The 55,355-nt window shown below is 71.7% G+C and carries 60 protein-coding genes, 1 tRNA gene and 1 pseudogene (1 of these 62 running past the window's edge); 34 read left to right on the top strand and 28 right to left on the bottom strand.

The genetic code is table 11. The features are described 5' to 3' along the window. Positions 1-208, bottom strand: partial view of a hypothetical protein gene (locus AB0F52_RS45105; RefSeq protein ID WP_360184626.1) — the 5' end (the start) only. The gene continues 749 nt to the left of window position 1, outside the view; 208 of the gene's 957 nt are visible here — the first part of the coding sequence; the start codon lies at positions 206-208; its stop codon lies beyond the left edge, outside the window. 185 nt (positions 209-393) lie between these two features. Between AB0F52_RS45105 and AB0F52_RS45100 the strand changes: the two genes are divergently transcribed. From AB0F52_RS45100 to AB0F52_RS45090, 3 genes are read left to right on the top strand one after another with little or no spacing between them, the layout of a single operon-like run. Beyond that, positions 394-1,353 carry a hypothetical protein gene (locus AB0F52_RS45100; protein ID WP_360184623.1) on the top strand — a complete coding sequence of 320 codons (960 nt, stop codon included), beginning with the start codon at positions 394-396 and terminating at the stop codon, positions 1,351-1,353. 44 nt (positions 1,354-1,397) lie between these two features. Continuing rightward, complete coding sequence (locus AB0F52_RS45095) at positions 1,398-2,189, top strand: metalloregulator ArsR/SmtB family transcription factor (protein ID WP_360184620.1); 792 nt, start codon at positions 1,398-1,400, stop codon at positions 2,187-2,189. Between the two features lie 5 nt (positions 2,190-2,194). Next, a complete protein-coding gene (locus AB0F52_RS45090; protein ID WP_360184618.1) occupies positions 2,195-2,794 on the top strand; it encodes a dihydrofolate reductase family protein in 600 nt (199 codons plus the stop codon). Between the two features lie 140 nt (positions 2,795-2,934). Here the strand turns inward: AB0F52_RS45090 and AB0F52_RS45085 are convergent, their stop codons facing one another. Both AB0F52_RS45085 and AB0F52_RS45080 read right to left on the bottom strand, forming a co-directional pair. Beyond that, a complete protein-coding gene (locus AB0F52_RS45085; RefSeq protein ID WP_360184615.1) occupies positions 2,935-3,333 on the bottom strand; it encodes a VOC family protein in 399 nt (132 codons plus the stop codon). A 327-nt stretch (positions 3,334-3,660) separates the two neighbouring features. Then, positions 3,661-3,734, bottom strand: a tRNA-Ile gene (locus tag AB0F52_RS45080). A 186-nt stretch (positions 3,735-3,920) separates the two neighbouring features. On the opposite strand from AB0F52_RS45080, the gene AB0F52_RS45075 reads away from it, so the two are divergent. Then, entirely contained in the window at positions 3,921-4,190 is a 270-nt protein-coding gene (locus AB0F52_RS45075) for a hypothetical protein (RefSeq protein ID WP_360184613.1), read from the top strand. Positions 4,191-4,231: 41 nt separating this feature from the next. On the opposite strand, the gene AB0F52_RS45070 is transcribed toward AB0F52_RS45075, so the two are convergent. Together AB0F52_RS45070 and AB0F52_RS45065 are read right to left on the bottom strand one after the other, a co-directional pair. Continuing rightward, positions 4,232-4,789, bottom strand: coding sequence for a hypothetical protein (locus AB0F52_RS45070; RefSeq protein WP_360184610.1), 558 nt, complete (start codon positions 4,787-4,789; stop codon positions 4,232-4,234). 124 nt (positions 4,790-4,913) lie between these two features. Next, complete coding sequence (locus AB0F52_RS45065; RefSeq protein WP_360184607.1) at positions 4,914-5,888, bottom strand: bile acid:sodium symporter family protein; 975 nt, start codon at positions 5,886-5,888, stop codon at positions 4,914-4,916. A gap of 96 nt (positions 5,889-5,984) precedes the next feature. On the opposite strand from AB0F52_RS45065, the gene AB0F52_RS45060 reads away from it, so the two are divergent. Then, entirely contained in the window at positions 5,985-6,818 is an 834-nt protein-coding gene (locus AB0F52_RS45060; RefSeq protein ID WP_360184605.1) for a LysR substrate-binding domain-containing protein, read from the top strand. Positions 6,819-6,867: 49 nt separating this feature from the next. Here AB0F52_RS45060 and AB0F52_RS45055 read toward each other — a convergent pair whose 3' ends face one another. After that, positions 6,868-7,440, bottom strand: a complete 573-nt coding sequence (locus AB0F52_RS45055) for a sigma-70 family RNA polymerase sigma factor (RefSeq protein ID WP_360184763.1) — start codon at positions 7,438-7,440, stop codon at positions 6,868-6,870. 170 nt (positions 7,441-7,610) lie between these two features. After that, positions 7,611-8,099, bottom strand: a complete 489-nt coding sequence (locus tag AB0F52_RS45050) for a sigma-70 family RNA polymerase sigma factor (protein WP_360184603.1) — start codon at positions 8,097-8,099, stop codon at positions 7,611-7,613. 535 nt (positions 8,100-8,634) lie between these two features. Here AB0F52_RS45050 and AB0F52_RS45045 point away from each other — a divergent pair. Next, entirely contained in the window at positions 8,635-8,898 is a 264-nt protein-coding gene (locus AB0F52_RS45045) for a WhiB family transcriptional regulator (protein WP_360184600.1), read from the top strand. Between the two features lie 136 nt (positions 8,899-9,034). Here AB0F52_RS45045 and AB0F52_RS45040 read toward each other — a convergent pair whose 3' ends face one another. Further along, the gene (locus AB0F52_RS45040) at positions 9,035-10,081 is read right to left on the bottom strand and encodes a sigma-70 family RNA polymerase sigma factor (RefSeq protein WP_360184597.1); all 1,047 of its coding nucleotides are present in this window, start codon (positions 10,079-10,081) and stop codon (positions 9,035-9,037) included. Between the two features lie 39 nt (positions 10,082-10,120). Between AB0F52_RS45040 and AB0F52_RS45035 the strand changes: the two genes are divergently transcribed. Beyond that, positions 10,121-10,864, top strand: a complete 744-nt coding sequence (locus AB0F52_RS45035; protein ID WP_360184594.1) for an SDR family NAD(P)-dependent oxidoreductase — start codon at positions 10,121-10,123, stop codon at positions 10,862-10,864. Positions 10,865-11,059: 195 nt separating this feature from the next. Further along, on the top strand, positions 11,060-12,271 hold the full coding sequence (locus AB0F52_RS45030; protein ID WP_360184591.1) for an LCP family protein: 1,212 nt from the start codon (positions 11,060-11,062) through the stop codon (positions 12,269-12,271). A 9-nt stretch (positions 12,272-12,280) separates the two neighbouring features. Here the strand turns inward: AB0F52_RS45030 and AB0F52_RS45025 are convergent, their stop codons facing one another. From AB0F52_RS45025 to AB0F52_RS44970, 12 genes are all read right to left on the bottom strand, one after another. Beyond that, positions 12,281-13,471, bottom strand: coding sequence for an acyl-CoA dehydrogenase family protein (locus AB0F52_RS45025; RefSeq protein ID WP_360184588.1), 1,191 nt, complete (start codon positions 13,469-13,471; stop codon positions 12,281-12,283). Between the two features lies 1 nt (position 13,472). Beyond that, the gene (locus AB0F52_RS45020) at positions 13,473-14,390 is read right to left on the bottom strand and encodes a 3-hydroxyacyl-CoA dehydrogenase NAD-binding domain-containing protein (protein WP_360184585.1); all 918 of its coding nucleotides are present in this window, start codon (positions 14,388-14,390) and stop codon (positions 13,473-13,475) included. Further along, complete coding sequence (locus AB0F52_RS45015; protein ID WP_360184582.1) at positions 14,387-15,133, bottom strand: acetoacetate decarboxylase; 747 nt, start codon at positions 15,131-15,133, stop codon at positions 14,387-14,389. Before AB0F52_RS45015 ends, AB0F52_RS45020 begins: the two co-directional genes overlap by 4 nt. A gap of 2 nt (positions 15,134-15,135) precedes the next feature. Continuing rightward, positions 15,136-15,885 (bottom strand): crotonase/enoyl-CoA hydratase family protein, encoded by a 750-nt coding sequence (locus AB0F52_RS45010; protein ID WP_360184579.1) that lies wholly within the window; start codon positions 15,883-15,885, stop codon positions 15,136-15,138. 12 nt (positions 15,886-15,897) lie between these two features. Next, entirely contained in the window at positions 15,898-17,043 is a 1,146-nt protein-coding gene (locus tag AB0F52_RS45005) for a CoA transferase (RefSeq protein ID WP_360184577.1), read from the bottom strand. A 118-nt stretch (positions 17,044-17,161) separates the two neighbouring features. After that, entirely contained in the window at positions 17,162-18,067 is a 906-nt protein-coding gene (locus AB0F52_RS45000) for a LysR family transcriptional regulator (RefSeq protein WP_360184574.1), read from the bottom strand. A gap of 260 nt (positions 18,068-18,327) precedes the next feature. Then, on the bottom strand, positions 18,328-19,692 hold the full coding sequence (locus AB0F52_RS44995) for a HAMP domain-containing sensor histidine kinase (protein WP_360184571.1): 1,365 nt from the start codon (positions 19,690-19,692) through the stop codon (positions 18,328-18,330). Further along, the gene (locus tag AB0F52_RS44990; RefSeq protein WP_360184568.1) at positions 19,689-20,375 is read right to left on the bottom strand and encodes a response regulator transcription factor; all 687 of its coding nucleotides are present in this window, start codon (positions 20,373-20,375) and stop codon (positions 19,689-19,691) included. Before AB0F52_RS44990 ends, AB0F52_RS44995 begins: the two co-directional genes overlap by 4 nt. 45 nt (positions 20,376-20,420) lie before the next feature. After that, positions 20,421-20,633 (bottom strand): hypothetical protein, encoded by a 213-nt coding sequence (locus AB0F52_RS44985; RefSeq protein WP_360184565.1) that lies wholly within the window; start codon positions 20,631-20,633, stop codon positions 20,421-20,423. Further along, positions 20,630-21,034, bottom strand: coding sequence for a hypothetical protein (locus AB0F52_RS44980; protein ID WP_103335042.1), 405 nt, complete (start codon positions 21,032-21,034; stop codon positions 20,630-20,632). Before AB0F52_RS44980 ends, AB0F52_RS44985 begins: the two co-directional genes overlap by 4 nt. Before the next feature lie 80 nt (positions 21,035-21,114). Further along, entirely contained in the window at positions 21,115-22,851 is a 1,737-nt protein-coding gene (locus AB0F52_RS44975) for a CocE/NonD family hydrolase (protein ID WP_360184562.1), read from the bottom strand. Positions 22,852-22,863: 12 nt separating this feature from the next. Next, entirely contained in the window at positions 22,864-23,394 is a 531-nt protein-coding gene (locus AB0F52_RS44970) for a TetR/AcrR family transcriptional regulator (protein ID WP_360184559.1), read from the bottom strand. A 23-nt stretch (positions 23,395-23,417) separates the two neighbouring features. Here AB0F52_RS44970 and AB0F52_RS44965 point away from each other — a divergent pair, with 23 nt between their 5' ends. From AB0F52_RS44965 to AB0F52_RS44955, 3 genes are all read left to right on the top strand, one after another. After that, positions 23,418-23,840: an SRPBCC family protein gene (locus AB0F52_RS44965; protein WP_360184556.1), complete on the top strand. Its 423-nt coding sequence runs from the start codon at positions 23,418-23,420 to the stop codon at positions 23,838-23,840. Positions 23,841-23,880: 40 nt separating this feature from the next. Beyond that, entirely contained in the window at positions 23,881-24,252 is a 372-nt protein-coding gene (locus AB0F52_RS44960) for a helix-turn-helix domain-containing protein (protein WP_360184553.1), read from the top strand. A 77-nt stretch (positions 24,253-24,329) separates the two neighbouring features. Next, positions 24,330-25,037 (top strand): M50 family metallopeptidase, encoded by a 708-nt coding sequence (locus AB0F52_RS44955; protein WP_360184550.1) that lies wholly within the window; start codon positions 24,330-24,332, stop codon positions 25,035-25,037. Here the strand turns inward: AB0F52_RS44955 and AB0F52_RS44950 are convergent. Next, positions 25,034-25,684, bottom strand: a complete 651-nt coding sequence (locus tag AB0F52_RS44950; RefSeq protein WP_360184548.1) for a response regulator transcription factor — start codon at positions 25,682-25,684, stop codon at positions 25,034-25,036. The genes AB0F52_RS44955 and AB0F52_RS44950 overlap by 4 nt on opposite strands. Continuing rightward, positions 25,659-26,894 carry a histidine kinase gene (locus AB0F52_RS44945; RefSeq protein ID WP_360184545.1) on the bottom strand — a complete coding sequence of 412 codons (1,236 nt, stop codon included), beginning with the start codon at positions 26,892-26,894 and terminating at the stop codon, positions 25,659-25,661. Before AB0F52_RS44945 ends, AB0F52_RS44950 begins: the two co-directional genes overlap by 26 nt. A 171-nt stretch (positions 26,895-27,065) precedes the next feature. Here AB0F52_RS44945 and AB0F52_RS44940 point away from each other — a divergent pair, with 171 nt between their 5' ends. Further along, entirely contained in the window at positions 27,066-27,719 is a 654-nt protein-coding gene (locus AB0F52_RS44940) for a GPP34 family phosphoprotein (protein WP_360184542.1), read from the top strand. A 137-nt stretch (positions 27,720-27,856) separates the two neighbouring features. Here AB0F52_RS44940 and AB0F52_RS44935 read toward each other — a convergent pair whose 3' ends face one another. Further along, positions 27,857-28,453, bottom strand: a complete 597-nt coding sequence (locus AB0F52_RS44935; RefSeq protein WP_360184539.1) for a TetR/AcrR family transcriptional regulator — start codon at positions 28,451-28,453, stop codon at positions 27,857-27,859. Between the two features lie 92 nt (positions 28,454-28,545). On the opposite strand from AB0F52_RS44935, the gene AB0F52_RS44930 reads away from it, so the two are divergent. The 5 genes from AB0F52_RS44930 to AB0F52_RS44910 all read left to right on the top strand — a co-directional run bounded on the left by AB0F52_RS44930 (position 28,546) and on the right by AB0F52_RS44910 (position 33,204). Next, a complete protein-coding gene (locus AB0F52_RS44930) occupies positions 28,546-29,043 on the top strand; it encodes a PH domain-containing protein (protein ID WP_360184536.1) in 498 nt (165 codons plus the stop codon). After that, positions 29,040-30,665 (top strand): PH domain-containing protein, encoded by a 1,626-nt coding sequence (locus AB0F52_RS44925; protein WP_360184533.1) that lies wholly within the window; start codon positions 29,040-29,042, stop codon positions 30,663-30,665. Before AB0F52_RS44930 ends, AB0F52_RS44925 begins: the two co-directional genes overlap by 4 nt. A 9-nt stretch (positions 30,666-30,674) precedes the next feature. Then, positions 30,675-31,439 carry an isocitrate lyase/phosphoenolpyruvate mutase family protein gene (locus AB0F52_RS44920; protein WP_360184531.1) on the top strand — a complete coding sequence of 255 codons (765 nt, stop codon included), beginning with the start codon at positions 30,675-30,677 and terminating at the stop codon, positions 31,437-31,439. Positions 31,440-31,481: 42 nt separating this feature from the next. Beyond that, positions 31,482-32,495 carry an aminotransferase class V-fold PLP-dependent enzyme gene (locus tag AB0F52_RS44915; RefSeq protein WP_360184529.1) on the top strand — a complete coding sequence of 338 codons (1,014 nt, stop codon included), beginning with the start codon at positions 31,482-31,484 and terminating at the stop codon, positions 32,493-32,495. A gap of 112 nt (positions 32,496-32,607) precedes the next feature. Next, positions 32,608-33,204, top strand: coding sequence for a hypothetical protein (locus AB0F52_RS44910; RefSeq protein WP_360184761.1), 597 nt, complete (start codon positions 32,608-32,610; stop codon positions 33,202-33,204). Positions 33,205-33,271: 67 nt separating this feature from the next. Here the strand turns inward: AB0F52_RS44910 and AB0F52_RS44905 are convergent, their stop codons facing one another. Then, positions 33,272-34,207 (bottom strand): ferritin-like domain-containing protein, encoded by a 936-nt coding sequence (locus AB0F52_RS44905; RefSeq protein WP_360184527.1) that lies wholly within the window; start codon positions 34,205-34,207, stop codon positions 33,272-33,274. Between the two features lie 121 nt (positions 34,208-34,328). On the opposite strand from AB0F52_RS44905, the gene rimP reads away from it, so the two are divergent. From rimP to AB0F52_RS44840, 13 genes and pseudogenes are all read left to right on the top strand, one after another. Then, the gene (gene rimP, locus AB0F52_RS44900; protein WP_360184524.1) at positions 34,329-34,871 is read left to right on the top strand and encodes a ribosome maturation factor RimP; all 543 of its coding nucleotides are present in this window, start codon (positions 34,329-34,331) and stop codon (positions 34,869-34,871) included. Next, positions 34,868-35,914: a transcription termination factor NusA gene (gene nusA / locus AB0F52_RS44895; protein WP_360184522.1), complete on the top strand. Its 1,047-nt coding sequence runs from the start codon at positions 34,868-34,870 to the stop codon at positions 35,912-35,914. The genes rimP and nusA overlap by 4 nt, the downstream gene beginning before the upstream one ends. Positions 35,915-35,991: 77 nt before the next feature. Next, positions 35,992-36,309: a YlxR family protein gene (locus AB0F52_RS44890; RefSeq protein WP_103335065.1), complete on the top strand. Its 318-nt coding sequence runs from the start codon at positions 35,992-35,994 to the stop codon at positions 36,307-36,309. 78 nt (positions 36,310-36,387) lie between these two features. Next, on the top strand, positions 36,388-39,396 hold the full coding sequence (gene infB / locus AB0F52_RS44885; RefSeq protein ID WP_360184520.1) for a translation initiation factor IF-2: 3,009 nt from the start codon (positions 36,388-36,390) through the stop codon (positions 39,394-39,396). A gap of 70 nt (positions 39,397-39,466) precedes the next feature. Beyond that, on the top strand, positions 39,467-39,760 hold the full coding sequence (locus AB0F52_RS44880; RefSeq protein WP_013228120.1) for a DUF503 domain-containing protein: 294 nt from the start codon (positions 39,467-39,469) through the stop codon (positions 39,758-39,760). Positions 39,761-39,779: 19 nt separating this feature from the next. Next, positions 39,780-40,262: a 30S ribosome-binding factor RbfA gene (gene rbfA, locus AB0F52_RS44875; protein WP_360184516.1), complete on the top strand. Its 483-nt coding sequence runs from the start codon at positions 39,780-39,782 to the stop codon at positions 40,260-40,262. Between the two features lie 4 nt (positions 40,263-40,266). Beyond that, positions 40,267-41,091, top strand: a complete 825-nt coding sequence (locus AB0F52_RS44870) for an alpha/beta hydrolase-fold protein (RefSeq protein WP_360184513.1) — start codon at positions 40,267-40,269, stop codon at positions 41,089-41,091. Next, positions 41,088-41,564, top strand: a complete 477-nt coding sequence (locus tag AB0F52_RS44865) for a hypothetical protein (RefSeq protein ID WP_360184511.1) — start codon at positions 41,088-41,090, stop codon at positions 41,562-41,564. The genes AB0F52_RS44870 and AB0F52_RS44865 overlap by 4 nt, the downstream gene beginning before the upstream one ends. A gap of 124 nt (positions 41,565-41,688) precedes the next feature. Beyond that, positions 41,689-42,210, top strand: a complete 522-nt coding sequence (locus AB0F52_RS44860; RefSeq protein WP_360184509.1) for a YbaB/EbfC family nucleoid-associated protein — start codon at positions 41,689-41,691, stop codon at positions 42,208-42,210. A 17-nt stretch (positions 42,211-42,227) separates the two neighbouring features. Next, entirely contained in the window at positions 42,228-42,551 is a 324-nt protein-coding gene (locus tag AB0F52_RS44855) for a type VII secretion target (protein ID WP_360184506.1), read from the top strand. Next, positions 42,548-47,050, top strand: coding sequence for an RHS repeat-associated core domain-containing protein (locus AB0F52_RS44850; RefSeq protein WP_360184503.1), 4,503 nt, complete (start codon positions 42,548-42,550; stop codon positions 47,048-47,050). The genes AB0F52_RS44855 and AB0F52_RS44850 overlap by 4 nt, the downstream gene beginning before the upstream one ends. Beyond that, positions 47,047-47,508 (top strand): SUKH-3 domain-containing protein, encoded by a 462-nt coding sequence (locus tag AB0F52_RS44845; protein ID WP_360184500.1) that lies wholly within the window; start codon positions 47,047-47,049, stop codon positions 47,506-47,508. Before AB0F52_RS44850 ends, AB0F52_RS44845 begins: the two co-directional genes overlap by 4 nt. Positions 47,509-47,570: 62 nt before the next feature. Beyond that, a pseudogene (locus AB0F52_RS44840) lies at positions 47,571-48,134 on the top strand (transposase); the annotation flags it as partial. On the opposite strand, the gene AB0F52_RS44835 reads toward AB0F52_RS44840, so the two are convergent. The 3 genes from AB0F52_RS44835 to AB0F52_RS44825 form a co-directional block, all read right to left on the bottom strand. After that, positions 48,059-48,607 carry a hypothetical protein gene (locus AB0F52_RS44835; RefSeq protein WP_360184497.1) on the bottom strand — a complete coding sequence of 183 codons (549 nt, stop codon included), beginning with the start codon at positions 48,605-48,607 and terminating at the stop codon, positions 48,059-48,061. The pseudogene AB0F52_RS44840 and the gene AB0F52_RS44835 sit on opposite strands and share 76 nt — an antisense overlap. A 383-nt stretch (positions 48,608-48,990) precedes the next feature. Then, positions 48,991-49,608 (bottom strand): class I SAM-dependent methyltransferase, encoded by a 618-nt coding sequence (locus tag AB0F52_RS44830; RefSeq protein WP_360184494.1) that lies wholly within the window; start codon positions 49,606-49,608, stop codon positions 48,991-48,993. Continuing rightward, entirely contained in the window at positions 49,605-50,147 is a 543-nt protein-coding gene (locus tag AB0F52_RS44825) for a helix-turn-helix domain-containing protein (RefSeq protein ID WP_360184491.1), read from the bottom strand. The genes AB0F52_RS44830 and AB0F52_RS44825 overlap by 4 nt, the downstream gene beginning before the upstream one ends. Positions 50,148-50,301: 154 nt before the next feature. Between AB0F52_RS44825 and AB0F52_RS44820 the strand changes: the two genes are divergently transcribed. Both AB0F52_RS44820 and AB0F52_RS44815 read left to right on the top strand, forming a co-directional pair. Then, complete coding sequence (locus AB0F52_RS44820; protein ID WP_003084005.1) at positions 50,302-50,529, top strand: hypothetical protein; 228 nt, start codon at positions 50,302-50,304, stop codon at positions 50,527-50,529. 20 nt (positions 50,530-50,549) lie between these two features. Further along, complete coding sequence (locus tag AB0F52_RS44815) at positions 50,550-51,695, top strand: SPFH domain-containing protein (protein ID WP_360184488.1); 1,146 nt, start codon at positions 50,550-50,552, stop codon at positions 51,693-51,695. Positions 51,696-51,710: 15 nt separating this feature from the next. Here AB0F52_RS44815 and AB0F52_RS44810 read toward each other — a convergent pair whose 3' ends face one another. Beyond that, on the bottom strand, positions 51,711-52,742 hold the full coding sequence (locus tag AB0F52_RS44810) for an SAM-dependent methyltransferase (RefSeq protein ID WP_360184485.1): 1,032 nt from the start codon (positions 52,740-52,742) through the stop codon (positions 51,711-51,713). Between the two features lie 25 nt (positions 52,743-52,767). Between AB0F52_RS44810 and AB0F52_RS44805 the strand changes: the two genes are divergently transcribed. After that, entirely contained in the window at positions 52,768-53,757 is a 990-nt protein-coding gene (locus tag AB0F52_RS44805) for a bifunctional oligoribonuclease/PAP phosphatase NrnA (protein WP_360184483.1), read from the top strand. Between the two features lie 129 nt (positions 53,758-53,886). Next, positions 53,887-55,206 carry an MATE family efflux transporter gene (locus AB0F52_RS44800; protein WP_360184760.1) on the top strand — a complete coding sequence of 440 codons (1,320 nt, stop codon included), beginning with the start codon at positions 53,887-53,889 and terminating at the stop codon, positions 55,204-55,206. The last annotated feature ends 149 nt before the right edge of the window (positions 55,207-55,355 follow it).

Raw genomic sequence — 55,355 nt, 5'->3', positions numbered from 1 at the left:
GCCCGCGGGCGCAGTCCGCGTGCCGGCGCCGGTGTTCCATCGGCTTGGTGATCCGCGTGAAGACGAGCGGCCACGCCACCGTGTAGACCCCGCCGCGCAAGCGGGCGAGGGCGCGGGGCCGGGCGGCCGCCGCCGAGCCGGCGAGCAGGCCGTCGCGGGCCAGCTGCCGGACGCCGGCGACGTCGGCCGGGCCGGTGGTGTCGAGCACCCTTCCTCCCCGATGCCGAACGGAAACCCGACGGGAAAATGGTCGGGCAGCCGCGGATGCGGAAAAGGCCGCGGGCGGGCCGAAATGGCGGGGAACTGGCCAATACGTGGCCACCCCGGAATCACCTGATCGGCGCAGCCGGTGCCGCCGATCGCCACGAAGTGCCCGTGTCACAATACAAATCCATGGCACACGAGGACGGGCTGCTCCGGGAACTCACCACGTTGCGGCGTGGCTGGGGATTGGAGGCCGACCGGCTGCGCAGCCGGCTCGGGCCGCTCGTTTCCGGCTGGTGTGAAATCCACCGGACGACGAGCGATCGCGACGCGCGCCGCGTTCTGCGCGAAGCGATTTCTTCCGCGATCGCGGAATTCCCGGCCGACGACAGGCTGGCGGTGAACGTCGCCTTGGGCATCGCGCCCGGCGCCCAGCACGCCCTGCTGAGCGACCGGATCGGGGTGCTCGCGGATCAGCTGCGCGTCTCGGAGCGCACGGCCCGGCGCCGCGTCGACCGGTCGTTCGCCCGGCTCGCCGCGGAGATCGAGGCCGGCACACGGCCGGGTGCCGGCGTGCCCGACCCGGAGGAGGGCTGGTTCGTCAAGCGGCTCAACGTGCTCGTCCGGCTCGACACGGCCGAGCCGGAGGTGACCGAGGAACGGCTGATCGTGGCCACCCGCGACGCCCTCGGCCGGATCGCCGCGCAGTTCACGGTGCCCCGCACCGAGGACGGCCGGGACGGCGAGCGCGACGTCGCCGCGGACGCCCGGCACGGCGTCCGGATCAGCGCCGGCGTCCGGGAGGGCCAGCGGCACTTCCGCTGGCTGCTCGACCTGCCGCGGCCGCTGTCCCGCGGCGACAGCCACACGTACTCGCTGGTGTACCGCATCCGGGACGGCCTTCCGATCCGGCCGTCGTACGTGTTCGTGCCGCTGGTGACGTGCGAGTCGTTCGAGGTGCGCGTCCGCTTCGACCCGCGGCGGCCGCCGCGGGTGGTCTGGCGCCTGGACCGCGTCCCGCCCTCGGTGCTCGCCGATCCGCCCCAGCCGGGCGAGCCGCTGCCGCTGGACGGCGCGGGCGAGGTGGCGCAGGCATTCACCGCGCCACAGCTGGGGTACGCCCACGGGCTGCGCTGGCTACCCGGCTGAAATATTCCTTGACGTGAATATTCTGCCGTGTGAATACTTGGCCCGTGGACGAGATCGCCGCGGCGCTGGGGGACGCCGCGCGGTGGCGCATCGTCGAACTTCTCGCCGAGCGCCCGCGCTCGGTCGGGGAGCTGGCCGAACTGACCGGGCTCCGGCAGCCGCAGACCACCAAGCACCTGCAGACCCTCGCCCGTGCCGGCCTGGTCACCGTCTTCCCGCTCGGCCGGCGGCGTGTGCACGCTCTCGAAGCGGATCCCCTGAAAGCGCTCGCCGCGCGGTTGGGGGAGCTGGCTGACGCCACCGAGGCGCACGCCGGTGAGCGGGCCGCCGTGGCGCGGTACCGCGCGACGATCGAGGTGGATGCGGCGGCCGCGGACCGGGATCGGTGGGCGGACGGGCGCACGTTCACGTTCGACCGCCTGCTGCCCGTGCCGGTGGGTGCCGTCTGGCGGCACTGGACGGACCCGGACCTGCTCGCGTCCTGGTGGGTGCCGTCGTCGATGACGGTCACCGCGTGCACCCTCGAGCCGCGGCCGGGTGGCCGGGTCGTGCTCGGCTACCGGGACGCCGACGGCGGGTACCACGCCGAAGGCCGGGTGCGGGTCGCCGACGAGCCCGGCCGCCTCGGGTTCGACCTCGCGGTGACCGGCCCGGCGTCCTTCACCGGCCACTACGACCTCGAGCTCCTCCCGGACGCGGCCGGTACCCGGCTGCGGCTGGGCCTGCGCATCACCGCGACGACCGTCGGCGCCGTCCCGTTCATCGCCGGGATCGAAACCGGCTGGAGCCAAGTGCTCGACCACCTCACCGCCGTGCTTTCCGAGCGAAAGGCCTGAATTCCATGACCGAGCCGACCGGCCGCCGGGTGACGGCGAACCTGAGTCTCACCCTCGACGGGCGTTACCACGGCCCCGCCGGCCCCGCGGACATGGGCGCGATCCTCCCGTACGCCACGACGGAAACCGCGCGCCGCCACTTGGGCCGGATCTGGGAGGGGGCGACGACGGCGGTCCTCGGGCGCCGCAACGCGGAGGGTTTCCTGGGGTTCTGGCCGACGGTGGCGGCGGACGAGAAGGCGGATCCGCGCGACCGCGCCTACGCGCGATGGCTGGTGGACGCGGAAAAGGTGGTCTTCTCGGCAACGTTGCCCAGCGCCCCGTGGGACCGCACCCGCCTGGTGAACGCACCGGCCCCGAAAATCATCGCGGAGCTGAAGACCGAACAGGGCGGCGACATCCTCGTCAACAGCAGCGCAAGCGTGATAAAGCCACTTCTGGCGGCCGACTTGCTGGACCGCCTCTACTTGATGATCTGCCCCGAAATAGCGGGAGCAGGGCCCCACTTGTTCGAAGACGGCCTACCGCCCTCGAAGTGGCACCTGACCCACCACGAAGCGGGCACCAAGGGCGAGACGGCAATGGTCTACGACCGAGCACGCTGACGACGAAAGAATGCACAAAGGACACACAAGCCAAGGCCGGCACCTCAGCCGACCACGCCGGGATCACCCACCGAGGTGAACAGCCCAAGGTGACCCAGACGGGGGTTCGGCCGAGGCGCAGGGCCAGAGGTCATGCCCGCTCAGACGTCGGCTTCGATGGCGAAGGTGTTGCCATCCGGGTCCTGGAACCAGGCAACCCGCCCACCACCGGCCCGGGCGGTGATCCCCTGCGCATCGTGTTCGAGCTGCTCATACCGGGCGAACTCGACGCCGGCGGAAGTGAGTTCGCCGACAACCTTGTCGATATCATCGACATACCAGGTCGCCAGCGTGGCGGGGCTCTTCCCGGCGGTATCGGACTGGTACACGTTCAGCGCCGGTCCGCCACCAGCTCCGTAGGTCCGACTGCCTTCGGCAATGTGGGCACTAGGGCCGGACTGCAGAGCCTGCAGGCCAAGCTTCCCTTCGTAGAAGGCAACCGCCCGCCCAATATCGGACACCGCAATAGAAGCTCTGAGGTGGTAAGTGCTCAGGGTCATAAACCACCCTAGCCACCCAATCGAGCCCGCGCGCAACTCCGCACGTGCCCTCTCACGAACGCAACGGTCCGACGCACAACCAAGGTGAGCGAGCAGCCCAAGGCAACCCAGACGGGGGATGAGCCAGCGGCCGAAGGTGACCCAGACGGGGAAGCCAGCGGCCAAAGGGCCCCAGCGACACGGTCAGCCAGCGGCCAAAGGCGACCCAGACGGGGGTCCGGGGGCAGAGCCCGCCGGGCGGGGTCTGGGGGTTGCACCCCCAGAAGAAAACAACGAAACGAGAGAGCCCGGACGAGGAAGCGAAGCGCCGAGCCGGGCTCACGAGTGTAGGGCGGGCGGGGCTCGAACCCGCGGCCAAGGGATTATGAGTCCCCTGCTCTAACCAACTGAGCTACCGCCCCCTCGCCTCGGGGTTCGCGAACAACCCGAGGTTTGCATCTGCACAGAACACTCAGTTCGCTTCAAGTTATCACAGCGGCCATCCGGGGAGATCCGGTAGGCCAAACAGGTTGAAGTGGCCGCCGACTGGCGCAGGCTCGTTTAGGTTGCAAGGGCGTGACCGCTGACCGGAACGGCGGGAGGAAGCAATGGGCTCTGCCACCTCGTCTTCTTACCGGGCAACCCGGCTGGCGTTGCTGAACGCGTTCACCGCGGGGGCTGGTTTGGGCTATCTCGCGCACGAGTACCGGGAGGTCGTCGTGGCGAACCCCGGGGTCATCGGCTTGGCGTTGTTGCTTCTGTTCGCGGCCGGTTATCTGATCCGCGCGGTCGCGCGTGCGTTGCGGCGCGCGGGTTCGCGTGTCGACGCCATTTTCGCGGAGGAGCTGGGAACCAAGCCTTCGCCCCGTCCGCGTTGACGGAAAGCCTTGGCAGGCAGGGCGAAGGCCGCGGATTCCGCTCAGCGGCTGCTGGGTGTCGGTGTCGGGATGGGCGGAGTCGGCTCGAGAGAGGTGCCGGGTGCCGGGAAGTCCGACGTCGGGGTGAGGGACGTGCCGGGCGTCGGGGTCGGGAGGTCCGAAGCCGGCGTGCGGGAGGTGCTCGGCGTCGGCGTGTCGGAGGTGGCCGTCGGTGTCGGGGTGCCCGGTGCCGACGCCGTGGCGTAGGCCGCGTAGCTGAACCAGATCCGGCCGGACGTTTTCGGCGTGTCCTGGGTGGCCATCGCCCGCACCCGGAACGTGGTGGCGGTGGCGGAGTCCTGGACCGTGCTGAGCAGGTACCCGTAGGCCGCGCCCGGCGTGATCGGTGAAACCACGATGGCCTCCGGTACTTCGCCGAGGCTGTGGGACACCGTGCAGTAGCCGCCGCTGTCGATCACGCAGGTGGCTTGTCCCGCTTGGACGGCCGGTGCCGGTGCCGGGCCGGCCGCGGCCGAGGCGCCCGCGAACGCCACCGCGCCCGCGGTGACCACCGCGGCGCCGGCGAGTGCGGCGAGCGCGGTTCGTGCTGTGTTCCCCATGGAGATCCTTCCTGAGTGGTGATGCACCGCGCATCGCTGCGCCGGCCGCCGCCGTTACTCGGGATCCCTTTGTACGTCTTGTGTATGTCGCTGTGCTGCTGATCGTCCACAAAGGAATCGCCGGTCAGGCCGGCAGGAGTTCCCGCTCCTGCTCGGCGGCGTACCGGCGGGCCAGGGTGGCGCAGACGATCAGCTGGATCTGGTGGAACAGCATCAGCGGCAGCACGATCAGTCCCACCTGGGCGTGCCCGAACAGCACCGTCGCCATCGGCAGGCCGCTGGCCAGGCTCTTCTTCGACCCGCAGAACACGATCGTGATCCGGTCCGCGCGGGCGAAACCCAGCAGGCGCGCGCCCAGGCCCGTCGCCGCCAGCACCGCCGCGAGCAGCGCGCAGCACACCACGCCCAGCACGAGAAGGTGGCCCAAGTCGAGCCGGTGCCAGATGCCCTCCGTCATGCCCGCGCTGAACGCCGTGTAGACGACCAAAAGGATCGAGCCGCGGTCGACCGGTTTCAGCGCCGCCGCGTGCCGCGTGATCCAGCCGCCGATCCAGCGGCGCGTCAGCTGGCCCGCCACGAACGGCGCCAGCAGCTGCAGCACGATCCCGAGCACCGCCGAACCGTCGACGCCCGCGCCGTCGCCGGCCAGCAGCAGGGCCACCAGCAGTGGCGTCAGCACGATGCCGGCCAGGTTGGACAGCGACGCGCTGCAGATCGCCGCCGCGACGTTGCCGCGGGCGATGGACGTGAACGCGATCGAGGACTGCACGGTCGAGGGCAGCACCGCCAGGAACAGCACCCCGGCCGCCAGCTGGGCCGGCAGGATCGACGGCGGCAGGAGGAACAGCGCCAGGCCGAGCAGCGGGAACAGGACGAACGTCGCCGCGAGCACCACCGCGTGCAGCCGCCAGTGCCGCAGCCCGTCGAGGGCTTCCTGCGTCGACAGTCGGGCGCCGTACAGGAAGAACAGCAGGCCGACGGCGATCGTGGTGGCGACGCCGAAGCCGCCGGCCACCGCGCCCGAGGCGGGCAGCAGGGTGGCGACGCCGACGGTGGCGAGGATCGCGAGGACGAACGGGTCGAGGCGTAACCGGGACATGGATCTCCTTCCACGACCATTCTCGGCGACCCGATGCTCATTCGGAACCCCGATGACCGGACTGACTGTCATCGCGAATCGCGATAAGCTCGCCCGGTGCTGGACCCTCGCCTGTGCCGTTCGTTCCTCGCCGTCGCCGAGACGCGCAGCTTCACCGCGGCCGCCCGGCGGCTGGGGGTCGGTCAGCCGACGATCAGCCAGCACGTGCGACGGCTGGAGCGCGACTCCGGCGGGCTGCTGTTCGCCCGCGACACCCACACCGTCGAGCTCACCGCACGCGGGCAGGCGATGCTCGGGTTCGCGCAGACCGTCGTCGACACCGAAGAGCGCGCGGAGCGGCATTTCCGCGGCGCCGAACTCCGCGGCCGGGTGCGCTTCGGCGTCTCCGAGGACTTCGCGCTGGGCGAGCTGCCGGAGATCCTGCACCGGCTGCGCCGCAGCCACCCGCTGGTGGACGTCGAGCTGACCGTCGAGCTGTCGGACGTCCTGACCCAGCGGCTGCGGTCCGGGCAGCTCGACCTGGTGCTGGGCAAACGCCGCCCGGGCGCGCACCACGGCCGGCTGCTCTGGCGGGAGCCGCTGGTCTGGATCGGGTCGGCCGCCACCGTGCTGGAGCCGGGCCGGCCGGTGCCGCTGGTGCAGTACCCGATGCCGTCGATCACCCGGCAGCTGGCCGTGGAGTGCCTCGAGCGCGCCGGCCTCGAGTGGCGCGCGGCGTGCCAGACGTCGAGCCTCACCGGCCTGCGTGCCGCGGCGGCGGCCGGCCTGGGCGTCACCCTGCACGCGCGCAGCCTGATCCCGGCCGACCTGACCGAGCTCGACGGCCTCCCGGAGCCCGGCGACATCGAGTTCATGCTGCTGGCCCGGGAGTCGATGGAAGGCCCGGCGGCGGCACTGGCCGAGTTCGTTCTGGAGCGCGTCCGGCACTAAGCCGCCCATGTCCCCGCCACCACCCTCGACGGAGGAGCTTCGCTCCCGGTTACACCTGATCGCCGGTGAGCAATCGGCGCAGGCGGCCGAGCGCGCGGTGCTGCGCGACCCGCACCGCCCCCGGCGTGGACCCGACCGCCGCGGCCGTCTCTTCGGCCGACAGCCCGACCACCACCCTCAGCACGACGATCTCCCGCTGCTTCGCGGGCAGGATGTCCAGCAGCCGGGCGAGCCGCTCGTTCAGCTCGAACCGCAGCGCCCGCTGCTCTGGCCCGGCCGTCTCGCTGACGCTGTCCGGGACCTCCGGTACCGGGTCGCTGCGGTTGCGGGCCGCGGCGCGGTGGGCGTCGGCCACCTTGTGCTGGGCGATGCCGTAGACGAACGCCAGGAACGGGCGGCCCTGGTCGTGGTACGACGGCAGCGCGGTGAGCACGGCGAGGCAGACCTCCTGGGCGACGTCGTCCGCCGAAGTGAACGAACGCTCGTGCCGGCCGACGCGGGCGCGGCAGTAGCGGACGACGAGCGGCCGGACGGTGGCGAGCAGGCGCGCGATCGCGGCGTCGTCGCCGGCGATCGCGGCGGCGACCGGCTCGTCGTGGTGCCGCCAGTGCGGCGGGAACACCTCGGCGGGCTGCGTCGCGGCGATCTCCCGGACCAGCGCCCGGCTGCGGACGCGCAGCAGGGCGCCCTCCACGTCGAGCCCGGCGCGCAGCGAGTCGTGCAGGGCGGCGTTGGACTCCCGCAGCTGCTCGGTGATCGCCCGATCCCCGTACTCGGTTGCCGGCATTTCGCTCACCTTTTCCTGTCCCGCTGGTCACCGGGCCGAGCGGCCCGGAGTCGCCTGAGGCGTTCCCGCACGTGGCGGAGGGTGGAACGGACCGTCGCGGGGGCGACCCGGAGCGCCTCCGCGATCTGGGACGGCGTGAACCCGTCGAGCGACCACGCCAGCACCATCCGCTGCTTGCCCGGGAGGGCGGCGAGCAGCTCGATGAGCCCCGCGTGCTGTTCGACCAGCCCGGCGAGCTCCTCGTCGTGGTGCGGGTCGCCCGCCAGGGTCCAGTCGGCTCGCGCGTCGCCCGGGGCGTCGATCAGCCGCCCGGCGACCCGGCGCACCCAGGCTCGCGGGTCCTCGACGGTCGGCCACGCCTCCAGCGCGTGCAGCATTGCCTCGGCGGCGACGTCGCGGGCCGCCTCGACCTCGAACCCGGCCTTGCAGAGGAACGCCACGAGGGCCGGGAAATCGGCGCGGAAGAACGCGTCGAACTCGTCGTGACCGCACACGGAAACTCCACCACCCCTCGCCCTCACAAGGACAGGTGCAGTGAGGGGCCCGCTACGTGTAACGATCGGATCAAGACTGCTCGGTAGGAGTAATGGACCGCGTCGGCTCGGTGACGGCTCGTGACGAACGGCCGCGGCCGTGGTCGGAGCCTTCCGCGCGTGGTGCCGCCCGGCTCCGCGAACGGCGGGTTCCGGACGGGCGGCAGAGATCGTCGCCGGCGAACGCGTTTCGATCACTCTCGACCGGAAACCCGTACCGGACAACGCGGAAGCGGACCGGTGCCGCCCGGCCCGCGACCCCTCGGCGGCCCGCGGACGTCGTCGATCGGGTGACGTGATCGACATCGAGATCCCAGGAAGAAAGGCGTACTCTCATGTGTTGCAGTCTTGGTTGCCCGGAGGGTGAGCCGGGGACCGAAGCCAAAACCCCCTTGACCCAAGCGGACACGCTCGCGCGCCCGCCGGAGTTAAGTCGGTTGACGCGCCCCAACAATGGGAAGCAGTAAGAGAAGCAGCAAGGAGGTGAACGAAGGAAATGGAAGCCACGATGACGGGCTGGGCGGAACTCGCGGCCTGCAAGGACGAGGACCCGGAACTGTTCTTCCCGATCTCCGAGGTCGGCCCCGGCGCCCGGCAGACGGCGCAGGCGAAGGCCGTGTGCGCGCGCTGCCCCGTGCGCGCCGAATGCCTCGGCTACGCGCTCGACAACGGCCTTGACCACGGCGTCTTCGGTGGCGTCACCGCGGTCGAACGCCGTCAGCTGGTGCGCACCGCGCCTGAGCGGCACCGAGCGGCCTGACGCGCCGCCCGGTGACCTCTTCCCGGCGGCCTCGAGCACAAGCACCGAATCCGGAAGAAAACCATTCCGGCCGTGTGCGCGCCCGGGTGGGTGATTCCCCGCGAATCACCCACCCGGGCTTTTTTGCGCGCATTATCTATGCGTCGCTTTGCATCTTTCCCGGGGAGCGGGGGGCACCGTCGTCGGCCGGCCACGTCTCCGGCAGGCCCCACGCCGCCGCCTCGAGCGACTCGAACGCGGCCATCGCCGTGATCACGCCGCCCTCGATCGTGAGGAGGGTGACGCCGAACCACCGGTGCTCGCGCTCGTCCGGGCGCCGCAGGTAAGTGGCCACCGCGGGCTGGCGGTTGGCGCGCACGGGCAGCATCCGGAACCGCCCGATGCAGTCGGGCGACGCCGGGTCCATCGAGAGCGACAGCGCCCGGATGATCGCAGCGCGACTGCCGAACCACAGCGTGTACGGCGGCATGATCGCCTGCGCGTCTTCGTGCAGCAGCCGGGCGACCGCGGCCGGGTCGCCGGCCTCGTACGCGGCGATGAACCGCTTGAGCAACGCCGTTTCCTCGGCCGTCGGATCGCCGGTCGTCCACTCCGCACGCCGCGCGGGCAACCGCTCACGCAACGTCGCGCGAGCCCGCTGGAGCGCGCTGTTCGCCGACGCCACGCTCGTCTCCAGCAACGCCGCCGTCTCCTTCGCCGACCAGCCGAGCACGTCCCGCAGGATCAGCGTCGCCCGCTGCCGCGGCGGCAGGTACTGCACGGCGGCGAGGTAGGCCAGCTCGATGGTCTCCCGTTCGACCACGGCGGCACCGGGGTCGTCGCTGTTGCCGGTGTTGCCGGGGGCCGCGCCATCGAGCAGCCGGTCCGGGTACGGCTCGAGCCACGGCAGGTCGGCGGCCGCGATCGGCCCGGCGGGCTCCCCGGCCGGGCCGAGCTGGTCGGGCAGCACCCGCCGCGGACGGCGGGCGAGGACGTCGAGGCACGCGTTCGTCGCGATCCGGTAGAGCCAGGTGCGCACGCTCGCCCGGCCCTCGAACCCGTCGCGGCCCTTCCACGCGCGCAGGAACGTCTCCTGCGCGAGGTCTTCGGCGTCGGCCAGGGACCCGAGCATCCGGTAGCAGTGCACCTGGATCTCCCGGCGGTGCCGTTCGACGAGCGTCTCGAAATCCGGAGCGTGACCCACCCCGGCACGCTAGCGCACCCAGGCTGGGACAATGCTGCGGTGAGCGGAACGGTGCTGGTGCTCGGCGGACGCAGCGAGATCGGGCTGGCCGTGGCGAAACGCCTGGTCAGCGGGGACGTCCGGCGGTTCGTGCTGGCCGCGCGGCCGGGTGCGGACCTGACTGAGGAAGTCGCCGCGCTGCGCGAGGCCGGCGCCGAAACGGTGGACACGGCCGAGTTCGACGCCGACGACCTCGCCGCACACGGTCCCTTCCTGGAGAAGGTGGCGGCCGAGCACGGGCCGCTCGAGACCGTCGTGCTCGCCTTCGGCATCCTCGGCGACCAGGCGCGTGCCGAACAGGACAGCGCCCACGCCGCCGCGATCGTGCACACCGACTACGTCGCCCAGGTCGGCGTGCTGACCCACGCCGCGAACCTGCTGCGCGCGCAGGGGCACGGCCGGCTCGTCGTGTTCTCCTCGGTGGCCGGCGTGCGGGTGCGCCGCGCGAACTACGTCTACGGCTCGGCCAAAGCCGGCCTCGACGGCTTCGCGTGCGGCCTCGCTGACGCGTTGCATGGTTCCGGCGTCCACTTGCTGCTCGTCCGCCCCGGCTTCGTCATCGGCCGGATGACCGAAGGCATGACGCCGGCGCCGTTCTCCAGCACCCCGGACCAGGTGGCCGAGGCGACGGTCGCGGCGCTGGCCCGCGGCCGCGGGGTCGTCTGGGTGCCCGGATTGCTCCGTCCGGTCTTCTTCGTGATGCGCCTGCTGCCGCGCGCGATCTGGCGCAAACTGCCGCGGTGACGCGATAGCGTGAGCCACTGTGGCCGGTGCCACAGCACGTCGGCGTACGCACTTCCTTACGGTGCGTGGCAAAACCCGGCTCCGGCTCGGCCGATCGGGCAGCGTCACAGCTTTCCGACAACTTTCTCAGCTGATTCCCAGCTAACGCGGTGATCCTCGAAGAGGGGAACACGAGCGGGAAGCAAGGGGAAAGACGTGCTGCTGTCGTCGCGGGGGCGCCGGATCGGCGGCCGGGTCGCGCTCGGCGTCGTCTCGACGGTGGTGCTCGGCGCCACCGGCTACCTGTGGACGCAGCTGAGTTCCCTGGACGCCGGCATCGTCACCGCCGACGTCATCCCGCCCGCGGCACAGGTCGACACCGACGACACCCCGCCGGGCGAGCCGTTGAAGGTCGCCCAGAACCTCCTGCTCGTCGGGATCGACGCGCGGACCGACACCTACGGCAACCCGTTGCCACAGAACGTGCTCGACGCGCTCCACGCCGGTGGTGGCGACGACGGCGGTGACACCACCGACACGATCATCGTGGTCCACATCCCGGCGGGCGGCGCCGCGGCCACCGCGATCTCGATCCCGCGTGATTCCTATGTGGACATCGCGGGCGGGTACGGCAAGCACAAGATCAACTCGGCCTACAGCCGCGGCAAGAACGCCGCGATGTCCGGGTTGCGCGCCCAGGGCCTCTCCGGCGCGCAGCTGGAGGTGGCGGCGAACGAGGCGGGCGCGAGGACGACGATCCAGACGGTGGAGAAGTTCACCGGGCTGACCATCAACCACTACGCGGCGATCAACCTCGCGGGCTTCGACGCACTGTCCCAGGCCGTCGGCGGCGTCGAGGTCTGCCTCAAGGAGCCGGTGCACGACAAGTACTCGGGCGCGGATTTCCCGGCCGGGACGCAGACGCTGTCCGGGGCGCAGGCGCTCGCCTTCGTCCGGCAGCGCCACGGGTTGACCAGCGACCTCGACCGGATCGCGCGGCAGCAGGCGTTCCTGTCCGGGATGGCGAAGAAGGTGCTGAGCGCGGGCACGTTCACCGACCCGTCGAAGCTGAGCTCGCTCGTCGCCGCGGTGCACGGTTCGGTGGTGCTGGACAAGGACTGGGACATCCTCAGCTTCGCGCAGCAGCTGCGGGGGATGACCTCGGGCGCGATCGCCTTCGCCACCATCCCGGTGCAGAGCCTGTCGCTGGCGACGCCGTCCGACGGTGACGCGGTCAAGGTCGACCCGGCGCAGGTCCAGCAGTTCGTCACCACGGCGATCAGCACCGCGGCGGTCCAGGCCGCGGGTGACGACCCGGGCGGCGACGTGAAGCCGGTGGCCGCCACCGGCACGAAGGCGCCGGTGCCGGGCCCTTCTCCGGACCCGGAACAGCCGGCGGCCAGTACGGCCGCCGGCTGCGTGAGCTAGAGACTCACCTCACACGAACGCGGACTGCCCGGTGATCGCCTTGCCGACGATCAGGGTGTTCATCTCGCGCGTGCCCTCGAAGGAGTAGATCGCCTCGGCGTCGGCGAAGAACCGCGCGACGTCGTAGCCGAGCACGATCCCGTTGCCGCCGAAGATCTCCCGGCTCCAGGCGACGACCTCCCGCATCCGCGAGGTGACGAACGCCTTGGCCAGCGACGAGTGCTCGTCCTTGAAGATCCCCGCGTCCTGCAGCCGGGCGAGCTGCACCAGCATGCCCCACGACGCGGTGATGTTGCCGAGGCTCTTCACGAGCAGGTCCTGCACCAGCTGGAAGCGGGCGATCGGCCGGCCGAACTGGGTGCGCTCCTTGGCGTAGTCCAGCGCGAGCTCGTAGGCGCCGACCATCACGCCCAGCGCCTGCCAGGCCACGCCGCCGCGGGTGGCGCGCAGGATCTCGGCGACGTCGCGGAAGGAGTTGATGCCCTGCAGGCGGTTCTCCTCCGGCACGCGGACGCCGGTGAGGGTGATTTCGGCGTTTTCGACGATCCGGAACGCCGTCTTCCCCTGGATCTTCTCCGCCACGAAGCCCGGCGTGCCCTTCTCGACGACGAACCCCTTGACGTGGTTGTCGTCGAGGTCGCGCGCCCACACCACGACGTAGTCGGCGAAGGTCGCGTTGCCGATCCACTTCTTGGCGCCGTTGAGGATCCAGGTGTCCCCCTCTCGCTTGGCCGTGGTGCGCATGCCGCCGGCGACGTCGGACCCGCCGAGCGGTTCGGTCATCGCGAACGCGCCGATCTTGTCCATCGCGGCCATTTCGGGGAGCCAGCGATCGCGCTGCTCCTGGCTTCCGCCGCTGTAGATGGAGTACATCGCGAGTCCGTTGTGGACACCGAAGAACGTCGCCACCGAAGCGTCCGTGCGGCTCATCTCCATCGCCATCATGCCGGTGAGGAGGTGGCTGACCGCCGGCTTGTGCTCGCCGTAGCCCTCGTAGGGCAGGCCCGCGAGGCCGGAGTCGCGGAAGAGGCCGATGAGCTCCTTCGGGAAGGTGCCGGCCTCCCAGTTCTCGTTCACCAGCGGCTTGACGTCGTTGGTCATGAACTCGCGCGCCTTGACGAGCAGCTTGCGCTCGTCGTCCGGCAGCAGCGCCTCGAAGTCGTAGAAGTCGGCGATGAGCTTGTCGTTGAGCGGTTCCATGTCAGTTCTCCTCCACTGCGTTCAACACTGCGAGCTGCTTGCGGTCGCGCGTCTCGGCGAGTTTCGAGTACGTGGAGGAGCCGTAAGCCTTTTCGACAGCTTCGATGAGCTGTTCCTGCTCTTCGGGGCTCTGGCTGGGGTTGCCCAGCCCGGCCCACATCTTCTTCATGGACTTGCCGATGTGCTCGGCCATGTGCCGGTAGCCGCCGGGGCCACCGCCGAGGTGCGAACCGAGGAACGGCCCGACCGTGGCCCAGCGGATGCCGAGCGAATTCGTGATCACCTTGTCGAGGTCCTCGGGGGTGACGACACCCTGCTCGACGAGGTAGATCGCCTCGCGGCTCAGCGCGTTCTGCAGCCGGTTGCCGACGAACCCGGGGATCTCCTTGCGCTCCACGACCGGGGTGCGGCCGAGGAAGGTGTAGAAGTCGACGGCCTTCCGCACGGACTCTTCGCTGGTGCGCTCGCCGGGGACGACCTCGACCAGCGGGATCAGGTGCGGCGGGTTGAACGGGTGCCCGATGAGGACCCGGCTCGCGTCTTCCAGGTCGCCGGTGAACGCCGTCGAGGGGATGGCGCTGGACGAACTCAGCAGCAGCGCGTGCTCCGGCGCTTCCTCGACGAGCTGCTTGAACAGGTCCTTCTTGAACTCGACGTTCTCGGGACCGTTCTCCTGCACGACATCGGCGTCTTTCACGGCCTCGGCCACATCGGCGGCGATGATGACCCGGTCGGCGAGTCCGGTGACGTCGAGGCCGCGGGCGGCCAGGTGCGGCGTGAACTCCTCGAGGGCCTTGAAGATGGCGTCGGCGAGGTCGGGGCGGGGGTCGGTGACCCGGACGGTCAGGCCGTGGCCGGCGAACAGCGCCGTCCAGGACAGGCCGATGGTGCCGGCACCGATGACTGCGGCGTTCTTCATGCCTGGGCTCCCTTCAAGTAGTCGAAGACCGGCTTGACCGGAGCGAGCGTCAGGTCGGTGCGGATGTGGCTCGCGGAGACGACCTCCAGCACCGGCAGGTCGGCCAGTGGGGCCAGGACGTGCTGGAACAGCTGCAGCCGGGCCGGGGCGGTGTAGGCCTCCTTGACCACGACGTCGGTGATCTCGGTGCGGACCAGCTCCTGGACGCGCGGGGCGCCGTCGTAGCCGGGGATCGTCTTGAGCATGAACGTCGGGACGGTGATCTGGCGTTCGGCCTCGCGGACGTCCAGCTCGTGGTGCTTGTAGCCCATGGTCGCGGTCGCCACCCGCAGCGTCCCGTAGTCGAGCGTGCCGACGAGAACGCCGTTGTCGACATAGAGCTTCGGGCTGCCGACGGTCTTCGGGTACGCGCTGACCTCGCGCCCGGACGCGGTGGCCGGGAAGTTGTCGAGGTACATCGCGTGCAGGTACTCGCCGCGCTCGCCGTCGAAGCTGACCTCGATCGCCTGGCCGGACTCGGTGTACGGGCCGTAGCCGGAGACGTCGCCCATCTTCATGACTTCGAAGCGCACCAACGGTTCCTCGACCCGCAGCGGCTCCGGGACGACCGCGCGCAGGGCGTCGGCGTCGGTGCGGTAGACGATGTTGAGGTACTCGCGGTCGGTGAACCTCGGGACCACGGGCGCGAACGCCGGGGCGGTCAGCGGCGTCGTCACGTGACGGCGGACTTCTTCGATCTTCATGGTTATTCGCCCGTCCACTTCGGAGCGCGGCGCTCGGCGAAGGCGGTCATGCCCTCGCGGACGTCTGCGGACTGCATCAGCTTCTTGGTCTCTTCGCGCTGCACGGCAAAGGCTTCCGCCTCCGAGCCGCGCACGATCTTCTTGACGGCGGCGAGTGCGAGCGGCGCGTTCTCCGCCAGCTTCTCGGCGAGGCCGACGGCGACCGCGGCGGCGTCGCCGTCCGCGGTCACGCGGTTGACCAGGCCGAGCTCGCCGGCCCGGCGGCCGGTGACGGGCTCGCCGGTGAGCAGGAACTCCATCGCGAGGTGGTGGGGAATCCGCTTCGGCAGCCGGATCACGCCGCCGCCCGCGGCGATCAGGCCGCGCTTGACTTCCGGAAGGCCGAACCGGGCGTTTTCCGCGGCCACGATCAGGTCGCAGCCCAGGGCCAGTTCGAACCCGCCGCCCATGGCGAACCCTTCGACGGCGGCGATCAGCGGCTTGGTCAGCTCGGCTTCGGTCAGGCCGCCGAACCCGCGGCCGGGGATCTCCGGCGACTCGCCCTTGAGGGCGGCCTTGAGGTCCATGCCGGCGCTGAAGGTGTTCTCGGCGCCGGTCAGGACACCTGCCCGGAGGGTGGGGTCGCTCTCGAGTTCGTCGAGGGCCGCGGCCAGCCCGGCCGCGACGGCGGCGTTGACCGCGTTGCGGGCCTGGGGCCGGTCGATGGTGATCAGCAGGGTGCTGCCGATCCGTTCGGTGCGTACTTCGGTCATGACTTGCTTCTTTCAGAGTTCCGCGAGGACTTCGGCGGTGTCCTGGCCGGCCAGCGGGGCCAGGCGGCGGATCGAGCCGGGCGTCGCGGAGAACTTCACCGGGATGCCGACCGTGCGGATGGTGCCCTCGCTCGGGTGCTCGACGGTGTCGAGCAGGTGGCCGTCGCGGACGTACGGGTCTTCGTGGGCCTTGTCCAGCTCCAGCACCGGGGCCATCGGGATGCTGTGCTTGGCGCACACCTCGGCCCACTCCTCGGTGGTCAGCGCTGGGGCGCACACCGCGATCTGCTCGCTCAGCCACTCGTTGTCGGCCCGGTTGACGGCGTCGCCGTTCACCCGCGGGTCGGCGGCGAGGTCCGGGCGTCCGGCCGCGGCGAAGAAGTCGCGGAAGTTCTGCGGGTTGTAGGGGATGACGCAGGCGAGGCCGTCCTTGGTGTGGACCGCGGCGTGGCCCTTCGTCATCGACAGCGCGAACCCGGTGGGGCCTTCGGCCGGCTCGTAGGTGTGCCCGGCGAGGTGTTCGACGAGGTTGAACGCGATCAGCGTGTCGGTCATCGGGATCTCGATCTGCTGACCCTGGCCGGTCTTGTCGCGGTGCACCAGCGCGGCGAGCACGCTGTAGGCGATGGTCAGCGACGAGACCTTGTCGCCGATGATCGTCGGCAGGTAGACCGGCTCGCCGAGCGCGCGGTGGGCCACGTCGACCAGCCCGGAGGAGGCCTGCACGGTCTCGTCGTAGGCGGCGTTCCCGGCCCGGTCGGAGTCGCTGCGGAAGCCCTGCGCGTGGGCGTAGACCAGGCGCGGGTTGCGCGCGGCGACGTCGGCGTAGTTCAGGCCGAGGCGGGCCAGCGCGCCGGGGCGCATGTTGGTGATCAGCACGTCGGCCGTGTCGATCAGCTTGAGGGCCTGCTCGCGCTCGGTCTCGTCCTTGAGGTTGAGGGCCACGCTGCGCTTGTTGCGGTTGACGTTGAGGTTCAGTGCCGTCATGCCCGGCGTGGTGCGGTACTCGCCCACCCGCACGGTGTCCGCGGGGGACTCGATCTTGATCACGTCGGCGCCCAGGTCGCCGAGGATCTGCGCCGCGTACGGGCCCATGACCACGGTCGAGAGGTCGATCACGCGCACGCCGTCCAGAGGTCCGGTCGTGATGTCCGTCATCTTGTCGTCCTTTCGCGCCTTGCTGGTTCGCTCTACTTACGAACGTAGGCGCGTCCGGCAGGAAAGGGAATGATCATGATGCGCACAATGGTATGACTCTGGCGGTCATACCATTCTTCTAGCTACTGAGCGGCTCGGCGAAGATCTCTTTCGCGGCGTCGACGAGCTCGCGCAGGTCGCCGTCGGTGCGGTCGCGCCGCCAGAGCAGGCCGGTGTCCAGCTGGGGGCGGAAATCCGTGAAGGGCAGGACGGTGACGTTGTCGAGCCGGTAGCCGTGCATCGGGCTCTTGGCGTCGAGCATGGAAATGGAAAAGGCTGCACCGCTGGAGATGATTTCCGACGTCCCGCCGTAGCCGGTGTTGGTCAGTCGGATGCGTTTCTTGACGCCCAGTTCGCTCAATTGGTGGTCCAACTGCTCGAAATAGGCGGGAACGATTTCCCCTGGTGAGGCGACGTACGGGAATTCGGTCAGCTCGGCCAGGCTGACCGAGTCCCGGCCGGCGAACAGGTCGGCGGGCACGACGGCGCCGAGCCGTTCGGTCATCACGGGCAGCTGTTCCAGCGCGGGATCGGTGACCGGCAGCCGGGCGAGGGTGAGCGCGAGCTTCCCGTCGTGCACGCCCTGCACGAGGTCGGCGGTGGTGCCGGGCCAGCGCTTGAGCTCGTAGCGGTCCCGGACGCACTCGGCGAGGGCGTTGACCCGGTCCCGCAGATCGGGGTGCACCCCGGCGGGCATGCCGAGGAAGACGGTGCTGCGCTGCGGCTCGGTGGCTTCCTTGAGCTTCCACGGAATGGCGCTGACCTGCTCGAGAACGTCCCGCGCGAGCGGCAGCAGCGCGGTCCCGGCCTCGGTGAGCGTGACGTGGTGAGTGCTGCGGTCGAACAGCTGCTGCCCGAGTTCGTGTTCGAGGTCCTTGATCCGCTGGCTGAGCGGCGAGGCGGCCATGTGCAGCTTCCGCGCGGCCGCGGAAAAGTTCAGCTCCTCGGCGACCGCGACGAAGTAGCGCAGGTGCAGCATCTCCATCCCCCGACCCTACGGCCCACCCGTGTCGTCCCCCCAATCACGTGTGATGCCCTCCCAATCACGCGAGATGCCCTCCCAATCACGCGAGATGCCCTCCCAATCACGCGAGATGCCCCTCCAATCACGCGAGTCCCGCGTACCGGACCGGCGAACTGCGTACCTGGAGGGTGGGTCGTGTGTCCGGAAGGGCTTCACTCGTGATTGGAGAGGCATCTCACGTGATCAGAGGGGCATCTCACGTGATTGGAGGGTCGACACGGTCAGGGGTGGGGAGTCAGCGGGAAGGTGATCGTGAAGGCGGCGCCGCCTTCGGGGGCCGGGCCGGCTGTCAGGGTTCCGCCCATTCGGGTGACCAAGGCGTGGACCAGGGCCAGGCCGATGCCGGAGCCGACCGGGCGGCGGTCGCGGTAGCGGGCGTTCAGGACCCCTCGCTCGAACGCCACCGGGTAGTCCTCCGGCGCCAAGCCCGGGCCGCCGTCGCGGACCGCCAGCGAAGCCGACGAATCGGACACCGACAGCGAGAACACCATCGGGGCGCCGGCGGGGGTGACGCGCAGGGCGTTCTCCGCCAGCCCGTCGACGACCTGCCGCAACCGCCGCGCGTCCGCCAGCACCGGGACCGGGGAAGGAGGCGCCGAAACCGACAGCCGGACGTCCTCCCGGCCGCACCGCAGCTGCCACACCTCCGCGCAGTCGCGAACCAGCGAAGCCAGGTCCAGCGCCGCGATGTCCAGCCGGAACTCGTCCGCGCCCAGGCGGGCCAGCTCCAGCAGGTCCGTGACCAGCCGCTCGAGCCGCACCGCCTCCCGCTGGATCGTCTGACCCGCGCGCACAGCGTCGTCACCGGAAGCGACGTCGTCCGCGATCGCCTCCGCGAAGCCCGTCACGGCGGTCAGCGGCGTCCGCAGCTCGTGCGACACCGACAGCAGGAACTCCCGCTGCCGCGCCTCGCTGACGGCCAGCGCGTCGGCCAGCGAGTTCAGCGACCCGGCCACCTCCGCCACCTCGCGTGGCCCCTGCACCGGCACCCGCACGTCGCGCCGCCCCGCCCGCAGCGATCCCGCGGCCAGCGCGGCCCGGCGCAGCGGACGGCCCAGCAGCCGGCCCGAGACGAAGCCCGCCAGGGCGGCCACCAGCAGCCCGATCCCGAGCGCCAGCAGGATGTTGCGCACCAGCGCCCGTTGCGTCGCCTGGGCGTTGCGCGCGGGCAGGACCAGCGCGAACGCCGCCCCGCGCGCGCCCACCACCCGCGTCTCGACCAGGTACTGCGACCCCGCCACCGTGACGCGCCCCGAGTGGTCCGCCGCCAGCCCGAGCTTCCCGGCGGCCTGGACCGCGACGGCGTCCCCGAGCGCCTGCCCGCCCGCGCGGCGGACCACCACCGAGATGCCCTGGCCGCGCACGACGTCGGCCACCTTGCCGACGCCCAGCCGGTTGCCGATGCCCGTTTCGTCCAATTGCGACGCGACGACGTCGGCCTGCGCGGCCAGCGTCGACTGCAGCACGTTGTCCGCCGTGGTCCGGATCAGCCGGGACGCGACCAGCGCCGCCACGATCACCGCGATGCCCGCGACGGCCAGGCACACCAGCGTGATCCGCCCGGCCAGCGTCCCCCGGGACTTCACGCCGGATCCGCCGCGTAGCCGATGCCCCGCACTGTCCGAATCGGACTCGACGCCCCGAGTTTCGCGCGCAGCTGAGCGACGTGGACGTCCACCGTGCGCGTCCCCGCCGCCGCGGCGTACCCCCAGACGGCGCTCAGCAGCTGGTCGCGCGAAAGCACCTGCCCGGGGTGCCGGAGCAGGTGCGTGAGGAGGTCGAACTCCGTGGACGTCAGGGAAATTTCGGCGTCGCCCGCCCACGCCCGCCGGGAAAGCACGTCGACGCGTGCGCCGCCCACGGCGAACGTCTCCGCGGCCGGCGCCATCCCGGAGGCCCGGCGCAGCACCGTCCGGACCCGGGCCGCCAGCTCGCGCGGGCTGAACGGCTTGGTGAGGTAGTCGTCCGCGCCGATCTCCAGGCCCAGCAGGCGGTCGAGCTCGTCGTCGCGGGCGGTGACGAACAGCACCGGCGTCCAGTCCCCGGCCGCGCGCAACGCCTTGCAGATCTCGATGCCGTCCATTCCGGACAGTCCGATGTCGAGCACGATCGCCACCGGCTTGAGGCGCCGGACGGCGTCCAGGGCCCGGCCGCCGTCGGCCTCCACGTGCACACCGAAGCCGTCGCGCTTGAGGTAGAGCGCCGCCAGCTCGGCGATCGCGGCCTCGTCCTCGACCACGAGGACGAGGCCGCGTCCCGGTGACCCCATGCCTGCTCCCGTCTCCGCCGTGTTCAGAGGGGAGACGCTAGCCGGTCAGGGCGAGCCATCGCTGTTCATGTCCGACTCGATACCGTTCAGCGTCGACTCGATCCCGCTCAGCTCCGACGACGAAGACGACGAAGACACCGACGACGGCGCGGGCGCGTCCCCGGAGGGCGAGCCCATCAGGTTGTCGCGGCAGGCCGAGCAGCCGAGCGCGATGACCGCGGCGGCCCCGACCGCTGCCGCGATCCTCGCGCCCCTCACTTGGCCGGCTTGCAGTGCGCGGATGCGAAGGCGTCCAGCTTCTGCTTGGCCGTGTCCAGCTCACCGATCCGGCCCTGCCGCTTGGTGGCGCGCTGGTCCAGCTGGTCGGCGCGAGCGGTGTGCCCCGCCGCCCGCTGGTCGGCCGCCCGCGCCTTGAGGTTGGCCACCGAACCCTTGATCTCCGCGCCGCCGTTGATCCGCTTCTTCAGGTTGTCGGCCCGCTTCTGCAGCTTCGGCACCCAGTCCGAGCAGACCTGCTGCGACTCCTGCGGGCTGAGCGTGATCGGCGCGACCGGCGCCGGCGACGTCGTCTGGGCCGACGCCAGCGGCGCCGCCACCAGCAGGCAGGCCGCGCTCGCGCCGCCCGCCAGCGCCAGCCGCGTCCAGGTGGTTCCTCGCATCGTCTCTCCCTCGTGTCCGTTCCGGAGTGCTCCGGGGTACGAGGAGAACTCTGGCGGGGCGGTGTTCGGAGGGCGTCCGCCTAGTGTTCGGGCTTTGTAAGGCCGACGGTGACCGACGTCCGCGCGAGGTCGAACGTCACCGTGTCGCCGAGGCGCGGCAGCGCCGGGTCGAACAGCAGCCCGTCGGTGCCGCCGAGGAGCAGCCCGAGCCGGTGCCCGGCCGGGACGACGTGGTCGAGCGCGGTGAGGCCGAAGGTCATGGTGTACGCCCGGCCCGGGACGAGCGGTTCCCCGTGCTCCAGCGACGCGTGGTGCCCGAGGTCGGCCCAGCCGGCGGCGACGATCCGGTGGTCGACGGCGACGACGTCGGCCGCCGTGTCGAGGAAGCACGCGCTGTCAGCGTCAGTGCCAAAGCCCCAGCACGACCGCGTGGCCAGGTTCTCGACCCCGCTGCCGTAGGTCGCGGTGTTCCGCAGGTCGGCCGGGCCGTAGTCGACGAGCGCGACGCCGAGCCGGGCGGCGGTCTTGTCCGACGACGCGGTGATCGTCACCGACGGCGACCCGGCGATCCGCACCGGCGCGGGCAGGGGAGCACCGGTGAACCGGGTCGTCCACTCCTCGCGGGTCACGGCGGGGTCGTCGACGACGGTCGCCGTCCCTGACCCGTGCAGGCCCAGCGTGCCGTCGGCCGACGGCCGGAAGGTGACCGGCGCCGTCGCGGGCGGCCAGCTCCGGACGTCGGTCCAGCGGTCCGGCGCGGTTTCGAGGTGCACGGCCGGCTCGTGCTCGACGCCGTTGCGCAGGCCGAGCAGCCAGCGGTCGAACCAGCGGTGCAGCGTCTCGACCCACTGCGCCCGCTGCAGGTCGAACGGGTCCGTGTGGCCGGCCTGGCTCAGCCACGCCTTGCGCGGGACGCCGGCCCGGCCCAGCGCGTCCCAGTAGCGGGCGAACTGGTTCGGCGCGACGATCCAGTCCCCGAAGCCCTGCGCGGTCAGCACGCTCGCCTGCCCGGCGCGCGGGACGTAGTTCACGCTCTGCCAGTAGGCGGTGTAGTCGCCGTTCGTGCCCGCACGCGCCTTGAGGTCCGCCTCGAACGGCTTGCACAGCTCGGCGGCGCGCTCGTTGTAGGTGAAGGGCGACCCGGTGTTCTCCGGCGTGGCAATGGGAGCGCCGTTCGCGATGAGCTGGGCGTAGTTGTCCGCGACGCCTTCGACCGGCACGATCGTCTTCAGCCCGGCGATGCCCGAGGCGGCCATCCCGATCGCGGTGGCGCCGTCCTGCGACTTGCCGATCGCGCCGACGTCCCCGGTGGCCCAGCCCGCGGTCACCGGACGGCCGCCGTCGGGGGCGTCGAAGGCCTTCGCCCGGCCGCCCAGCCAGTTCACGACCGCGTTGCCGGACCCGACGTCGTCGAAGCAGCCGGATGACCGGTTCGTCCCGCCGACGTCGGCCAGCACGACGGCGTACCCGCGCGGCACGAAGTAGTTGTCGTAGAACAGCGGGAACTGCTGTGGCGTGCCATCCGGCGCGTACGTCTTCTTCTGCTGTTCGTTGCCGCGGCCGCAGCACGCGTAGTACGGGCTGACGTCGAGGATCACCGGGACGCGCACCGGCGCGTCGGGCCGGATGACGTCGGCGGCGACGCGGTCGGGCTTCCCGTCGCGATCGTGGTCGGTGCCGGTCTCCACCCACGCCGTCTGGCGGATCGCGTCCGCGTAGGAATAGACCGGCCGGCTTTCCGGTGGTGCGGCGGAAGCCGCGGGCGCGAGCCCCGCCGTCGTGAGCAGTGCGGCCAAGAACCCCGGTAGCAGTCGCATCGGGCCAGAAGATCACGGTTTTTCGTACATTGCCAGGAACTTCTCCATGGCGGCGTCGACGGCTTCGCGGTCGCCGGTCGTGACGAGGTCGAGCAGCAGCCCGCGGGCGACGGCGAGCCCGAGACGGGCGTGGGCGGGCCGGTCGGCCGCCGGGACGCCGAGCTGGGCGAGCCGGGCTTCGATGGGGCCGAGCCAGTTTTCGATCACGCCGTCGAGGAACTCCGCCGTGCCCGGGGTGCCACCGAGTGCCTGGCCGTAGAGCTGGAAGAACAGCTTTTCGTTGGCGCGCAGGTCATCGTCGGTGAGCCGGCGCCAGAACTCCGCCGGGTCGAGGCCGGCGAGCGCGGCGCGCTGCCGGGCCTCGACCTCCCGCGCCACCGCCGTGAGCAGGCCTTCCTTCGAGCCGAAGTGGTAGATCAGCATGCGGTGGCTGGTGCCGAGGTCCGCGGCCAGCGCCCGCAGGCTCCGGCCGGCCCCGCCGTGGTGGGCGATGTGGTCGATCGCCGCGTCGAGCAGCTTGGCGCGCGGGCTTGCGTCGATCATGTACCAGATGGTACACGTACCAAATGGTACAACGCATTTCGGTCCACGCCCGGACGGCTGCTCCGGCCGACGCCGTCTACGCCCTGCTGCGAGACGGCAAGAGCTGGCCGGCGTGGTCGCCGCTGGGGTCGTTCGAGCTGGTCCGCGCGGGGGAGGGGGGGCCGGAAGGCCTCGGCGCGGTCCGGCTGTTCAAGACGAACGGTGTCCGCTCGTACGAAAAGATCGTCGCGCTCGAGCCCGGCCGCCGGTTCGGCTACGCGCTGGAGCACGGCCTGCCGCTGCGGGACTACGTGGCCTACGTCGACCTCTCGCCCCGCGACGGCGGCACCGACATCCACTGGCACTCGACGTTCACGCCGAAGATCCCCGGCACGGGCTGGTTCTACCGGTGGTTCCTCGGTTCCTTCATCAAGCGGGTGGCCGCCGGATTGGCCGCCACCGCCTGATCGGCGTGTTACTCTCCCGGGGAGAGTGAGGAGGCGCGCCGTGGAGCCCGATCCGTACGACCGCAACTGCCCGACCCGCCAGCTGCTCGACCGCATCGGCGACCAGTGGACGGTGCTGATCGTCGGCGCCCTTTCCGCCGGTCCGCTGCGGTTCACCGAGATCGGCCGCCGGGTGGACGGGATCTCCCAGAAGGTGCTGACGCAGACCCTGCGCAGCCTGGTCCGCGACGGCATCCTCACCCGCACGGCGTACCCGACGATCCCGCCGAAGGTCGAGTACGAGCTGACGGCGCTGGGGCGCAACCTGTCCGAGCCGCTGGACGTGCTCGACCGCTGGGCCCGGCGGCACATGTCCTCGGTCCAGGAAGCCCGGGACGCCTATGACGCGGAGCACACGCCCGCGTCCGCGTAGTCACCTCGGCTGGACAGCTCCTGGACAATCCGTAGCGTTCCGGGGTCCGCCGTCCCGTCCGCAGGGACACTGTCGCGGTGCTCAACGAGACCGTGCCCGCACCGGGCTGGGGAGTCGTTGCGGTCACCGCGTTGTTCGCCTTCGCGGTGTCGCTGACCTCGGTCGTCACGCCGCCCAGTGGCCGGCGGAGTCTCCTGCGCAACGCCAACGTCCTGGGCACCCTGTTCCACGAGGGCGGCCACGCGATGGTTGCGCTGCTGGTGGGCGGCGACGTCTCCCGCGTCAAGATCGACAGTGCCGAAGGTGGCACCACGTGGTCGGGCGGCCATGCGGGCCTGTCCACTGTCCTGGTCGCCGCCGCCGGCTACGCGATGCCGCCACTGGCCGGGCTGGGCGCGGCCGCCCTGCTGCACCGCGGGCGCGTCTCGGCCGTGCTCGTGCTGACCCTCGTCGCGATGGTGTTCCTCCTGCTGCTCGCCCGGGACCTGCGCACCTTGATCATGATCTTCCTGGTGGGAGCGGTCGTGTACTCGGCTTTGCGCTATGCCCCGGGCTGGCTGCGCGCCGCCATCGCCTACACCGAAGCCTGGCTGCTGCTGACCAGCGAGCTCGCCGGCGTGCGTGTGCTCGTCGTGAACCGCAGGAGCAGCGGGTTCTCCGGCCACACGGACGACGCCGCCAAGCTGGCCAAGCAGACCAAGATGCCGTCGCCGCTGTGGATCGGCGGGTGGTTCCTGCTCAACGGCTGGGCGATCTGGCACGCCGCGCCGCTGCTGTTCCATTAGCGGGCGACCAACCCGGCCTCGTGGGCCAGCAGCCCGGCTTGGGTCCGGTTCGCGCAGTCCAGCTTCACGAGCATCCGCGAGACGTAGCTCTTCACCGTCGCTTCGGCCAGGTGCAGCCTCGCCGCGATGTCCGCATTGGACAGTCCGGAACCCAGGCAGGCCAGGACGTCCCGCTCCCGTTCCGTCAGCACCGCCGTTCGCCGCCGGGCGTCTTCGCCGCGTTCCCGGCTGTCCGAAGACAACGCCACCAGGCGGCGCGCGGCCGACGGCGAAAGCACCGTGTGGCCGTCCGCTGCCACCCGGACCAGGCCGATCAGGTCCTCCGGGGGTGTCGACTTCACCAGGAAGCCCGCCGCGCCCGCGCGCAGCGCCCGGATCACGTAGGTGTCCGCGTCGAACGTCGTCAGGGCGACCACCGCCGGCGGGTCGGGCAGCGCCGTGATGCGCGCGATCGCCGTCAGCCCGTCCACGCCCGGCATCCGCAGGTCCATCAGCACCACGCGGGGCCGGTGCCGGACCACGGCCTCGACGGCTTCGGCGCCGTCCGCGGCCTGGGCGACCACTTCGATGTCGGCTGCCGAGCCCAGGATCGTGCGCAGGTGCGCGCAGACCATCGGCTCGTCATCGACCACGAGCACCGGGATCACAGTGCGTGCCTTCCGCCGTCGGGACGTAGGCGGGCAGTATCGCACCGACCCGGAACCCGCCGCCGGGTCGCGGGCCCGCGTCGAAGCGCCCGCCGACCAGTTCGACGCGCTGCCGCAGCCCGGCCAGCCCCGCGCCGGAGCCACTGCCCGCCAGCGCCGGGTCCGGCGGGTGCGCCGCCGCCGTGCTGGCCACCGAGACGTCGAGGCCGCCCGGGTGGTAGCGCAGGGACACCGTCACCGACGCGCCCGGCGCGTGCTTGCGCACGTTCGTCAGGGCCTCCTGCACGAGCCGGTACGCGGTGCGCGCGACGGTCGGCGACACCTGCGCCGGATCGCCGTCCACCACGAGGTCCGTCGCCACCCCGACCGACCGGGACTCCTCGACCAGCCGCGCCGGATCGCCGGGCTCCTCCGGGCTGAGCGTCCGCGGCCCGGTCTCGGCGCCGTTGCGCAGGACGCCGACGAGGTCGCGCAGTTCGTCCAGCGCCAGCGCGCCTTCGCGGCGGATGTCCTCGGCCGCCGTCCGTGCGGCCGGGTCGGCCGACGTCACGCCGAGCGCGCCGGCGTGCAGCACCATCAGGCTGAGCCGGTGCGTGACGACGTCGTGCATCTCGCCCGCGAGCCGCCGCCGTTCCGCCGCCCGGGCCTGCTCGGCGAGCAGGTGCTGCTCGCGCTCGGCGCGTTCCGCCCGGTCGCGCAGCGACTGCAGCAGCTGCCGGCGGGCTTCGAAGTACAGCGAGGCCAGCGCCGGCAGCGCGGTGTTGAGCAGGCCGAACGACGTCGTCGCCCAGTTCGGCGTCCACGGCCGCGCGGCCAGCACGGCCAGGATGCCGGCCACCCACAGCACGGTCCGCTTGTCCAGCGCCCGGGCCGCTTGGGACAGGATCACCGGGGTGATCGTCGGCACGGTCGTCAGGGCGAGCGGGTGGAGCGGCACGAGCAGGCCGGGCGCGAAGGTGTCGGCCGCGAGCATCGCGAACGCCGCCGCGGTGACGAACGCGTAGACCGGGCCGGGGAACCGGAACAGCAGCACCAGCGTGAGGTCGCAGGCGAGCTGCAGGACCAGCCCGGCCGCCGGGCCCCACGCGCCGGTCGTCCGGTCGCCGAGGACGTGGAAGAGGATGTTCATCCCGGCGAACGCGAGGGCCGCGAAGATCAGCCAGCAGGCGTCGGAGCGGCTCGGCCAGAGCGGCCGCCGGGCGGTGGTCACGCGGTCACGGTAACCGCTGTCCCGGGCCGTCGCCCCGGATGCGCAACCAAAGTTGCGCACCCGCCGGGGGACCCGGCAACGTTCGTCGCCGCGATCACCGCCGTCGTCCGGTTCCGCCCGCGCCCCGGAACCGGTGGACTGGGGTCCCGACGACGAGGGACGGAACCTGAGATGACCGAGCTGTCCTTGCCCACCCGGGCGTACCTGCTGGCGTGCGACACCGCGCGGAACCGGTTGCCGGACCGCGAGCGCGTGGCGCTGCTGGTCCGCGCGGCGGCGTTGACGGACCTGGTGCTGCGCGGCCAGGTCACCGACGACGGCGGCCGGCCGGCGGTGACCGGCGCGGGCGGCACCGGTCACCTGGTGCTCGACGACCTGCTCGCCGAGCTCACCGCCGAACCGCACCGGAAGTGGCGCGCCTGGGTGCGCCGCGGTGCGCGCGGGACGTTGCACTCGCTGGAGGCGCAGCTCGACGCGGCGGGGGTGATCGCGCTGCGGACGTCCCGCGTGCTGGGGCTGTTCCCGCGCCGCCGTCCGGAGGTCCGCGAGCCGGCTGCCGCGGCCGCGTTGCGCGACGAGGTGCGGGCGGCGTTGCGCGGTGACGCACCGGTGCCCGCGGACATCGCGGCCCTGACGTCGCTGGCCGCGGCGGTCGAGCTGGGCGAGGTGCTCCCGCGCGCCGAGCGCCGCCGCCACCGCGACCGGCTCACCCGGCTGGAGGAGCAGGCGGGTGCCGCGGTCCCGGCCCTGCGCAAGGTGATCCGCGAGCTCCGCGCCGCCCGCACGGCAGCGATCTCCGCGGCCTCCGGCGGCGGTGGCGGCTGATGCCGTGTCGTCCCTCCGATCACGCGTGTCGACCCCGGGATCACGCGCGTCGACCGTTCCCGCACACGCCGTTCGTGCGCGAAGGGTCGACACGCGTGATTGAGGAGCCGACACGCGTGATTGCCGGGACGACACGGTCAGGGGGTGAAGAGGCGGCCGAGGTAGTAGTCCACTGTGGAGATCGCCTCGGCCGGGGTGCGGTGGCCCATCAGGATTTCCGTGCCCTGGGAGTCCGCGATCGCCCAGAGCAGGACGGCCTCGGTCGCCGGGTCGGCCGACGCGGCGACGTCGCCCGCCTCCTGGGCCTGGCGGACCTGGTCGGCGAAGAAGTCCAGGAGTTCCGGCATGCCCTCGCCGAAGGCCTTCGCCATCGCCGGGTCCGCCACGGCGCGGATGAAGTACGCGACGCCGATGAGGAAGTCGGCCTCGCTGTCGGGGTCGCGCGGCAGGATCTCCACCAGGCACGCGCGCAGGATCGACCGCGGCGTCGGCGGTCCCTCGGCCAGCACCTTCGCGGTGATCCGCTCGCTGCGGAGCTTGTGGCGGTGTTCGAGGGCGTACCGCAGCATTTCGTCCTTCGTCTTGAAGTAGTGCTGCACCGACCCCATGGACATGCCCGCTTCGGCCGCGACCTGGCGCAGGCTGACGCCTTCCAGCCCGGCGCGCGTGGTCAGCCGCTGCAGCGCCTCGGCGATCTGCGCCCGGCGCTGCTCGTGGTCCACCTGTTTCGGCACGTCCGCTCCCGTTGTCATGCGATCGCATTGCGAAAACCCGGGCTCCGCCGTTACGATGCGATCGCATTGTAAAACAACCTCGGGGGGTTCCGGTGGAGACCGGAGAACTACGGCTGCGGCCACCGCGCCACGCACTCGACCACCGCGCGATCGCCTGGTGGCGTACCCAGGGCGCGCTGACGTTCGGGCCTGTCGTGCTCGTGCTCGCCGTGCTCGGCCTGCTGATCCCGCCGGCCGCGTTCTGGCTGCTGGTCCCGGCCGCCGTGGTCGCGGTCGTCGGTGCGGCCTGGTGCGCGGTCCTACCGCGGTGGTGGTTCGGCCTGCACCGCTGGGAGGTGACCGAAACGGCCGTCTACGTGCGCTCGGGGTTCCTGTGGCAGGAGTGGCGGGTGGCCCCGCTGTCGCGCGTGCAGACGGTCGACACGCTGCGCGGCCCGCTCCAGCAGCGGTTCGGCCTGGCGACGGTCACGGTGACGACGGCCTCGGCCCGTGGCGCGGTGCGCCTGGTCGGCCTCGACGCGCGGCTCGCGGCGGAGGTGGCGGAGCGGCTGACCGAGCGCACGGACGCCACCCCGGGGGACGCGACATGAGCCCGGCGCCCGAGCCCGGCTCGGCGGCCGCCCCGACGCCTGTCCGCGGCAGCGGCATGAGCCCGGCGCCCGAGCGAGCCTCCGCGGGTGACCCGAAGCCTGCCCGCAGCAGTGGCACGGGTCCCTCACCCGAGCACGCCTACGCGGCGGCCCCGACGCAGGCCGACCGTCGCGACCCGGGTGGCTGGCGCCGGCTCGACCGGCGCACCCTCGGGGTCACCGCCGTCCTTCTGGCCGGCGTCGCCGTCTCCGCCGGCACCCCGACCGCCATCGGCACCCGGTCCCTCTGGCTCGTCCCGGCCGCCGCGCTCCTCCTCGTCGGTGCGGGCGTGCTCGCCGAATACGTCCGCTGGCGCCACACCCGGTTCCGCTGCACGGCCGAGCGGCTCGAGATCGAGTTCCGCTTCGCCGTCCACACCCGCAAATCCCTGCTCCGCGAACGCATCCGCAGCGCCGACCTGACCGCCAACCCGCTGCACCGCGCGTTCGGCGTCGCGGCGCTGGCCATCGGCACCGGGCAGCAGGAGAAGATCATCCTCTCCCCGCTGGCCAGAGCGGACGCCGAAGCCCTGCGCGCCGAGCTCCTGCACCGATCCCCGGAGCCAGCCACAAAGGACGGTCTACTCGCGACACTCGACCCACGCTGGATCCGTTATGCACCGCTGTCTTTCGTCGCGCCGACGCTCGGCCTGGCCGCATTCGGGACCCTCTTCAAGGTCGCGGACTGGTTCGGCGCCGGCGGCAGGCTGCTGAGGTGGCTGCTGCACCTCTTCGGCGACCTTCCACTGACCGTGAGCATCCTGCTGGCCCTGGCGATCATCGTCGGCGTGGCCGGTGCCGTCGGCCTGTTCGCCGAGATGTGGTGGCACTACCGGCTGGACCGCGAACCCGGCGGAACCCTGCGCGTCCGCCGCGGGCTGCTCACCACCCGGTCGACCACCGTCGAAGAGCGGCGCCTGCGCGGCGTCGAACTGGTCGAGCCGCTCGGGGCCCGGCTCGCCGGCGCCGCCCGGGTGGACGCCATCGCCACCGGCATGAAGCGTGACGACGACGAGACGGATTCCAAGACGCTCCTGCCCGCGGCGCCGCGGGCCGTGGCGCACGACGTCGCCGCGAAGGTCCTGGGCGAGCGCATCGACGCGGTCGCGCTGGTGCCGCACCCGCCGGCGGCGCGCGGACGGCGGCTGCGCTGGGCGTCGGCGGCCGTGCTCGCGCCGGTGCTCGTCCTGCTGCTGCTCGGCACGGTGCTCACCGGCGTCCTGCTCGTGCTCGGCGGGGTGCTCGCCGTCGTCGCGCTGCCGGTGGCCGTCCTGCTGGCCCTGGACGCCTACCGCGGCCTCGGGCACGGCTCGCGCGGCCGCTACCTGGTGACGCGCGCGGGCTCGGTCCGGCGGAGCACCGCCGTGCTGGCCCGGGACGGGGTGATCGGCTGGACCGTGAAGCAGTCGGTGTTCCAGCGCCGTCGCGGGCTGGCGACGTTCACCGCGACCACCGCGGCGGGCGCCGGTGCCTACGCGATCCGCGACGCCGATGCCGCCGAGGGGCTCGCCTTCGCGGCCGGGGCCGTCCCGGGGGTGCTGGCGCAGTTCGCTTCGGCGCCCGCCGAAGCGACGCGGGCCTAGGTTCGGGGCATGGACGAATTCCGTGCCCTGCACGTCCCCGGATCCCCGCTGCTGCTGCCGAACGCGTGGGAGTTCGGCGTCGGCGCCTTCCTCGCCGCGCAGGGCTTCCGCGCCCTGGGCACGACCAGCCTCGGCGTCTCGGCGGCGGCGGGGGAGCCGGACGGGGCACCGTCGACGCGCGACGCGACCGTCGCCCTCGCCACCCGCCTGGCGCGGCTGCACGCACTCGTCAGCGTCGACATCGCCGACGGCTTCAGCGCGGACCCGGCCGCGGTCGCCGATCTCGCGGCCGAGCTGGCCGGCGCGGGCGTCGTCGGCGTCAACCTCGAAGACGGCCGGATCGACGGCTCGCTCGCCCCGGTCGACGTCCAGTGCGCCCTGGTCACGGCGGTCAAGGAGCGCGCACCCGGCCTGTTCGTCAACGCCCGGACCGACACGCACTGGGCGGGGGACCGCTCGCTCGCCGAGGCCGAGCGGCGGGTGCGGGCGTACGCGGCGGCGGGCGCGGACGGCGTCTTCGTGCCCGGCCTCGCCGAGCCGGCCGACGTCGAGCGCATCGTCGGCGCCGGCCTGCCGCTCAACCTCCTGTTCCTGCCCGGCAAGGTCACCGTGGCCGGGCTGGCGGAGCTGGGCGTCGCGCGGGTCAGCCTCGGTTCGCTGCCGTACCGGATGGCCCTCGCCGCCGCGGCCGAAACGGCGCTGGCCGTGCGCGACGGCCGTGACCTGCCGCTGAGCCCGCCGGCCTACGCCGACGTCACCGCGCTGCTGCCGTAAATCGGGTGGGCCCGGCCCGGCCCGGTCTGCTTGGCTCGGGGCATGCGTGCCTTCGGAACCGACTTCGCCGCCCCGCCCGGATACCTGAACACGCCCAGCGTCGGCATCCCGCCCGCGCCGGTGGCCGAAGCCGTGGCCGAATCGGTGGAACGGTGGCGGACCGGCGCGATCCGGCCGGACGAGTTCGACGAGTACGTCACGCGGGCGCGGGCCGGGTTCGCGCGGCTGGTCGGCGTCGAACCCGGGCGTGTCGCGAGCGGCGCGTCGGTCTCGCAGCTCATCGCCAACGTCACCGCGGCGCTGCCCGCCGGCACCCGCGTGCTCGCCGCCGAAGGCGACTTCACCAGCGTGACGTTCCCCTTCGCGGTGCACCCCGGCGTCACGGTGACCGAGGTGCCCCTGGCGGAGCTGCCCTCGCGGGTCGAGGGCCACGACGTCGTCGCGGTGAGCGTCGTCCAGTCCGCCGACGGCCGGATCGTGGACCTGCCGGCGTTGCGGGCCGCGGCCGGAGCCGCCGGGGCGGCGGTGCTGCTCGACGCGACCCAGGCGGTCGGCTGGCTGCCGCTGGACCTCGCCTGGGCGGACTGGGTGGCCGGGACGGGCTACAAGTGGCTCGGTTCGCCGCGCGGCAGCGCGTGGCTCGCGGTGCGGCCGGACGCGCAGGAGCGCACCCGCGCGGTCGCGGCGAACTGGTACGCGGGGGAGAACCCGTGGGCCACGGTCTACGGCCTCCCGCTGCGCCTGGCCGGCGACGCCCGCGCGTTCGACCTCTCGCCCGCCTGGCTGGCCCAGGTCGGCTCCGCGGTGGCGCTGGAGTACTTCGCGGGCCTCGACCTCACCCAGGTCCAGGCGCACAACACCGGCCTCGCGGACACGCTGCTGGAGAAGCTGGGCCGGCCGCCACGCGGCACCGCGATCGTGTCGCTCGACGGCGACCCGGCCCGGGTCGCCGAGGCGGGCATCGTGTCGAGCGTCCGCGGCGGCCGGGTGCGGGTCGGCTTCCACCTCTACAACACCCTTGACGACGTCGAACGCGTCTTACCCGCATTCGAGTGAACCTCGAAAGCGGGGTGAACTACCGTATGACCCCGTGGTTGGTGCGCATTTCACCCCAGGCCCGTCCGACACGGCCCCGCTGGGCGCGGTGCCCCCGCAGCCCCGGCCGCCCGTGCCGGGGCCGCCGGCTCGTGACACCCGGTCCCTGTTGCTCAGGGGGGCCGGGCTGGTCGCGATCGCCGTCGTCTCCGGGCTGCTGTGGTTCCTGATCCGGCACGACTCGACGCCGGACCAGCCGGTCGCGCAGCCGCCGGCGCAGAACACCGGTCAGTTCAAGTTCACGCTGGTCGCGGGGCCGGCGAAGACGACGGACTGCGTCGAGAAGTCCTACGGCAAGACGAAGGCCTTCTTCCAGGACACGCCGTGCCAGTCGCTGGTGCGCGCGCTGTACACGACGGAGTCGGGCGGCGCGAAGGCGCTGGTGTCGGTCGTTGTGGTCGGGATGCCGGACTCGGCGAAGGCGAAGGCGCTCAAGGCGCTGACCGAGCAGGACGAGACCGGCAACGTCACCGACATGGTGAAGGACAAGACGTTCGCCGGCACCGGCACTCCGAGCGTGAGCGGCACGGACGCGGCCTACTCGTCGAAGGTCGACGGCACGAACACGACGATCGTGCTGGCCGACTTCTACGCCAAGCACAAGGACAAGGACCTGATCGAGAAGATCGCCGACGACGCCCTCCGCCTGTCGGCCGACCTGCACCCCTGACCCGCCCTGCCGCGGCCGGTCGTGAGTGGTAAGGCGGGTGGGGACCCGCCTTACCACTCACGACGGGTCAGCCCGACTGGCCGGGCATGGCGATCGCCACCGGCTTCTCGCCCGCCTCGGACCGCCACGGCGTGCCTCGCCGCGAGGCCGCCACCAGGGCGTGCAGCGCCGTCGTGCGCAAGCCGGCGTCGTCGGTGTGGTCGATCACCGCGAGCCACGCCGCCGCGCAGTCCGCTTCGGCCGTCGCCACCACCTGGGACGCCGACTTCGCGTCCGTCACCGGGGTCTTCGGCACGTACGCCGCCTCCGGGGCCACCGGGGTCGCCCCGGCCGCCGAGAGCGTCGTCTGCAGGTAGTCGCGGCGCAGGGCGTGCTCCGCCGTGCCGCTCTTCTGCGCGTCGCCGAATTCGCCCGGCAGGAACGCGCTGACCAGCCCGTACACCCACATCGCCGCGTGCTCGGCCGCCAGCGCCACCTGGAGCGGGTCGACCGCCTCCGGGGGCACCGCGCCGGCCGGGGCCGTCCCCACCTTCGGGGCGTCCTCGCCCGGGCCCAGCGCGGGGGCGGTGCGCTGCAGCGCCGCGCAGCCCGCCGCCACGGCCGCGACCAGCCCGGCGCGGTAGCGCGGCAGCCCGCCGACGAGGTCTTCGGCCTGCTTGCGGGCGGCCGCCAGCCGGTCCTTCAGGCCGCCCAGCGCCGCGGGGGCCGGTGGGGCCGCGGACGGCGACGGCTTGGGCCGGTTCAGCCGGTCCACTTCGGACTTCAACGCGGCCGCGTGGGCCGCGCGCGCGTCGGCCAGCTGGCCGGCGGCGTCGGCGTCGGCGCCCTTGGCCAGCGCCCGCGCGGCGTCGGCGTCGGCCTGGGCGGCGGCCAGCAGCGGCTGCAGCGGGTCGGGGCTTTCGTCGTAGCCCGGCCCGCAGGCGGCGAGGGGAACGGCCAATGCGGCCAGCGCCCCCGCACGGAGGGCGCCGCGGCGGGTCAGCTCGGTCGGTCTTCCGGTCACGCCGCCCCATCCTGCCAGGCCCCGGGGCGGCCCCGCCGCTCGCGCGGGGTCAGCGGGCGACCGGATAAGCTGGTCCACCACCGACCCGCGTACCCCCGGTCCGAACCAAGGAGAGCCCCACGTGCCAGGAGAACTCGCCAGCCGGCTTCAGCCGATAGTGGCCGAAGCCGTCACCGCCGCGGGTTTCGACCTCGATTCGTTCGAGGTGCAGCAGGCCGGCCGGCGCCAGCTGGTCAAGGTCGTCGTCGATTCCGACGACGGGGTCGGGCTGGACGAGATCGCCGAGATCAGCCGCACGGTCTCGGCGACGCTCGACGAGAACGAGCACGTGCTCGCGAGCGCCTACACGCTGGAGGTCACCTCGCCGGGCCTCGACCGCCCGCTGACCCAGCCGCGGCACTGGCGGCGCGCGAAATTCCGCCTGGTGAAGGTCAGCCCGGCGGAGGGCGCGCCCTTCGTCGGCCGGGTCGGTCACGCGGGCCAGGACGCCGCCCGCGTCCTGGCCGGCGGCAAGCTCCGCGACGTCCGCTACGCCGACGTGGCGAAGGCGGTCGTGGAGATCGAGTTCAAGCAGCCGCCCGCCGAGGACCTGAAACTGCTCGAAGACGACGCGTCCGGCATGATCGCTGCCGGTCAGGCCGAGACGGAGAAGGGGTCGAAGTGAACGTCGACATCGCCGCGTTGCGGGCGATCGAACGGGACAAGGACATCCCCTTCGAAACGGTGATCGAGGCCATCGAGACGGCCTTGCTCACCGCTTACAAGCACACCGAGGGCCACCAGTCGCACGCCCGCATCGACATCGACCGCAAGACGGGCCTGGTGCGCGTGCTCGCGCACACCCTGACCCACGACGGCGAGGTCGACGAGGAGTGGGACGACACCCCCGAGGGGTTCGGCCGGATCGCCGCCACCACCGCCCGCCAGGTCATCCTGCAGCGGCTGCGTGACGCCGAGCACGAGAAGACCTTCGGCGAGTTCTCCACCAAGGAGGGCGAGATCGTCGCCGGTGTCATCCAGCGCGACGCCCGCGCCAACGCGCGTGGCATGGTCGTGGTCCAGGTGGGTGACACCGAGGGCGTGCTGCCCTCCGGCGAGCAGGTCGCCGGGGAGTCCTACGAGCACGGCAGCCGGATCAAGGCGTACGTGGTCACGGTGTCGCGCAGCAACCGCGGCCCGCAGATCACGCTCTCGCGCTCGCACCCCAACCTGGTGCGCAAGCTGTTCGCGCTGGAGGTGCCCGAGATCGCCGACGGGACGGTGGAGATCGCCGCCGTGGCGCGCGAGCCGGGGCACCGCACGAAGATCGCGGTCAAGTCCACCGTGGCGGGCGTCAACGCCAAGGGCGCCTGCATCGGCCCGGTCGGCGCGCGCGTGCGCAACGTGATGAGCGAGCTGGCCGGCGAGAAGATCGACATCATCGACTTCTCCGAGGATCCCGCCCGCTTCGTCGGGAATGCGCTGTCGCCCGCCAAGGTTGTTTCGGTACGAGTCGTGGACGAGCGGGCGAAGACCGCCCGGGTCGTCGTGCCGGACTTCCAGCTGTCGCTGGCGATCGGCAAGGAGGGCCAGAACGCCCGCCTCGCCGCCCGTCTGACCGGCTGGCGGATCGACATCCGCAGCGACGCCGCACCGGTGGACGACGAGGGTGATCAAGACCACGCCCGTCCGCCGCGGCCCGCCGCGGCAACCGGTTCGGCTGAGTGAAGGTCGAAGCGCTAGACTCAGGAGTGGTTCGAAGCCCGCGGCGGGTAGCCGAGCACCAGCCCCACCGGATTTCCCCGGTGCGGACTTGTGTCGGCTGCAAGCGGCGGGCGTTGATCGGTGAGCTGCTGCGCGTGGTCGCGGTGGCCGGGCGGGTGGTCGTCGACGAGCGTCGGCGGCTGCCGGGCCGGGGAGCGTGGCTGCACCCCGACCCGGACTGCCTGGCCAAGGCCGAACGGCGGCGAGCCTTCCCGAGAGCCTTGCGGGCTCTCGGGGCGCTCGATGCCCGCGAGGTCCGCGAGCACGTCGGGCGCACCACCCCGCACCACGAGCCCGGGACATCCCCGGGGTCGCGAGGATTCAAGGAAGCAGGTCGACCCGTCATGAGTCAGCCGTGAAGCTGAAGCCATGAGCGTCAGACAATAAGGACGAGGTCAGCGGGTTTTCCGCCTGGCCTCCCCTAGATGAGGAGAGTTGTGCCAGGCAAGGCCCGCGTACACGAGCTCGCGAAAGAGCTCGGCATCACCAGCAAGGACGTGCTCGCGAAGTTGAAGGAACAGGGCGAGTTCGTCAAGTCCGCGTCGTCCACGGTCGAGGCGCCCGTCGCCCGCCGTCTTCGCGACGCGTATGCGCCCAAGGGCGCCAAGAAGCCCACCCCCGGTCCGTCGGCGCGCCCCGGCCCGCCGGCCGCCAAGCCCGGTGCGCCCGCCGCCCCGAAGCCCCCAGCGCCTGCCCAGCAGGCTCCGGCGGCCAAGGCGGCCCCGGCCCCGGCCGCGGCTCAGGCCGCACCCCAGCAGCAGGCGCCCGCGGCGTCGAAGCCGGCTTCCCCGGGGCAGCGCCCCGGCCCCCGGCCCGGCCCGCGTCAGCAGCCCGCCGCACCCGCACCCCAGGAGCAGGTCCCGGCCGCGAAAGCGGACGCGCCCGCCGCTCCCAAGCAGGACACCCCGGCCACGCCCCCCGCGGGCGGCACCGGTTCGGTCGTCCCGCCGAAGCCGCAGGGCCCCAAGCCCGGCGGTCCCAAGCCCGGCCCGCGCACCCCGCGCGTCGGCAACAACCCGTTCGGCGTCGGTTCCGGCGCCCCGCCGCGTCCGCAGGGCCCGCGCCCCGGTGGCGGCCAGGGCGGCGACAACCGGCCCCCGCGTCCCGGCGGTGGCGCCGGCGGTGACCGTCCGGCCCCGCGGCCGGGTGGTGGCGCCGGTGGCAACCGGCCGAGCCCGGGCAACATGCCCCCGCGGCCGAACCCCGGCATGATGCCGGGCCGCACGCAGCGTCCCGCCGGTCCCGGTGGCGGTGCCCGCGGTGGTCCCGGTGGCGGTGCCCGTGGCGGCCCCGGTGGCGGCGCTCGTGGCGGCCCCGGTGGCGGTGCCGGCGGCGGTTTCCGTGGCGGTCCCGGTGGCGGTGGCGGCGGCGGTGGCTTCCGCGGCGGCCCCGGTGGCGGCGGCGGTGGCGGCGGCTTCCGCCCGGGTGGCGGCGGTCCCGGTGGCGGCGGCGGTGCCCCGGCCGGTGGCGGCGGCTTCCGCGGTGGCGGCGGCGGTCGTGGCGGCCCCGGTGGCCGTGGCGGTACCGCGGGTGCCTTCGGGCGTCCCGGTGGTCCCTCGCGCAAGGGCCGCAAGTCGAAGCGGCAGAAGCGCCAGGAGTACATGGACAACATGCAGGCGCCCAGCGTCGGCGGCGTTCGCCTGCCCAAGGGCCAGGGCGAGACGATCCGACTGCCGCGCGGTGCCTCGCTGACCGACTTCGCCGAGAAGATCGACGCCAACCCGGCTTCGCTGGTGCAGGTGCTGTTCCACCTCGGCGAGATGGTCACCGCGACGCAGTCCGTGTCGGACGACATCCTCGAGCTGCTCGGCGGCGAAATGAACTACCACGTTCAGGTCGTCAGCCCCGAGGAGGAGGACCGCGAACTGCTGGGGACCTTCGACATCACCTACGGCGACGACGCGGGTGGCGAAGAGGACCTGCAGGTCAGGCCGCCGGTCGTGACCATCATGGGTCACGTCGACCACGGTAAGACCCGCCTGCTCGACACGATCCGGAAGACGAAGGTCCGCGAGAGCGAGGCCGGCGGCATCACGCAGCACATCGGTGCGTACCAGATCGAGACCGAGCTCGAGGGCAACCCGCGCCTGATCACCTTCATCGACACCCCGGGTCACGAGGCGTTCACCGCCATGCGTGCCCGTGGTGCGAACTCGACCGACATCGCGGTGATCGTGGTAGCGGCCGACGACGGTGTGATGCCGCAGACGGTCGAGGCGATCAACCACGCGCAGGCCGCCAAGGCCCCGATCGTGGTCGCGATCAACAAGATCGACAAGGAAGGCGCGAACCCGGACAAGATCCGGCAGCAGCTGACCGAGTACAACCTCGTGGCCGAGGAGTACGGCGGCGACACGATGTTCGTCGAGATCTCCGCGCGGCAGAACATCAACATCGATGGCCTGCTCGAGGCGATCCTGCTGACCGCCGACGCCGCTCTGGACCTCCGGGCCAACCCGGACATGGAGGCCCAGGGTGTCGCGATCGAGGCACACCTCGACCGCGGCCGCGGCCCGGTGGCCACGGTTCTGGTCCAGCGCGGCACGCTGCGCGTCGGTGACTCGGTCGTGGCGGGTGACGCCTACGGCCGCGTCCGCCGGATGGTCGACGAGCACAACGTCGACGTCACCGAGGCGCTGCCGTCGCGTCCCGTCCAGGTCATCGGGTTCACCTCGGTGCCGGGTGCGGGTGACACCTTCCTGGTGGTCGACGAGGACCGCGTCGCCCGGCAGATCGCCGAGCGCCGGTCGGCTCGTACGCGGAACGCGCTCAACGCGTCGCGCCGCAAGCGGGTCAGCCTCGAGGACCTCGACTCCGCCTTGAAGGAGACGAACAGCCTCAACCTGATCATCAAGGGTGACAACTCGGGTACGGTCGAGGCCCTCGAAGCCTCGCTGCTGCAGCTGGACGTCGGCGACGAGGTCGAGCTGAACGTGGTCCACCGCGGTGTCGGTGGCGTGACCGAGTCGGACATCGACCTGGCGACCGCGTCCGACGCGATCGTCCTCGGGTTCAACGTCCGCGCCCAGGGCAAGGCGACCGAGCGGGCCACCCGCGAGGGCGTCGACGTCCGGTACTACACGGTCATCTACCAGGCGATCGACGAGATCGAGCAGGCCCTCAAGGGCATGCTCAAGCCGGAGTACGAAGAGGTCGAGCTGGGCCGCGCGGAGGTTCGCGAGGTCTTCAAGTCCTCCAAGATCGGCACGATCGCGGGTTGCCTGGTCATGTCCGGCGAGATCCGGCGCAACGCGCGGGCCCGGCTGCTGCGCGACGGCACTGTCGTCGCGGAGAACCTGCCGGTCAGCTCGCTGCGGCGGTTCAAGGACGACGTGGTCGAGGTCCGCGAGGGCTACGAGTGCGGTCTGACGCTCGGTTCGTACGGCGACCTCAAGGTCGGCGACCTGATCGAGACGTACGAGCAGCGCGAGAAGCCCCGCGCGTAAGGACGATCGACACCGGGTGTGCGTTCTCGCGCACACCCGGTGTCTCCCTACTACACCACCCAAACTGCCTATGTTCGTCGGAGCTCTTGAGCTCGACATCCTGCTCGGCGACGTCCATTCGCTGAAGCAGAAGCGATCCGTGGTCCGTCCGGTGCTGGCCGAGGTGCGCAAGCGCTTCGCCGTCTCAGTGGCCGAAGCCGGGCACACCGATCTGCACCGCCGGACCCTCATCGGGGTGGCCGTGGTCGCCGAAGCGGGCGAACACGTCCGTGACGTGCTGGACTCGTGTGAGCGGTACGTGGCGAGCAGACCGGAGTTCGAACTGCTCTCCGCGCACCGCCGGCTGCTGGGTCCGGACGATTAGACCTTTCTAGGAGAACGACATGGCTGATCCGGCTCGGGCTCGCAAGCTCGCCAAGCGGATCTCGCAGATCGTCGCGTCGGCGATCGAACACGAGGTCAAGGACACGCGGCTGGACTACGTGACCATCACGGACACGAAAGTCACCGGCGACCTGCACGACGCCACGGTGTACTACACGGTGCTCGGCGAGAAGCTGGACATCCCCCCGGACTTCGCCGGCGCCGCCGCCGCGCTCGAATCGGCGCGCGGGATGCTCCGCACGAAGGTCGGGCAGGGCACCGGCGTCCGCTACACGCCGACGCTGACCTTCGTCGCCGACACGATTCCCGAGGAGTCGAAGCGCATCGAGGACCTGCTGGCGAAGGCCCGTGAGGCCGACGCCGAGGTCGCGCGGCGCGCGGCCGAAGCCCAGCACGCCGGCGAAGCCGACCCGTACAAGGCTCCTCGCGAGACCGAAGACGCCGAAAACGACGAGCTCGCGGAGGAGGAGAGCCGGGGCTGACCCCGTGCTCTCCCGCCGCGGCCTGCTCGCCGGTAGCGCACTCGCGCTGCTGGCGGGCTGCTCGTCCGCACCCGCCGGGCCCCCGCCCGGCCCACCCGCTGTGCCGGAGCCGACCCACCCGTCGGCGCTGCGCGACCCGGTGACGGTCCAGCGCATGCACTCGGCGGCCCGCGGTACCGACGTCGACCTGGTGCTCATCACGCCCGAAGGCGTCCCGGCCTCGGGGCTGCCGGTGTGCCTGGCCCTGCACGGCCGAGGCGCCCAGGCGCGGACGTTCCTATCCCTCGGCGTGCCTGCGCTGCTGACGGCGGCGGTCCGCGCGGGAACGCCGCCGTTCGCCATCGCGGCGATCGACGGTGACCACTACTGGGTGAACGTCGGTTCGGACGACGACCCGCAGCGCATGCTCACCGACGAAGTCCCCGGCTGGCTGGCGAGCCGCGACCTGCGTCCGGCGTCGGCGGTGTTCGGCATTTCGATGGGCGGCTTCGGCGCGTTGCGCTTCGCCCGCGCCCACCCGGACCTGAAGGCGGTGGCCACGGCGAGCGCGGCCCTGTTCGTCAGCTGGCCGGACGCCCGCAGCCGCAAGGTCTTCGCGGACGAGGCGAACTGGCGCGACTCCGAACCGCTGCTGCACCCGGCCGAGCTGCGTCCCGGCGGCATGGGTGTGTGGTGCGGCGAGTCGGACCCGTTCCTGGGGGCGGATCGCCGGCTGGTGAAGGCGGTTTCGCCGGCCGTGTCCCGGTTTTCCCCGGGCGGGCACGATGACGAATACTGGCGGGGCGTACTGCCGGAGATCGTGAAGTTCGTGGGGGAGCGCCTGTCGTGACCGACCCGTCCGGCCTGTCCAAGGCCGTCTGGACCGACGCCGACTTCCCGCAGATGGGCTGGCACGACTGCCGCATCCACGCACTCGGCTTCCTCGAGGACGACGACCCGCCACCGGGCCGGCTCCTGCTGGACCTGGACTACATCGTCCGCTGGGTCGAGCCCGCCCGGCGCGAGAAGCACTTCACGTTCTGGATCACCCCGGCGACGTTGGTGTTCGACCAGGCTTGGGACATCACCGGCGACATCGGCCCGCTGCACGGAAGCCTGGAGATAGCGGACCTCCACCGCCTCGACCCACCGGACGACAAGCCCTACCCGCTGTGGCACATCGAGGGGCACGAGTTCGACCTCAAGTTGCGGGCGCGGGGCTTCCGGCAGTACCTGCGGATGGCGCCGAAGCACGTCCCCCGGCAGGTCCTGGCCATGACCGAGCGCGGCGGACTCAGCTTCGCCGAGCAGGCGTTCGCCTGATACTCCCGCGGCAGTCAGGGTGTGGTGGCCGCGGGTTGCCAGAATCAGGCAAAGCCACCTAGATTGCAAAGGAATGCATCAGAAGGGGAAGAACGCGGCTCCGAGGTTGCAATAAGAGGGGATCATGACTGAACCGCCGGATATCGAGCGGTTGGTGGATGATTGGGAGCGGGACGCCACCGAAAAGGCGACCCGTTACCGGCAAATGCAGCAGCAGGTCGAGCAGATCTCGATCACCGAGTCGGTCGCGGACGGCGCGGTGCGCGTCACGGTGGGGGCCAACGGCATCCCGACCGGCGTCGCGATGACCGGCGCGGTGCGGACGATGAGCCCCGAGCAGATCGCGGGCGCGGTGATGGCGGCGATGCGCAAGGCCCAGTCACGCTACCCCGAAAAGATACGGGAAATCTTGGCCGGCACGGTGGGCGACGATGCCACGAGCCGGCACCTGGTCGAAGTGGCCGAACGGAACTTCCCGGCTCCGGAGGAAAGCGCGGAAGACGAGGCAGCGCTGCCGGGCCGGCAACTCCGGGTGGAAATCGAAGACGACGGAGAACGGCCGGCGCCGCCTCGCCGGCCACCGCGATCGCGCGAGAACGACGACGGCGAGGATTTCGGCGACCGGAGTTTCTTGCGCCGCGATTGAGGTGAAGGGGGATCACCGTGTCCGACGGGCCAGGGTATGAGGTGCTGACCGAGGAACTCGGCACCCACGCGGGCAAGGTCGACGCGCTGGCGCAGCGGCTCGAGGCGGCGGTGGGGGCCGCCCAGCAGGTGACCATGGACAACAGCGCCTACGGGGTGATCTGCCAACCCTTCGCCATGCTGCTCGACCCGTTCGAACAGCGGGGCGTCGAGGCGTTGCGGCAAGCCGGCCGATCCGTCACCGACACCGCCGGCAAGGTGCGCGACGCCGTCCAGGCCTACCGGAACCAGGAGCACGAGGCCGGCCAGGCGATCAGCAAGCTCGGGAAGCCGCTGGAATGAGCAATCCGCTGGTCGCCAAGCCCCAGTCGCAGACCACCGCGGTGACCGGGATCGGCATCGCCGAGTCGGCCACCGACCTCGCGAACGGGGTCAAGGACGGGTCGTGGGTCGAGTTCGGCATGGGCGCTCTCGGCGCGGGCATGGAAGTCCTGTCGCTGGTCATCGACCCGATCGGCACCCTGGCGCAGTACGGCGTGTCGTGGCTGATCGAACACGTCCAGCCGTTGAAGCAGGCGCTGGACTGGCTCGCCGGGAACCCGCCGGTGATCCAGTCGTTCGCCGACACGTGGGCGAACGTGGCCCAGGAGGTCGGCGCGATCGCCGGCGACTTGGCGAACGAGGCGAAGACCGGGACTGCCGGGTGGACCGGTGAGGGCGCCGACGGCTACCGCGCCCGCGCCGCCGAGCAGTGCGACGCCATCGCCGGGGCGGGGACCCTCGCCGACGGGATCTCCACCGGCGTCATGATCATGGGCCAGGTCGTGGCCATGGTCCGGGAAACCGTGCGTGACCTGGTGGCCGAACTGGTCGGGAAGCTGATTTCGTGGGCCTTGGAGGAGGCCTGCACCCTCGGGTTCGCCACTCCGGCGGTGGCCGTACAGGCGACGACCGCGATCACGAACGCGATCCGCAAGGTTTCGGACCTGATCCGGAAACTGGTCAAGACGGTCGGCAACGCCGCACCCAAGATCCGCAAGATCGTCGACAAGCTCGGCGAAATCCTCGAAAAGCTGGGCAAGCTCGGTCGCCGGGCCGGCCGCCGCTCCGACGGTGTCACTCCTTCCGCGCATGCCGGCTCCCATGCCGACGCGCCACACCTCGCGGAGGGCACGACACCGGCTCACGCGCCGGACAGCCCGGATGCCCCCGCGGCTTCGCACGCGCCCGACGGCACCAGCCCGTCGGCCACCACGCCGTCGTCGAGCCGGATCAAGGACAACGTCGGCGAGCCGCGCGACAACGCCGTGCCCGCCGACAAGCTCCGGTGCGAGCAGGATCCGGTGGACGTCGCCGGCGGGCGGCTGGTCATGGCGCAGACGGACGTGGAGCTCCTCGGCGTGCTCGCGGTGACCGTGCGGCGGGTGCACCTGTCGTCCTACCGGGCGGGGCGGTCCTTCGGTCCGAGCTGGGCTTCGACGCTGGACCAGCGGCTGGAGATCGAAGCGGAGGGGGTGTACTTCGCCGCCGACGATGGCACGCTGCAGGTGTTCCCGCACCCCGCTCCCGGGTACCCGGTCCAGGCCGGAGAGGGCCCGCGCCGGACACTCGAGCGCGACGGCGACGGCGGGTACCGGCTGACCGACTTCGCGCAGCAGCACGTGCTGCACTTCGGCCCCGGCGGTGCGATGCGTCCGATCGCGGCGACCACCGATCGGAACGGGAACCGGATCGACTTCCGGTACACCGGCTCCGGAGCACCGGCCGAAATCCGGCACAGCAGCGGCTACCGGATCCGCGTCGAATGCGACGGAGCCTTGGTCACCGCGCTGTACCTCGCCGACGCGGACGGCGACGAACTGCCCTTGACGCGCTACCGGTACCGGGACGCCCGGCTGGCGGAAGTCGTCAACGCGTCCGGTCTGGCACTGCGCTTCGACTACGACCGGGCGGGTCGGGTGACCGGCTGGACCGACCGGAACGGCGGCTGGTACCGGTACTCCTACGACGCCGCCGGCCGCGTGGTGCGCACCGAGGGCCCCGGCGGCGCGATGAGCGGCGCGATGGAGTACGACTCCGACGATCGCGTCACCCACTCGATCGACTCGCTGGGTGGCCGCACGACGTTCCACCTCAACGAAGCTCGGCAGGTGGTGCGGGAGGTCGACCCGCTCGGTCACGAGACCCGGTTCGAGTGGGATCGCTTCGACCGCCTGTTGTCCCGCACCGACGCGGTGGGGCGGACCGATCGTTACCGGTACGACGAGCGCGGCGACCTCGTCGCCGTCACCCGCCCCGACGGCAGCCAGTTCCTGTTCGAATACGACGACTTCCACCTGCCGGTGACCGTCATCGGTCCGGATGGCGCCACCACCCGCCGCGAGTACGACGACCGCGGCAACGTCACGAAGGTCACCGATCCCGCGGGCGGGGTGACCGAGCTCGCCTACGACGAGCGTGGCGGTCTCGTCCGGGTCACCGATCCGCTGGGACACACCCGGCTGCTCACGAGCGACGCGTTCGGGCTGCCCGCTTCGAGCACTGACCCGCTCGGCGCCGTCGCCCGGTACGAGCGGGATCGGTTCGGAAGGCTGATCGCGATCACCGACCCGAACGGCGGCGTGACCCGCTTCGGCTGGACCGTCGGCGGCGGCCTGGCGTGGCGTACCCTGCCCGACGGTTCACGGGACGAGTGGGGGTACGACGGCGAAGGCAACTGCCGGGTGCACACCGATCCGCTCGGGCAGGTGACCCGCACCGAATACACCGCCTTCGACCTGCCGAGCGCCGAACGGCGGCCCGACGGCACGAGCCTGGAATTCAGCTACGACACCGAGCTGCGGCTCACCGGCGTCCGCAACGAACTCGGCCTTCTCTGGCAGCGCGAGTACGACGCGGCCGGCAACCTGGTGCGGGAGACCGACTTCGACGGCCGGACGCTCACCTACCGCCACGATCCCGCGGGCCGGCTGGTGGAGCGTGTCAACGGGGCCGGGGAGCCGATGCAGTTCGGCTATGACCTGCTCGGCAACGTGGTCGAACGGCGCACCGCGAGCAGGGTTGCGACCTTCGCCCACGATCCGGCCGGCCGGCTGATCCACGCGAGCGACGGCACGACGGAGCTGTCCTTCGTCCGCGATGCGCTCGGCCGGGTGATCGAAGAGGTCTGCAACGGCCGTTCGGTCGTCTCCCGGTACGACGCGCTCGGGCGCCGGGTCGGGCGGCGCCTGCCGTCCGGTGCGGAGGCGGTCTGGGAGTACGACCCCAACGACCAGCCGCTCGCGCTGCACACAGCCGGCCGAACCGTCCGCTTCCGGTACGACCCGGCCGGGCGGGAGCTGCAGCGGCAGATCGGAACGGACGTCGTGCTGGCGCAGCGGTGGAGCGCCAACTCCCAGCTCATCTCCCAGACCATCGCCGGACCCGGGGGCCGGCTGCAGGACCGTTCGTACTCCTACCGGGCGGACGGCCTGCTGACCGGGATCGACGATCGCCTGACGGGGCGCAGGTCCTTCGAACTGGACGCCGGTGGCCGGGTCACGGCGGTGGCCGGCCCCGGCCGGCGCGAAACCTACCGCTACGACGCGGCGGGCAACCTCACCGGCGCGTTCCGGCCGGACGACCGGACCGATCCCGACGTCCAGGGGGAACGCCGCTACCGGGGAACACGCCCGCAGAGCGCGGGGCAGGCCCGGTACGAGCACGACGCGCAGGGCCGGGTGGTGCTGCGGCAGCGGAAGCGGTTGTCGCGCAAGCCCGACACGTGGCGCTACTCCTGGGACGCGGAAGACCGCCTGGTGGAGGTCCGCACCCCCGACGGCACACGCTGGCAGTACCGCTACGACCCGCTGGGACGGCGGATCGCGAAGCAACGGTTCGGGGCGGACCGCGAGCACGTCGTGGAGCAGATCGACTTCGTCTGGGACGGCGTCGTCCTCGCCGAACAGGTGCGCCGGGTCTCGGGTTCCGCCGACCACCGGCTGACGGCGTGGGAGTACGAACCCAACCGGTTCACCCCGGTCGTGCAGCGCGAGGGATCGTGGACGGCGGATCGTCCGCAGGACTGGTACGACGAGCGGTTCTACGCCATCGTCACCGATTTCGCCGGCGCGCCGACGGAACTGGTGACCGAGCGCGGCGCCATCGCCTGGCACCAGCGCACCAGCCTCTGGGGCCGGACGATCGCCGGCAGCGGCGGGACGGGAGGCGCCACCACCCCGCTGCGGTTCCCCGGCCAGTACGCCGACCCGGAATCGGGCTTCAACTACAACCACCACCGCCACTACGACCCGGACACCGGCCGGTACGCGAGCGCGGATCCGCTGGGCCTGGCCGCCGGCTCGAACCACTACCGCTATGCGGCCAACCCCCTGATGACCATCGACCCGCTCGGCCTGGTCTCCTGCACGCTCAACGCGTACGCCGACGGCCTGCGCGGCACCAACCAGGGCAGCACGCCTCGCGTCGCTTCCGAGTACACCACCCCGTCCGGCCGGAGGTATCGTGGGCACAACCGGGAAGGGGTGCCCATTCCAGACCACCTGCGCCAAGAAATGGAGCAGATCGCTCCCCTGAGCAATCGTCACGGGGCATGCGCGGAGGTCAATGCCCTGTCGAGGGCATATCACGAGGAACGAGCCGCGGCACTCGCGGCGGGCCACCTGCCGGACGAGGCGGACGCTCTTGCCCGGCAGGCCATCCGGGGCGGGTCCATGGAATCGGTGCGCGTGCGGCCGATCGGCAGTCCGGCCAATTCCCACGGCACGCCGATCGACCCTTGCCCGCCCTACTGCACACCGTTGCTGGCACGCTTGGGGATCAGCTGGCCGGGAGGGCCGTGAACGTGGGAGTCTTCGACGCTCTGCCGCCCGCGGTGGTGTCCACATTGGAGGCGGCAGGCTGGAGCCGGAGCCGGCGCGTACCGATCGACGGGTGGGTGGAAGCGCTGCGGCCGGAGGGTTTCGTGCTCTCCGACGTGGCCGCGGAAGTCTTGAGCTCGTTGGGCGGCCTCGAAGTCCCCCCGGTGGTGAAGGGACCGTACGCCCATCCCCTGCTTTTCGAGCCGGTCCTCGCCGGCGGCGGCGCCCATGACATCGCGGAGGAGTTCGAAGCCCGCTACGCGCAGCGCTTCTATCCGGTGGCGGAATGGATCTCGAACGCCTGCGTCTTCGTGGGGGAGTCCGGCAAGGTCGTGTCCTACGACGACGTCGAATGGTTGGAGATCGGGGACAGTTTCGGCGAGGCGTTGGAGGTCTTCCTGCTGGCTTCCCGCTCCCCGAAGGTGCTGCGCGAGAACTAAGGGATGTCTCGTAACCCCGGCATCGGGGTGGGTGGGTCGTTGTGGTAATTGATCATGTCGTGGTGCAGGTGATCACAGCGTCGCGACCGGAGTGGACCGCCCCGTTCGCCGGGCTGGAACCGGGCACAGTTCCGCAAGGTGGTGCGGCTGGTCGCCAAGCGCGGCGGGGACGAGATCGCGGACGGGCGCCCTGGCCGGCAGTGGGCGTTGCCGCTGGCAGACCGGGTTCTGCTGGTCGCGACCTACTGGCGGACGAACCTGACGATGCGTCAGATCGGTCCGCTGCTGGCGCTGGCGCCGGTCCGCAAACGCCGGTCGACTCCGTGGCGATCGTGGACGGCACCCTGGTCCCGATCCGGGATCACCGGCTGGCGACGCCGTCGAAGAACTACCGATATTCGACCAACGTGCAGGTCGCGATCGATGCCGAGACCAGACTGGTGATCGCCACCGGCGACCCGCAGCCGGGCAGCCGCAACGACTGCACCGTCTACCGCGACTCCGGCATCGCCGACCAGCTCGCCGATCGGCCGGTGATGGCCGATGGTGGTTACCAAGGCAATTCCGGGGTTGTCATGCCGTACCGCAAACCCCGCGACGGCAGCGAGCTGCCGGACTGGAAAGAAGGCGGCCGCACATGGCTGTTCAGTAGGTAGCAGCCGTCGTAGGAGAGGCATTCGCACCAGAACTCGTAGCTGTTGCGCCGGCCGCCCAGATCGCCGGTCAGGTAGTAGAACCGCCGGTCGCCGGTGTCGGCGAGCTTCTTCACGCACGCCTCGTACTCGGGGGTGCCCGGGTTCGGGCAGCAGGACCCCGCGTCGCAGCCCGCGTTCTTCTGCACGTACCCGAGGCACGAACCGTCCGTGCAGGCGTTCCAGGTGGGGCCGACGGTGAAGCTGCCGCTGCCGGCGGCACCCCGGGCCAGGGTGGTGATCTTGTTCTTGTTCCAGCTCTGCGCCTCGTACAGATACTTCCGTTCGGTGGCGCGGACGGTGCTCATCGACGCCTTGCTCGTCACGGCCAGCGAGGCGTTGCTGCCGTAGGCGTAGCCACCGGTGATCGAGTACGTGTTTGCCGGTGAAGTGGCCGTTCGGGTCACCGGTGAACCCGGGCGCGGTCTTGATCGCGCAGTTGTTCCGCGGGTTGGTGCCCGGCTGGAACTCGCCGCAGTAGTAGACGTCGCCGCTGTTCACCGGAACGGGGTAATCGCGCTGGCTCCACGTCCAGAAGTTGTGCTGGACGGCGTTGCTCGACGGGTCGAACACGACGTAGCCGAGCCGCAGGTAATTGCTGCCGGCGGCGTCGGTGAACCCGGCCACGCTGACCACCCAGTTCTGCTTGCCCAGCGGCGGCGGCGCGGCGTGCGCCGCGGACGCGCCGAGCAGCAGCGTCGAGGCGAGCACCGAGAGGACGACAGTAACGAAAACGCCGAATCGGGCGGAAAACCCCCATCAACATGGTGGGAGCTAACTCATGAACGCACTATTTCGAAGCGAACAAAATCGCCTGCGGCACCTCGGCCCCGGGGCGCAGCAGCCATTCGGCTTCCACGGTGAACCCGGCGTCCCGTACCCGGCGGGCCAGCCACCACGGCTGCCGGAGGTGGATGTTGACCCGCATCGGGTGCCCGCCGTAGCCCTCGGTCTTCAGCCGGGTGCCCGCGCCGACGTGGTAGCCGATCGTCAGCAGCCCGCCCGGCCGCAGCACGCGGTGGAAGTGACCCAGCGTCACCGGCACCGACTCGTCCGGGACGTGGATCAGCGACCAGGACGCCAGCACGCCCGCGACCGACGCGTCGGGCAGCGCGAGGTCCGTCATCGACCCCACCTCGAACCGCAGCCCGGGGTGTGACCGGCGCGCGAGGTCGATCATCCCCGGTGACAGGTCGATGCCGGACGCGTCGACGCCCAGCGAAGCCAGGTACGCCGTGAAGTGCCCCGGACCGCAGCCGACGTCCACCGCCGGGCCGTCGACCCGGGATGCGAACAGCGTCAGCGCCGCCTTGAGGTACGGCTGTTCCTCAAGCGCATCAGAGACGAACTCGGCGTAGCTCGACGCCACCGTGTCGTACGAGGTGGCGGTGTCCGCGAGCCAGGTCATCGCGCGCGCAGGCCGTCGAGGACCATGCCGAGCGCGCGCCGCCAGTCCGGGGTGGCGGTCGCCGCGGCGAACACGATCGCGAGGTCGGGCCCGCGGAAGTCCGGCCGCAACGCCCCTGCTTCCTGGGCACGCGAGATGATCCGGTTCATCCGGGAACCGTTGGCCTGCTTGGCTTTCTCCAGCCCCGACGCCGGGTCGAAGGTCCGCGAGCAGACTTCGGTGAAGCCGCGGTCGGAGACCTGCATCAGCACCGAACGCTCGAGGAACAGGACGAAACCCGCCCAGGGGTCCTCGCACGCGAGGGCCTCCTCCAACACGGCCTGAGCCTCTTCCAGCGTCGGCAGGAAGGCGGCTTCGACGAGGTCCGCCCGCGTCGGGAACCGGTTGTAGAGGGTGCCGATCGCGACCTCGGCGCGCCGCGCGATTTCGTCGAGCGGGGCGTCGACCCCCTTGGCGCCGAAGACTTCCCGCGCCGCCGCGACCAGGGCTTCCCGGTTGCGGCGGGCGTCCGCGCGCAGGGGACGTTGCTCGACGGTCACGGTCCGCGAGTATAACCGTGTACGCCTGAGCGGCTCGCCTGGTTGCCTTCTGATCGGAACCTCACAGTGCCCACCTCGGGGGCCGGGCGGGAGCACAATGGTGCCAGCGGGGGTGAACCCGCACCGAGACGGCCACCGAGGGGAGGTCGGCACCATGCACTCCGACCTTTCCCCGTCCGGCCGCACCGGAGTCCTCCTGGTCGGCACCCGCGGGCAGCGGGGCCCCGGGGAGGTGCTGATCAGGATCAGGGGTGGCTTGGAAACCTTCCTGGCCTGGTCCGACACGGAGCTGCCGAAGGGCACGACCGTCCTGGTCGTGGAAACCCGGGGCCGGCGCACGGTCGACGTCGTGGCGTGGGACGCCTCGGATCCCGCTTCCTAGTGCTCGCAGAAGGAAAATCGATGTTCGGTTATCGCGTGCCGGCCCCCAACGAGGCGATGCTGATCTCCGGGGGCAACAGCAAGAGCGCGGCGCCGTTCCGGGTCGTCACCGGCCACGGCGCGTTCGTCATGCCGGTCTTCCGGAAAGTCCGGTTCCTCACGCTCGCCATGTGCGAGGCCGAAGTGACCGAGGTGTGCGTGACGAAGCAGGCCATCGCCCTCACGGTCCGGGCGGTGATCGCGTTCAAGGTCGGCAACGACACCGAGAGCATCGTCAACGCCGGCCAGCGGTTCCTCTCCGACCAGGACCAGATGTCCGTGCTGACCGGCCGGATCTTCGCCGGGCACCTGCGGTCCATCATCGGCTCGATGACCGTCGAGGAGATCATCACCGAGCGGCAGAAGCTCGCCACCGAGGTGCTGGACGGCTCGGCCGTGGAGATGGCGAAGATCGGGCTCACCGTCGACGCCCTGCAGATCCAGTCGATCGACGACATGAAGCTCGGCTACATCGCCGCGATGGCCGCGCCGCACAACGCCGCCATCCAGCGGGATGCGCAGATCGCGCAGGCCGTGGCGAACAAGACCGCGGCGGAAGCCGAACAGGAGTCGCAGCGGACGCAGGCCGAGTACGCCCGGCAGACGTCGATCGTGCAGGCGAAGTACCGGGCCGAAGTCGAGGCGGCTCAGGCCCAGGCGTCCCAGGCCGGGCCGCTGGCGCAGGCGAAGGCGCAGCAGGAGGTCATCGACGCGCGCACCGAGCTGGCCCAGCGCGAAGCCGAACTGCGGCAGCAGCAGCTGGTCGCCGAGGTCATCAAGCCCGCCGACGCCGAGGCCGAGCGGATCCGCATCCTGGCGCTCGCCGAAGCGGAGAAGATGCGGGTGCAGGCGGAGGCGGCCGCGTCGAACAACCGGGTCGCGCTCGACCGGATGCTCATCGACCAGCTGCCGCAGATCGTCAAGGAAGCCGGCCGGGGCCTGGCGGGGGCGAACGTCAACATCCTCAACGGCGCCGACGGCCTCGGCGAGATGGCCGCGGGCCTCGTCGGCCAGGGACTGTCCATCCTGGACTCGGTGAAGCGGGGCCTGACCAACCCGCCGGCGCCCACACCCGCGCCGGAAGCGAACGGGCAGCTGCCCAAGCCGGGTGAGCTCACCGCGTCCTGAAAGCGCTTTGTCGACTCAGGAAGCCGGTTTCGCCGCGACGACCAGGTCACGCAGGATGGCCTGGTCCACGCGGTGGGCGAACTCGTCCCACGGCCCGCCCTCGCGGACGTCGAGGCCGGCCTTCCGGAGCACCTCGACGAGCTCTTCGCGCGGCAGCACGGTCGTGTTCCACGAAATCCCGAGCGCCCCGCCGGGTTTCAGCACCCGCGTCCACACCGGGACGGCCGCGGCGAGCAGGTCGCGCGGGCTGCGCTGCAGGCCCGTCTCGCGGTGGCTGCCGTGCTGGACGCCGTACGGCGCGTCGGCGACGATCACGTCGCAGGAGTTCGCCCGCAGCACCTCGTCGGTGGTCAGGGTGTCGGCGTTGAAATAGGTCAGTTTGCGCGTGTCGCCCGCTTTGTACGCTTCCTTGTCCAGCGCGTACTCGATGTCGAGCCGCCGGCCGAGCCGGACCTTGTTGCGGCGCAGCTGTCCCGACTCGGCGGTGTGCTTGACGCGCTTGTTCCGCAGCCACGTCTTGATGAACGCCTCGTAGGCCTCGAAGTCCTTGGCGTCGACGTCCAGGCCGGTCGCGTGCAGGCCGTACATCATCGCCTGGTTCAGCGTGGTGCCGCGGCCGCACAGCGGGTCGAGCAGGTACTTCGGCCGGTCCGAGAACGGGTCCGCCGTCGCCAGCAGCGTCACGTTCACCAGCAGCTTGGTGAACAGCTCGTTCGTCTTGCCCGCGTACTTCTGGATGGTCAGCAGGTCCGAGTCGGCCTTCGCCAGCGGTGTCACGGGCACCGGACGGAGGACGCCGTCACCCAGCTCGAACAGCGCGTACAGCGACGAGACGTTCGACAGGAGCGCGAGATCGCTCTCGCCGAGGGGCGCCGAGCTGGTGAAGCGCACGTAACCGACGCCGCCGAGCTCGACGTCGTCGATCGCGGACAGCTCGGCCGCCAGGCGCGCGCCGAACACCGCCAGCTCGGCGCGCAGCAGCGCGGGGGAGGAGGCGGCGTAGACCCGGTTGGCCGAGGGGTAGACCAGCATCGCGTACTCAGGCATCCCGCAGAGCGTAGCGTGACGCACCGTGACCTCTACTTCGGCGCAGGACATCCGGGACGCGGCGGCACTGCTCGCCCCGGCCACCGACGTGACGATCCTCGGCCACGTGCGGCCGGACGCGGACGCGCTGGGCAGCGCGCTGGCCCTCGGCCGGGCCCTGCGGCAGCGCGGCGCCCGCGTGCGCGTCTCCTTCGGCGAGCCCGACGAGGCCCCGGAGACGCTGCGGTGGCTCGACGAGGACGGCCTGCTCACCCACCCGGACGACCTCCCGGACTCCGAGGAGCTGCTCGTCTGCGTCGACACGCCGACGCCGAAGCGGCTCGGCCGGCTCGCCGGGCGCGTCGAGCTCGCCGGCGCGGTGCTGGTGATCGACCACCACGCGACCAACACGTTCTACGGCACCTGCCACGTCGTCGACGAGAGCGCCGAGGCCAGCGCGGTCCTCGTGTTCCGCGTCCTGGAGGCGCTGGGCGCCGAGCTGGACGAGCCGATCGCGCGCGGGCTCTACGCCGGGATCGTCACCGACACCAGCGGGTTCCGCCGGGCGAGCCCGGAGACGCACCGGATGGCGGCCCGGCTGCTCGAAGCGGGCGCCGATCCGGAAGCGATCGTGCGCCGGATCGTCGACGAGCGCCCGTTCGCCTGGCTGCCGATGCTCTCGTCGGTGCTCCGCGAGGCTCAGTTGGAGCCGGAAGCCGCGCAGGGCCGGGGTTTCGTGCACGCGGTGGTCGGCGTCGACGCGGCCCGCACGGTGCGCGCCGAAGAGGTCGAGTCGGTCATCGACGTCGTCCGCTCGGTGCGCGAAGCGGCCGTCGCGGCGGTGCTCAAACAGGACCCGGCGCACCCGGGGCAGTGGCAGATTTCGCTGCGTTCGATCGGGATCGACGTCTCGGCGGTGGCGGCCGAGTTCGGCGGCGGCGGGCACCGGCAGGCCGCGGGCTGCACGATCGCGGGCTCCGCCGACGAGGTTGTCGCGGGCCTGCGTGCCGCGTTGGAGCGGGCCCCGCTGCTGTAGCGCGCCCGGTCCGGATGCAGTGAATGACTCATTCCTGACGTCCGATGCGGTGAATGAGTCATTCACTGCGTTCGGTCGGGTTCCCGCCGGTCAGGACGGTCGGTGGCGGCGGTTAGAGTCCGGTTCGTGGTGAACGTGGAGGAGATCGAGCGGGTCCCGGCGAAGCGCGTGCTCGGCCTGGCCGTGCCCGCGCTGGGGGTGCTGGCCGCCGAGCCGCTGTACGTGCTGGTCGACACCGCCGTGGTCGGTCACCTCGACGCGCTGTCGCTGGCCGGGCTCGCGCTCGGCGGCGTCGTGCTGGCCCAGGTGTCGAGCCAGCTGACGTTCCTGTCCTACGGCACGACGTCCCGCACCGCCCGGCTGCACGGCGCCGGCCGCCGGGCCGACGCGGTGCGCGAAGGCGTCCAGGCGACGTGGCTGGCGGTGTTCGTCGGGCTCGTCGTGCTGGCCGCCGGGCAGCTGCTGGCCTGGCCGATCGCGCGGGTGCTTTCGGGGAGTGACGAGATCGCGTCCGCCGCCGTGTCGTGGCTGCGGATCGCGTTGTTCGGGGCGCCGCTGATCCTGGTCACCATGGCCGGCAACGGCTGGATGCGCGGGGTGCAGGACGCCGCGAAGCCGTTGCGGTACGTGCTGGCGGGCAACGGGATCTCGGCCGTGCTGTGCCCGGTCCTCGTGTACTGGGCGGGGTTGGGGCTGGAAGGTTCGGCGATCGCGAACGTCGTCGCGCAGGTCATTTCGGCGTCGCTGTTCTTCGTGGCGCTCGCGCGGGAGAAGGTCGGGCTCCGGCCGGACTTCAAGGTGATGCGCGCGCAGCTCGGCCTCGGCCGCGACCTGGTGCTGCGCAGCCTGGCGTTCCAGGCGTGCTTCGTCTCGGCGGCGGCCGTGGCGGCCCGGACGTCGACCGAGGCCGTCGGGGCGCACCAGGTGGTGCTGCAGCTGTGGACGTTCCTGGCGCTGGTGCTGGACTCGGTGGCGATCGCCGCGCAGTCGCTGGTCGGGGCGGCACTGGGGGCGAACGCGGCCCGGCAGGCGCGCGGGGTCGCGTCGCAGATCACCGGGTACGGCTTGCTGATGGGCTGCTTCCTGGGCGTGCTGTTCGCCGCGTTGTCGGGGGTGCTGCCGCACGCGTTCACGTCCGACCCGGGCGTGCTGGCGGAGATCCCGCACGCGTGGTGGTTCTTCGTGGCGTTGCAGCCGATCGCGGGAGTGGTCTTCGCCCTGGACGGCGTCCTCCTGGGCGCGGGCGACGCGGCCTTCCTCCGCAATGCGACGCTCGGCAGCGCGGCGCTGGGCTTCCTCCCGCTGATCTGGGCCTCCCTCGGCTTCGGCTGGGGCCTCACGGGCATCTGGACCGGCCTCTCCTGCTTCATGCTCCTCCGCCTGGCCGCGGTCCTGGTCCGCTGGCGCTCGGGAAACTGGGCGGTGACCGGCGCCACCCGCCCAGCCTGACGTGTCCGGAGAGGCATCTCGCGTGATTGAGCAGGCATCTCGCGTGATCCGGGATGGGCGTGACCCGGTTTGACGGACATCTGAGATCAGGGGGCGTGAGCCTCCGGAAGGATGTCCCTCATCATGGAGACCATGGGCAAGAGGAAGCC

Origin of the sequence: Amycolatopsis sp. NPDC024027 (genome assembly GCF_040638975.1) — a bacterium.
In the GTDB taxonomy this organism is placed as follows: domain Bacteria; phylum Actinomycetota; class Actinomycetes; order Mycobacteriales; family Pseudonocardiaceae; genus Amycolatopsis.
This window is presented reverse-complemented; position numbering and strand designations above follow the sequence as displayed.

Excerpts from the sequence above, each read along its gene's own strand:
- AB0F52_RS45065 (WP_360184607.1), bottom strand. The coding sequence starts at position 5,888 with ATGTCCCGGTTACGCCTCGACCCGTTCGTCCTCGCGATCCTCGCCACC.
- AB0F52_RS45015 (WP_360184582.1), bottom strand. The coding sequence starts at position 15,133 with ATGAAGATCGAAGAAGTCCGCCGTCACGTGACGACGCCGCTGACCGCC.
- AB0F52_RS44925 (WP_360184533.1), top strand. The coding sequence starts at position 29,040 with ATGAGCCCGGCGCCCGAGCCCGGCTCGGCGGCCGCCCCGACGCCTGTC.
- AB0F52_RS45085 (WP_360184615.1), bottom strand. The coding sequence starts at position 3,333 with ATGACCCTGAGCACTTACCACCTCAGAGCTTCTATTGCGGTGTCCGAT.
- AB0F52_RS44830 (WP_360184494.1), bottom strand. The coding sequence starts at position 49,608 with ATGACCTGGCTCGCGGACACCGCCACCTCGTACGACACGGTGGCGTCG.
- AB0F52_RS44820 (WP_003084005.1), top strand. The coding sequence starts at position 50,302 with ATGCACTCCGACCTTTCCCCGTCCGGCCGCACCGGAGTCCTCCTGGTC.
- AB0F52_RS44860 (WP_360184509.1), top strand. The coding sequence starts at position 41,689 with ATGACTGAACCGCCGGATATCGAGCGGTTGGTGGATGATTGGGAGCGG.
- AB0F52_RS44990 (WP_360184568.1), bottom strand. The coding sequence starts at position 20,375 with ATGGGGTCACCGGGACGCGGCCTCGTCCTCGTGGTCGAGGACGAGGCC.
- AB0F52_RS45000 (WP_360184574.1), bottom strand. The coding sequence starts at position 18,067 with ATGGAGATGCTGCACCTGCGCTACTTCGTCGCGGTCGCCGAGGAGCTG.
- AB0F52_RS44970 (WP_360184559.1), bottom strand. The coding sequence starts at position 23,394 with ATGATCGACGCAAGCCCGCGCGCCAAGCTGCTCGACGCGGCGATCGAC.
- AB0F52_RS44850 (WP_360184503.1), top strand. The coding sequence starts at position 42,548 with ATGAGCAATCCGCTGGTCGCCAAGCCCCAGTCGCAGACCACCGCGGTG.
- AB0F52_RS45010 (WP_360184579.1), bottom strand. The coding sequence starts at position 15,885 with ATGACCGAAGTACGCACCGAACGGATCGGCAGCACCCTGCTGATCACC.
- AB0F52_RS44810 (WP_360184485.1), bottom strand. The coding sequence starts at position 52,742 with ATGCCTGAGTACGCGATGCTGGTCTACCCCTCGGCCAACCGGGTCTAC.
- AB0F52_RS44880 (WP_013228120.1), top strand. The coding sequence starts at position 39,467 with ATGTTCGTCGGAGCTCTTGAGCTCGACATCCTGCTCGGCGACGTCCAT.
- AB0F52_RS45045 (WP_360184600.1), top strand. The coding sequence starts at position 8,635 with ATGGAAGCCACGATGACGGGCTGGGCGGAACTCGCGGCCTGCAAGGAC.
- AB0F52_RS44815 (WP_360184488.1), top strand. The coding sequence starts at position 50,550 with ATGTTCGGTTATCGCGTGCCGGCCCCCAACGAGGCGATGCTGATCTCC.
- AB0F52_RS44920 (WP_360184531.1), top strand. The coding sequence starts at position 30,675 with ATGGACGAATTCCGTGCCCTGCACGTCCCCGGATCCCCGCTGCTGCTG.
- AB0F52_RS45075 (WP_360184613.1), top strand. The coding sequence starts at position 3,921 with ATGGGCTCTGCCACCTCGTCTTCTTACCGGGCAACCCGGCTGGCGTTG.
- AB0F52_RS45020 (WP_360184585.1), bottom strand. The coding sequence starts at position 14,390 with ATGAAGAACGCCGCAGTCATCGGTGCCGGCACCATCGGCCTGTCCTGG.
- AB0F52_RS44915 (WP_360184529.1), top strand. The coding sequence starts at position 31,482 with ATGCGTGCCTTCGGAACCGACTTCGCCGCCCCGCCCGGATACCTGAAC.
- AB0F52_RS45070 (WP_360184610.1), bottom strand. The coding sequence starts at position 4,789 with ATGGGGAACACAGCACGAACCGCGCTCGCCGCACTCGCCGGCGCCGCG.
- AB0F52_RS45100 (WP_360184623.1), top strand. The coding sequence starts at position 394 with ATGGCACACGAGGACGGGCTGCTCCGGGAACTCACCACGTTGCGGCGT.
- AB0F52_RS45090 (WP_360184618.1), top strand. The coding sequence starts at position 2,195 with ATGACCGAGCCGACCGGCCGCCGGGTGACGGCGAACCTGAGTCTCACC.
- AB0F52_RS44980 (WP_103335042.1), bottom strand. The coding sequence starts at position 21,034 with ATGCGAGGAACCACCTGGACGCGGCTGGCGCTGGCGGGCGGCGCGAGC.
- AB0F52_RS45005 (WP_360184577.1), bottom strand. The coding sequence starts at position 17,043 with ATGACGGACATCACGACCGGACCTCTGGACGGCGTGCGCGTGATCGAC.
- rbfA (WP_360184516.1), top strand. The coding sequence starts at position 39,780 with ATGGCTGATCCGGCTCGGGCTCGCAAGCTCGCCAAGCGGATCTCGCAG.
- AB0F52_RS44975 (WP_360184562.1), bottom strand. The coding sequence starts at position 22,851 with ATGCGACTGCTACCGGGGTTCTTGGCCGCACTGCTCACGACGGCGGGG.
- AB0F52_RS44965 (WP_360184556.1), top strand. The coding sequence starts at position 23,418 with ATGGTACAACGCATTTCGGTCCACGCCCGGACGGCTGCTCCGGCCGAC.
- AB0F52_RS45025 (WP_360184588.1), bottom strand. The coding sequence starts at position 13,471 with ATGGAACCGCTCAACGACAAGCTCATCGCCGACTTCTACGACTTCGAG.
- AB0F52_RS44940 (WP_360184542.1), top strand. The coding sequence starts at position 27,066 with ATGACCGAGCTGTCCTTGCCCACCCGGGCGTACCTGCTGGCGTGCGAC.